Here is a 57,671-nt window from a genome sequence, read left to right as displayed (position 1 = left end):
CGCAGCTTCGGGATCGTCTCCACGGCCCTCGCCGCCGCCGGAATCGGGGCCGGCGCGGCCCTGGTACCCACCGCCGACATGCGGGCCGTCTGCTGGGCCGGTGTCGTCGCGATGACACTCTCCAACGTGCTGTCGTTCCTCGGCCGCCGGCGGCCCGGTTCGGCCTGGTACATCCGGTGCAGCGCCCTGCAGGTGCTGCTCGACACCGCCACCATTCTCGGCATCGTCGTGCTCTCCTCCCGCGACACCGACACCACCACCTGGCCGCTGCTCTCCCTCGCGATCGTGGTCGCCGCGCTGCGCCATCAGCTGCTCGGCGCCATGGTCGTCTACGGCGCCACCTCGCTCGGCTTCGCCCTGCTCGTGCCCGGCTTCGCCGAACTGTCCTTCCTGCTGGGCGTCGGCTTCCTGATCGCGGTGATCACCGGCACCCAGTCGTCGTCGCTGGACCGCCACCTCGAAGCGCTCAACGAGACCCGCCGGGCACTCCAGCACCAGGCCACCCACGACGGGCTCACCGGCCTGCCGAACCGGGCCCACCTGGCCGCCTACGCCGACGAGCGCGCCGGCCGGCCCCTCGGGGTGCTGCTGCTCGACCTCAACGGGTTCAAGCAGGTGAACGACACCCACGGGCACGCCGCCGGCGACCGGCTGCTGCACGAGGTCGGCGTCCGGCTGACCGCGGCACTCGGGGCGGACGGGCTGGCCGGGCGGCTCGGCGGCGACGAATTCCTGGTCCTGCTGCCGGAGGCCGACGGCGCCGTCGCCGCACGGATGGCCGACCGGGTCCGCGAGGCCATCCGGCTGCCGATCGACATCGGGGAGGGGCGTACGGTCACGGTCGGGGTCAGCGCCGGGGTGGCGCTGCGGCCGGCCGGAGACGACGCCGGCCTCGACGCGCTGACCGCCGAGGCCGACGCGGGCATGTACCGCGACAAACGAGGCCGGACCGTCGCTGCCTGAGTGCGCAGGTCGGGCCGCCCACTGCCGATGAGAGGCGCATGCGCAAGGTCACCGGCAGGCGGGCCGCGCCCCCGGTCGACGACTCGTTGCGGTCACGCCGACGAGCCGTCGAGGGCGCCCAGCTGATCTCCCGGAGTCTCGGGCTGGTCCTCACCGCGGTCTACATGGGCGGCGTGACGGACCTGGCTCCCCGGGTGCTCAGCGACGACATGATGTACGCCTGCCAGCTCGGGCTCGGGCTGATGTCCGCCTCGAACCTCCTGGCCCTCCTCGCCCGCAGACGAGCCGGGTCGTCCTGGTACCCGCTGCTCAGCGCCGTCCAGGTGGTCCTCGACACGATCACGATCATCGTGTTCGTGACCGTGTCGGAACGCGATTTCGAACAGACCACCTGGCCGCTGCTCGGCCTGTGCATCTCCATCGCCGCGATCCGCCACCAGCTGGCCGGCGCCCTGCTGGCCTTCGTCGCGACCTCGGCCGCCTTCGTCCTGCTCGTGCCGGACTCGCCGGACACCGCGTTCGTGCTCGGCATCAGCGCGATGACCGCGATCATCGCCGGAGCCCAGTCGACCGCCTTCGCCCGGCAGCTCACCGCCCTCCAGGAGACCCGGCGGGCACTCCAGCACCAGGCCACCCACGACGGGCTCACCGGCCTGCCGAACCGGGCCCACCTCGACGAGTACGCGGCCCGGCTCACCGGTGGGGCGCTCGGCGTGCTGCTGCTCGACCTCAACGGGTTCAAACAGGTGAACGACACCCACGGGCACGCCGCCGGCGACCGGCTGCTGCACGAGGTCGCCGTCCGTCTCACCGAGGCGGGCGGTCCCGGCACGGTGGCCGGCCGGCTCGGTGGCGACGAGTTCCTGATCCTGCTGCCCGGCGCCGGGGCGGGCGCCGTCGCCGCCACCTGTGACCGGGTCCGCGAGGCGATCCGCCGGCCCGCCGACCTCGGCGACGGCATCGTCGTCACGGTCGGGGTCAGCATCGGCGTGGCGCTGCGGGCGGCCGGTGGTGAGGCCGGGCTCGACACGCTCACCGCCGAGGCGGACGCGGGGATGTACCGGGAGAAGCAGGCCCGGCGCGCCGCATGAGATCGATCCATTGCGATGCGCGGCGGCGGCGGGTAGCGTGCCGTTAACACGTCGGTAAACGACGTGACAGGGGACTGCCCGGGGCGGGGCGTTCGTTCGGACGCCGTACCAATCCCCCTCAAGAGGCAGGTCATGAAGAGAAGACTGGCCACGATCGCCGCCGTCCTCGCCACCCTCACCGCATCAGTGCTGACGTTCGTGCAGCCCGCCTACGCCGCCACCGGCCTGCACGTCAGTGGCCGCAACATCGTCGAGGCCAACGGCAGCACTTTCATCATGCGTGGCATCAACCACATGCACACCTGGTACGCCGGGCAGACCGGCTCGTTCGCCGACATGAAGGCGGCCGGAGCCAACACGGTCCGGGTCGTGCTCAGCGGCGGCCGCTGGACGGCCAACAGCGCCGCCGACGTCACCAACGTGATCAACCTGTGCAAGGCCAACAAGCTCATCTGCGTCCTGGAGAACCACGACACCACGGGGTACGGGGAGGACGGCGCCGCCTACACCCTGGACCAGGCCGTGAACTACTGGGTCGGGCTCAAGAGCGTGCTCGTCGGCCAGGAGAACTACGTCGTCATCAACATCGGCAACGAGCCGATCGGCAACACCAACCCCGGCCAGTGGACCGCCGCCACCACCGCCGCCATCCAGAAGATGCGCACCAACGGCTTCGAGCACCTCCTCATGATCGACGCGCCGAACTGGGGCCAGGACTGGCAGTACGTCATGCGCGACAACGCACAGACGGTCCTGGACGCCGACACCCTGGACAACACGGTGCTCTCCATCCACATGTACGCCGTGTTCAACACCGCCGCGTCGATCCGCAACTACCTCGACGTGTTCCAGAACAACAACTGGCCGCTGGTGATCGGCGAGTTCGGCTGGCAGTTCGCCTCCGGAGAGGTCGACGACGCCACACTGATGGCCGAGGCGCAGGCCCGCGGCATCGGATACCTCGGGTGGTCGTGGGCCGGCAACACCGACCCGATCCTCGACATGACGAACAGTTTCAACGCCGCTTCCCTGACGACCTGGGGCCAGCGGATCGTCAACGGCGCCAACGGGCTCAAGGCCACCAGCAAGGAGGCCACCATCTTCGGCGGCGTCCAGCCCAGCTCGCCCACGCCGTCGTCGCCCTCTCCGTCGTCCCCTTCACCCTCGCCGTCGTCCCCGTCTCCGTCGCCGTCCACGCCCACCGGGGCCTGCACCGCGACCTATGCGATCACCGGCAGCTGGCCGGGCGGATTCCAGGGCGACGTCAAGGTCACCGCGGGCAGCGCGGCGATCAAGGGATGGACGGTGAGCTGGACGTACGCCAACGGCCAGACGGTCGCCAACGCCTGGGGAGCGACGGTCACCAGCAGCGGAACCACGGTGACCGCCCGCAACGCCTCCTGGAACGGCAGCCTGGCCGCGGGGGCGAGCACCAACTTCGGGTTCCTCGGCTCGTGGACCGGATCCAACAGTGTGCCCACCCTGACCTGCACCGCAAGCTGATCCTTCCGGCCCGGCCGGTCGTTCTCCCGGCCGGGCCGGTTGCTTTGGGAGCGCTCCCATGGCAGGATGTGGCACACGCGCCCGCCCCGGCGTGATCCCTGCCCCTGTCAATTCATCCCCTGCACCATGGTTCCAGCCCGGTCGGATGCTCGCTCGCCGCCCCCACGTGGGGTGGGTCGGAGGCGGGCGGGCGTCCACCGCCTCCGTCGTATCGCCGGCGGGGTAGTCGTCCCCGCCGGTTCTCTGGCGGGGTCATCGTCGCCGCGCCTGGAAGTATGGGTCCGGGCGCGGCGGCGGCCTAACTTCCTTCGGCTGCGGCCTTCTTGCGGGTCCGGCGCTCCCTCTTCCACGATCCCACCGTCTTGCGGACTTTCGGCTCAGGGTTCTCGCCTCGCCGCCTTGCCGCCTCGCCGCCTTGCCGCCTCGCCGCCTCGCCGCCTTGCCGCCTCGCCGCCTTGCCGCCTTGCCGCCTTGCCGCCTCGCCGCCTTGCCGCCTCGCCGCCTCGCCGCCTCGCTGCCTCGCTGCCTTGCGGCGTGCTGCCTTGTGGCGTTGCTGCCTTGCGGCGTGCTGCCTTGCGGCGTGCTGCCTTGCGGCGTGCTGCCTCGCCGACTCGCCGACTCGCCGACTCGCCGCGTTGCTGCCTTGCGGCATTGCTGCCTCGCTGTCTCGCTGTCTCCCCGCTACGGTGTGCTGCCCTGCCGCCTTGCCTGTGCCGCCTCCTTCGTTCCGCCTCGCCCTTGCTTCCGGCCGCCTCGGCGTGCTGCCGTGCCGCCTCGCTCGTTCCGCCGTGTTGCGGAATTACCGCGTCGCAGTCCTGCCATGTCGCTGTCTCGCCGCGCGGTCGCGCTGTTGTGTTGAGGGCTTGCCGACCCGTCACGGCGTCGTCCTGCTGGCTTCTCGCGATTCAGGCTTTGCGTGGTTTTGTCGTCCTTCGGACTTCCTGCGCTCTGGGTCCTTGCGTTGGCGCGTCGCCTTACCGGCCTTCTCCCGCGGCTGGGTGCTTGCGCGGCCTTGCTGTTCTCCGGACCTTCTTTGCGGTTCGGGTGTTCTGCGAGATCGTCTTAATCCGGGATTCCAGGATCTAGTGTTTTGCCCGGATTCTCGGCTTCTGGCTCTTTGTCTGGGTTGGTTCGTCCTGCTTCGCCGTCTGTCCTCATGCGGTTTGGGTGCTTGCTCGGATGCGCGGTGCTTCGGTCTTTGGGCTTTCCGCGGACCAGATGTTCGCGTGGTCTCGTTCTTCGAATTCAGCTCGCGATGTGGTCCCTTTCATCTTTTCCGGCAATCCTGCCGGACGAGGCGGCCGCCCTCGATTGTGGAAAAGCTGCCATGTGGATTGTGGAAAAGGTTGGCATGATCGAGAACTTACAGTTAGAGATTCGGATGAGGGAGAATTCTTGCATGGGTCAGACGTCGTTGTTCAGCAGGTCGGAGATTGCTTCGATGCGCGATCGGACTGCGTCTCGTAACTATTCCGCCGAGCGTGAAGTGTTCCGCCGTGAGCATGAACAGCGTCGCTATTGGGGCTTGCAGCGCAGACATGCCGACAAGCTTCGCCGCCTTCATCAAAGTCGGTCCGCGATGGCTGCTGAAAGCGCGCGAGAGAGCCCAGTCGTGCCCGAGCCGCCGTCTGTAGTTCAGCCTTCGCGACAGACTCCCGCCGTGCCTCCCCCTCCATCTCCCTCTTGCACGTCAGTGTCGCCCCTTGCATCGGCTGCCGTCACCGCCGCGGTCTCGAGCTCGGTCGGCGAGCCCGAGCTGGCGGCAGTCGTCGGAGCGTCCCGTTCCGCCCCGGCAGTCTCGGCGGCCGCGCCAGCCTTGGGCGCCGCGCCAGCCTTGGTCGTCGCACCAGCCTTGGTCGCCGCGCCAGCCTTGGTTGCTGCGCCAGCCTTGGCCGTCGCACCAGTGTTGGCTGCTGTGCCAGGTTCGGTTGCGGCGTCAGCTCTGTTTGCCGGACGAGCTCTGGTTGCGGCGTCAGGCCTGGTCACTGTGCCAGCCCCGGTCGTCGGGTCCGTTTCGGTTGTCGGGCCAGTTTCGGTTGCGGCGTCAGGCTCGGTTTTCGCCTCAAAGATGGCGGCGGTGGCCGCATCGGCTTCAGTCGCCGCGCCGGTCTCGGGTGCTGCTCCGGTGTCTGGCGTCGCCTCACGGGCCACGGCGATTTGCCTCGATACCGCCTCGGTCCGGAGCGGCGCGTCAGGGTGGATACCGGTTGGGGTACGAACCGTGGCCGCCGCGTCCCGAGCCGATACATCGGCGCCGGGTGTCTTGCCGACGCGGCAGGGGGTCCTGCGCCTGCCCTGGTTATGGCGCCGGTGCCCTGGTCACTTCACTGTCCTTGGTTGCCACGCCGGAGTTGATCGTGGTCACCGTGCCGAGGCCGGTCACCGTGCTGAAATCGGTCACGGTGCCGGGGTCGGTCACCGTGTTGGGGTCGGTCACCGTGTTGGGGTCGGTCAGGGTGCTGGGTCGGTCACGGTGCCGGGGCCGGTCACCGTGTTGGGGTCGGTCAGGGTGCTGGGTCGGTCACGGTGCCGGGGCCGGTCACCGTGTTGGGGTCGGTCACCGTGTTGGGGTCGGTCAGGGTGCCGGGGCCGGTCACGGTGCTGGGTCGGTCAGGGTGCCGGGGTCGGTCACCGTGTTGGGGGCGGTCGCGGTGCTGGGTCGGTCACCGTGCGGGGATCGGTCACCGTGTTGGTGTCGGGGCCGGTCAGGGTGCTGGGTCGGTCACCGTGCCCGGGTCGGTCACGGTGCTGGGTCGGTCACCGTGCCGGGATCGGTCGCGGTGCCGGGGTCGGTCACCGTGTTTGGGTTGGTCACGGTGCTGGGTCGGTCACCGTGCCGGGATTGGCTGCGGTACTGGGGCCGGTTACCGTGCCGGGATTGGTTATCGTGCCGACCTGTCATCGTGCCGGGGTCGATGGCCGGCTCCGAGGTGTCGTGTTTCGGGTGCCGTCGCGTCATAGCCGGCCGCCTCGGCGCTGGGTCACCGCTGCGCCAAGCGTGGACATCGGGTCCTTGTGGGTCGGCGCCCCGGGCTGTGGAGCGCCGTTGAATTGGGCGAGTGCCGCGGATGTTTCGGGCGGGAGTGGGCGGGATTCTTCAGGTGTGAGCTGGTCGGCGTGGGATTCATTGAATTGGGTGGTTGATGCCGTTTGTGGAATGGCGTTTCTCTCGGCCGTTTCGGTGTGGGTACGGGTTTACTGTGGTTGCTCTTCTGTGGTGCTGGATTAGTTCTCTCGGGCTTCTGTTTGTTCGACGTGTGTGGCCTTTTGCCGTCTTCGGTCTGGGGTGCGGTTCGGCCCGGCCCCCTGGGCGCGTCGCGTTGCGCCGTGGAGTGGGGCCGGGCCGTTGTGGTTGTCAGCTTGTGGGGCGTACCAGGGGAGGGTCGGTGATCAGGGCCAGGAGGCCAGGACCTCCGGGACCGATGTGGTGCGCGGAGGGGCGGGGGGTTTCGCCGGGGTTCGCTGTAGGCGTGGGGCGGGGGCCGGCTGGACGATTCCGTCGACCTCTATGAACGATTTTCGGGCCTCGTTGTGTGGGTGCAGCGGGGCCTCGGCGAGGGAGAGGACCGGGCTGACGCACGCGTCCAGCGGTTCGAAGATCGCGGCCCATTCGTCGCGGGTCTTCTCCAGGAAACGTTCGGTGAAGCGGCGGCGCAGTTCCGGCCAGGCGGCGAAGTCGAACTGGCCGGGCAGGTCGGGGTCGTCGGTCAGGTTCAGGCCCTTGAGCAGGGCCGCGTAGAACTGTGGCTCCAGCGAACCGACCGCCAGGTAACCGCCGTCGGCCGCCCGGTACGTGTCGTAGAACGGGGCGCCGCCGTCGAGCAGGTTGCGGCCGCGCGGGGCGGGCCAGCGGCCGGCCGCCGCCATGCCGTGGATGAACGTCATCAGTAACGAGGAGCCGTCCACCATCGCGGCGTCGACGACCTGTCCGCGGCCCGACGTGCCGCGTTCCACCAGGGCCGCCAGCACGCCGACGGCCAGGAGCATGCCGCCGCCGGCGAAATCGCCGAGCAGGTTGATCGGGGCGTGCGGCTTCTCGCCGGCGCGGCCCAGCGGGTCGAGGGCGCCGGCGATCGCGATGTAGTCGATGTCGTGGCCGGCCGCGGGGGCCAGTGGGCCGTCCTGACCCCAGCCGGTCATCCGGGCATAGATGAGCCGCGGGTTGAGCCGTTCGCAGACCTCCGGGCCGAACCCCAGGCGCTCGGCGACGCCGGGGCGGAACCCTTCGACCAGCACGTCGGCCTTCTCGATGAGGCTCAGCAGTTCGGCCACGCCGGCCTCGGACTTCAGGTCGACCGTCACGGTCCGGCGGCCGCGCTGCATCGGGCCGGGAGGCGGACCCGCCGGTCCGTTACCGCCGGGGCGTTCGACGAGCACCACGTCGGCGCCCAGGTCGGCGAGGACCATGCAGCCGAACGGGGCCGGGGCCAGACCGGACAACTCGACCACGCGGATGCCGGCGAGTGCGGTCATCGGGCGTACCCGGATTCAGAGAACACGGGAGATCAGCTCCTTCATGATCTCGTTGGTGCCGCCGTAGATCTTCTGGACCCGGGCGTCCGCATACATCTTCGCGATCGGGTACTCGGTCGTGTAGCCGTAACCGCCGAAGATCTGCAGGCAGCGGTCCACGACCTCGCACTGGCCCTCGGTCAGGTACAGCTTCGCCATCGCCGCGGTCGCGACATCCAGTTCACCGCGGGTGTGCCGCTGGATGCAGTCGTCCAGGAAAGCCCGGGACACGCGGGTGCGCGTGGCCACCTCCGCCAGAACCATCCGGGTGTTCTGGTGGCCGATCAACGGCTTGCCGAAGGCGGTTCTTTCTTTGGCGTACGCCGTAGCCAGCTCGACCGCACGCTGCATGGCCGCGACCGCCCCGACGCCGATGACCAGGCGCTCCTGGGGCAGCTGCTGCATCATCTGGATGAATCCGGACCCCTCGGTCCCCAGGAGGTTCGCGACCGGAACCCGGAAGTCGTCGAAGAACAGTTCGGCCGTGTCGTTGGCGTGCAGGCCGATCTTCTCGATCTTGCGACCGCGACGGAAGCCGGCCGGGTCACCGGTCAGCTCGCAGACCAGCAGCGAGATGCCGTGTGCGCGTGCGGACGTGTCGGTCTTCACCGCGAGGACCAACAGGTCCGCAAGGATTCCGTTGGTGATGAACGTCTTCGAACCGGTCACCACATAGTCGTCGCCGTCGCGGATCGCGCGCGTGCGGATCGACTGGACGTCGGACCCGCCGTCGGGCTCGGTCATCCCGATGGCGCCGATCAGCTCGCCGCTCACCAGGCCCGGCAGCCAGCGACGTTTCTGCTCGTCGGAGCCGTAGTCGTTGAGGTAGCCGGTGACGATGCCGCTGTGCACGGCGATGCCCAGGCTACCCTCGCCGGCCAGTGTCTGTTCGTGCAACAGCGTTGCCTCATGGGTGAAGTCGCCGCCCCCGCCGCCGTACTCCTCCGGGATCGACAGGCCGAGCAGCCCCAGCTCGCCGGCCCGGCGGTAGTGCTCGCGGTCGGGGTGTCCCTGCTGCTCCAGGCGTTCGGCGTGCGGCAGCACCTCCTTCGTGAAGAAGGTGCGCGCGAGCTCGGCCAGGTCGTCGTGTTCCGGCTTGCGCCACGGTTCGACATAACCGTCCAGTCCAGGCGTCGGCATCGACACACCATCGAACACTATTGGCGATGTGTCAATAAGCCACGTATGAATTGCCGCGATTCATCGTTCCCGCCGATGGAAACATAGATGAAACGGGCATCTCGGGCCGCGATCGATCGATGTGCCGTAAGGTCGGGCAGGTGAGTGTCGAGGCGATACGCCGGCGCCGGCTGGAACCGGACGCCCGGCGCGAACAGATCCTGTCGGTGGCGATCCGCCTGTTCGGGGCGAAACCCTACGCCGACGTCTCGACCACCGACGTCGCCCGGGACGCCGGCGTCGCCCGCGGTCTGGTCAACCACTATTTCGGTACGAAAAAGGACCTCTACCTCGAAGTGGTGCGGGTGATGCTGACCGTGCCCGAGGTGGCACTGGAGCAGCTTCCCGGGGGCGAACTCCCCGAACGGGCCGATTCCATCGTCAGCTGGTTCCTCGACGTGGTCTCCCGGCACAGCACGTCCTGGCTGGCCGCGACCGGGGCCGGCGGGATGGCCGGTGATGCCGAAGTGAACGCCGTGATCGCCGAGGCTGTCGATGTCGCCGCGGCGGGTGTGCTGCGTGCGGTCGGCATGGGGGACGACCCGTCGCCGGCGCTGCGGGGGATGACCCGGTCGTATGTCGGCCTGGCGATCTGGACGGCCCAGGAGTGGTTGCAGCGGGATGTGCTGACCCGCGAGCAGGTGCACGTGCTGCTGTCCACGGCACTGGTCGCGATGGTGGAACGAGCGTTCCCGCAAGCGGTGTAAAAGACCGAACGGTCCGAGAAAAGGACGAATCGGTCCGCATTTGAACTAGCCTCCTAGGATGATTTACGCGGCGTGACCGGGCGCCGGGCCGCTCCCATAGTGCGGATCTGTCCAGAGGGGACGGATCTGGCGCCCGTGGGGGACGATGCTGGCATGCATCCACGGCGACGGATTCTCTGGGTGATGGGCGGGACCGTCGTCTTCGTGCCGGTACTGGCCGGGGTGTTGTGGCTGCTTCCGGACGATGTCCTGGACGCCGGCGACAAGATGGGCAGCGTGTTCGCCGCGGCGGGGGCGGCGGTCGCGCTGCCGGTCGGGCTGCTCGCTCTGTGGACGCTGGCCGAGTCCTCGCCAGGGAGGCAGACGGACGACGTTCTCGACCGGCTCGCCGGCCTCGTCGGACGTCAGTGGGAGCGGGAGGCGGTGCGCCGCGGCCTGCGCGGGACGGCGCCGATGCGGATCCGGTGGCGGATCACCGAGCGGCCGGTCGGGGTGCCGCCGGACGAGGTCGCCGATCTCGGCCAGGTGCGGGTGACCCGGCTACGGCTCACCGGCGACGTGCGGGAGCTGGCCGAGACGTGGCGGCGGTTGCCGTACCGCAGGCTGGTCGTGATCGGAGCGCCGGGCGCGGGCAAGACGTCGGCGGCGGTGCTGCTGACGTGCGATCTGCTGGCCGGCCGGGGTCCGGGGGATCCGGTGGCGGTGCTGCTGGACCTGGCCGGCTGGCGTCCGTCCACTGAGGAGTTCGAGGTGTGGCTGGGCCGTACGCTGGCCGGCCGCTACGGGTTGCGGGCAGTCGCGCGGGAAGCGGCCCGGCTGGTCGCCGACCGCGGGGTGATCGCGGTGCTCGACGGCCTGGACGAGATGCGATCGGAGGAGCGGGCGGCCGCGGTGACGGCGCTCAACGAGCTGGTCGACCTTCCGCTGGTGGTGATGAGCCGGGCCGAGGAGTACACGGCGACGGTCGCCGCGACCGGTGAGCCGCTCCATCGGGCACTGATCGTCGAGTTGGATCCGTTGCCTGCGCAGCGGGCGGCCGAGTTCCTGCCGGGCGGTCAGGCGGGTGACGCGGACCGGTGGGCGCCGGTGACGGGGGAGCTGGCCCGGGATCCGTCCGGCCCGCTGGCGACGGCGTTGTCGAGTCCGCTGATGACCTACCTGGCCCGGGCGGTGTACCGGGCGCCGGGTTCGGATCCGGCCGAGCTGATCGGCTTCGCCGGGCGGGGCGAGCTGGAGCGGCGGCTGTTCGACCGCTGGCTGCCGGCGCTCTACCCGGAGCGGGGTTCCCGGCGGGACCGCTACACAGCGGTCCGGTCGGCGGCGTGGCTCGGGTCTCTGGCCCGCCTCCTGGACCGGCAGGGGCAGCGGGACTTCGCGTGGTGGTACCTCGGCTGGGCCAGCGGGCATCGGATCCGGGCCGCGCGGCTGGTCGTGATACCGGGGATCGTGGTGCCGTTTCTACTGCTCATCGCCGTGAATCGCGGTCTGACGGCCGTGGATGGTGTCTTCGCCCTGCTGAGTCTTCTCGCCGCCGTCGTCCTTCCGCTCGGCGGTGACGATCCGGAGGACCCGCGACATCTGCGATTCCAGGCCCGGCGTTTCCGGACGGCGATCATCGGTGGGATCGCCTTCGTCGTGCCGCAGATCGCCATCGCGGAGTTGCGGTACCCGATGGGCGTCGCACCGGTGGTCGCCTCGGCGGCCGTGGCGGCGGTCGTCGCGTCGTGGCTGAGCCGGTCGGCCTGGCGGGAGCTCATGACGTTCCGGCCGGTGCGCCGCACGGAGTACCGGAGGGCGGGGCCGTCGCCGCTGGCCGGTCCGGCGGGCCCGGCGCTGGCCTTCCTGGCCGGCCTCGCGGTGTGCCTGTCGTTCCGCTTGTGGGACCGGGACTGGCAGGATCCGCTCGGGTTGGCGATCTTCGTCAGTGTGTCGGCGTCGGTGGCCATGGGGACGATGTGCGGGTTGGTGTTCGGCCTGGGTTCGGCGATGGTCCGGCCGGCGCCGGAGGACGAGCTGTGGGACCCGGTCCGGACTCTGCGTGACGACCGCGCGGCGCTGCTGGTGCCACCGCTGCTCATCGGGGTGGTGACGATGGCCGGTGTCCTGGCCGGGGGACTGGCGGACTCGTGGGACCTCGGCGCGGCCCCGGTGTGGTATGTGGTGCGCGCCGGCCTGATGGGGGCGGCCCTCGGGTGGGTGTTGATGGTGCTGCTCGGACCGCCGGCTTGGCTCACGTACACCGTCGTTCGGCTGTGGTTCGCGGCGCGGGGGCGGCTGCCGTGGCGGCTCATGTCGTTTCTGGAGGATGCGGCCCGTCGTGGGGTGTTGCGGCGTAACGGGGCGGTCTACCAGTTCCGGCACGAGCGGCTGCGGATCCATCTGGCGGGGACGGCAGGCGGTGTGCGGCGCCTGGAGTGACCGGGGACCGGCGCCGCACACCTGGCTTCTAGTGGTTGCCGCCGTTGGTGCCGAAGGCGGTGAAGAAGCGGTCGCGGAAGGTGTTCATCGGCCAGACGGGGGCGTCGGCCGCCGGTTTGAGGCTGGGGGTCCAGTTCCATCCGGCGACGCGGTCGAGGACGGCCGGGTCCTTGGCGACGATGGTGATCGGGACGTCGTGGCTGGCGTTGTCGCCGGTGACGACGCTGGACGGCTGGTGGTCGCCGAGGAAGACGAGGACCAGGTTGTCGTTGCCGTACTTCTCGACCCAGGAGATCAGGGTGGTGAGGGTGTAGCGGATCGACTTGCCGTACTCGCGGCGGACCTTGGCGGCGCTGGACCAGATGTCGGCTTTCTGGGCGCCGTCGGCGGCGATCGCGTTGTAGACCGAGCCGTCGCCGACCTGGTCCCAGTCGAGGAAGGTGGGGATCGGCGCCCACGGGGTGTGGCTGGAGATCAGTGGCATCTCGACCATCAGCGGGCCCCGGCCGGGTTTGTTGTACTCGACCTCGGTGAACTGCTTCAGCGTGTACTGGTCGGGCATCTGGGCCCAGCTGAACCGGGGGCCCTGGTAGGAGAGGTTGCGGGAGTCCCAGATCCGGTTGTAGCCGTAGAACTTGCCCTCGGGGAAGGCCCGGGTGGCGCCGGGCATCACGCTGACGGTGTCCCAGCCGGCCTTCTGCATGGCGCTGGGCACGGTGAGGCGGTCGCTGGCGGTGAGGTTGCGGTACCGGGACTGGTTGTTGATCCACAGCCCGGACAGCAGCGTGGAGTGGGCGAGCCAGCTGTTGCCGCCGAACGTCGGTGAGGTGAGCCAGCCGCTGCGTGCGGCGAAGCCCTTGGCCTTGAGCTGGGCGTCGCCGTCCTCGAGGACGGCGGTGGTGCCGGCGGCGAGGCTGGGCGCCTCGACGGCGTTGCGGCCGTAGCTCTCGACGAAGGCGAACATGACGTCCTTGCCGCGCAGCGCGGTCAGGATCTGGTCGCCGGGCACGGCCGCGTAGGGGTCCTCCTTGACCTCCTCGGCGAAGGCTGCCTCGTTGGCGATGCCGGTCTTGGCCTGCCAGGCGCGGTCCCAGGCGTAGGTGGCCGAGCTGCGGGCGGCGACCGGGATGGCCGGGATGAGCTGGAAGCCGAGGGCGAGCGACAGCATCCAGGCCGAGGCGATGCCGGCGGCGGCCAGTGCCGCGCGGCGGCGGTGTTCGGTGATCAGGGCGGCGAGGCGCAGGACGGCCCAGATCGTCAGGGCGATGACGCCGACGGCGAGCAGGATGGCGCCGATCGCCACGCCCCAGGCGCCGGCCGCGCCGTAGGAGTCGCGGATGAAGGCGAACGTGTCGTCGAGGAGTTCCCAGTCGAGGATGACGTCGAACGGGCGGGCGAGGGTGTTGAACCAGCCCATGTCGAGGCTCTTCTGGATGATCAGCCAGCCGAGGCCGGCGCCGAGGATCGAGCCGGCGATCAGGCGGGGGCGGCGGGGGAGCACGATCAGCAGGAGGATGCCGAACGCGGCTTCGATCGGGATGCGGGCGAAGTTGCCGAGGGTGAGCCGGCGCAGGACGTTCGGGTAGAGCAGTGCGGCGAAGATCAGTCCGGCGGCCAGGATGTTCAGTCCGTGGGACACCCAGCGTGAGCGCAGGAATCGCCGTACCCGGCCCGGGGTCTTCTCGTCGGGTGCGGCGGCGACGGATTCGGCGACCTCTTCGGCGGGCTTCTCTTCCGAGGTTTCCTCGGAAATGTCCGGATCCGACGGTTCCTCGGTGGCTTCGGTGACCTGTGAGGGTTCGGTCGGCTCCGGGGTGGGCTCCTCCGCGTCGGGGTTCTGAGGCGGGTCGGCGAGGTCTGTCGGCTGCACGTCATGGGACACGCATGTCGTCGCGGGATGGTTCAGAGGTCGGTGGAGAACATTGCGTGTCCAGGGTCTCAGCCTCTTGCCAATTTCCTATAGGGACGATAGGAAAAGTGGTAGAGGAGGAACCGCCCATGCGTCCTGCCCGTCCCGCCGTCGCCGCCGTAGCCCTCGCCCTCGTCCTCACCGCCTGTTCGTCCGGGACGTCCGGATCGCCGGCCGGGGCCGGACAGCCGGTCAGCGGCGGATCGCTGACGTGGGCCGTCGAGACCGAGCCGATCACCTTCAACCCGCACCAATACGCCCAGGCCAAGGCCCGCCTGCTGGTCTGGAACACGTTCGAGGCCCTGCTCACCCACGACAGCCAGGGCGGTTACCTGCCGTGGCTGTCCACCGGCCACCAGGTGTCGGCCGACGGCAGGACCTACACCTTCAGCCTGCGTACGGACGTGACCTTCACCGACGGGACGCGGTTCGACGCCGCGGCGGTGAAGGCGAACGTCGACCAGTTCCTCGTCGAGGGCTACAACCCGACCGTCCGGGCCGTGCAGCTGCGCAACCTGGACACGGTGGAGGTGATCGACGCGGCCACCGTCGCCTTCCACCTGAAGCAGCCTGATGTGCTGCTGCTCGACTTCCTCTCCTCGCCGCAGGGCGCGCAGGTGTCGCCGAAGTCGCTGCGGGATGCGAAGAACCTCAAGGCCGGTGGCCCCGAACTCGCCGGAACCGGTCCGTTCATCCTGGACCGCTACACCGCCGGTCAGGAGGTGCATTTCACCCGTAACCCGGCCTACGACTGGGCGCCCGCCAACGCCGGGCACACCGGCGCCGCCTACCTCGACGAGATCACCTACCGGTTCCTCAAGGAGTCGTCGGTCCGGGTCGGTGCGCTCACCTCCGGCCAGGTGCAGGTCGTCGAGGGGGTGCCGGCCACCGACGAGGCCCTGATCACGGCGAACCCGCAACTGTCACTGTCGCGCGGGCTCAACTCCGGGTCGGCGTACTCGTACTACTTCAACACCACGCACGCGCCGTTCGACGACATCAGGGTCAGGCAGGCGTTCCGCGAGGCCGTCGACGTCGACGCGGTGCTCGGCGGCGTCTACCGCGGCACCGCCACCCGGGCCTGGAGCGTGATCGGGCCGACCAGCCCGTTCTACGACAAGACCCTGGAGAAGACCTACGGCGGCGATACCGCGAAAGCCAACCGGCTCCTCGACGAGGCGGGCTGGACGACGCGGGACGCCGACGGTTTCCGGGTCAAGGACGGCAAACGGCTCACGGTACGGCTGGTGCAGTCGGCGCCGTTCGTCCGGGACCGCCGTGACGTGCTGGCCCAGGCCGTGCAGGCGCAGGTCAAGCAGAGTGCCGGCATCGACCTGAACGTGGCCGTTGTCGACCAGGGCACCGCCACCCAGGCGCTGGCCGACGGGCAGTACGAGGTGTTCGACAACTCCCGTGCCGACACCGATGCCGGGGCCGCCCTCAACCTGCTGCTGCACTCGGCCGGCGCGATCAACCGGACCGGCTTCTCCGACCCGGCCCTGGACCGGCTGCTCGAACAGGGGCAGGCCGGCCCCGGCCAGGCGGAGCGGCAGGCCGCCTACCAGCAGGTGCAGAAGCTGACCGTGACCGACCAGGCGCTGATCCTGCCGCTGTACGCCCCGGCCGACCAGGTCGCCGCCGCCACCTCGGTCGGCGGGCTGGGCTTCGAACCGACCGCCGGTGTGCCGGGCAGCGCCTACAACCTGTGGATCAGCAGGTGATCAGGGCGATCGCCCGGCGGCTCGGGTCCGGTGCCGTGGTGCTCTGGGCGGCGGCCACGGCGGCGTACCTCGCGCTGCTGGCCGCCCCCGGCGACATCGTCGACAGCCTGATCGGCGACGGCGCCGACACCCCGCAGATCCGCGCCCAGATCATCGCCGAATGGCACCTGGACCGGCCGGCCGTCGTGCAGTACCTCGACTACCTGTGGCGGGCCGTGCGGGGCGACCTCGGCCGCTCCTACCTGCTCCAGCGCCCGGTCGGCGAGGTGATCGGCGACCAGGTGCTGCCCACCCTCAAGCTGGCGCTGGCGGCGGCCGTCTTCGGGGTGCTGCTGGCCCTGGTCCTGGCCGTCACCACCCGGCACCGGTGGGTGCGCCGGGCCAGCTCCACCGCCGAGCTGATCATCGTGTCCACGCCGCCGTTCCTGATCGGGATCGTGCTGCTCAGTGTCTTCTCGTTCCGGTTCGGGCTGTTCCCGGTCTCCGGCGACCGGGGCTGGGCGGCGCTGGTGCTGCCGGCGGTCACGCTCGGCCTGCCGATCGCCGGGGTGCTGGCCCAGGTGCTGCGCGACGGCTTGGACCGGGCGCTGGACGAGCCGTTCGCGGTCACCGCCCGGGCCCGTGGCCTGACGGAACGGGCGGTCCTGGTCCGGCACGCGTTGCGGCACTCGCTGATCCCGGCGGTCACCCTGCTCGGCTGGCTCACCGGTGTCCTGCTCGGCGGCGCGGTGATCATCGAGCAGGTCTTCGGCCGGCCCGGGCTCGGGCAGGTCACCCTGCAGGCCGTCGGCAACGGGGACATGCCCGTGGTGCTGGCCGTCGTCGTGCTGGCCGCCGCGGCCTTCGTCGTGATCAACACGGCGGCCGATCTGGCGTACCTGATCATCGATCCCCGGTTGCGAAGGAGCTGACCCGTGACGCTCGCCCTGCCCCGGCCGGTGGTCCGCCGGCTCACCCCACGTCTCCCTCGGCCCGGCCTCGCCGCGGCCGGGTCGGTCCTGGCGCTGGCGCTGGCCGCGGTGGTGTGGCCGGCGCTGTTCGCCGGTGATCCGCTCGCCGCCGATCCGCTGCGGGTGCTGGAGGCGCCGTCGGCGGCGCACTGGTTCGGCACCGACCAGCTCGGCCGGGACGTCTTCGACCGGGTGGTGCACGGTGCCCGGCACTCGCTGAGCATCGGCGTCGCGGCGACCGTCATCGCGGTCGGCGCGGGTGTCCTGCTCGGACTGGCCGCCGGTCTCGCCCATCGGTTCGCCGACGAGGCGCTCAGCCGCGGTTTCGACGCGCTCGCCGCGTTTCCGCTGGTCCTGCTGGCGTTGCTGTTCATCGCGATCGCCGGAACCGGGACCACCAGCCTGATCGTGGCGATCGGCATCGCCACCACACCGCACTACGCCCGGGTGGTGCGGGCGCAGACGCTGGTGGTGCGGCAGGCGCCGTATGTCACCCACGCCGTCGCGTTCGGAGCGTCGCGGGTCCGGCTGGTGCTGCGGCACGTGCTGCCCAACGTGCTCGGCCCGATCCCGGTCCTGGCGATGATCGGGCTCGGCGAGGCGGTGCTGATCGCGGCCGGCCTCAGCTTCCTCGGCCTCGGACCTCAGCCGCCGTCGCCGGAGTGGGGCGCCATGCTCTCCGAGGGCCGCGGATATCTGCACATCGCCTGGTGGGCGTCGGTGCTGCCGGGAGCGGCCGTCACCGCCACCGTCATCTCCCTCACCGTGATCGGCAGGCATCTGCAGAGCCGGTTCGAGGGGCGACCAGCGTGATCGGGTGCACCGCCGCGGAGCAAGGGCCGCGAGAGCACGCTCAAGGAGGAACAGCGTGATCGAAGTACGGAACCTGCGGGTCACCTTCGCCGGGAAACGGCAGGTCGAGGCGGTACGCGGGGTCGACCTCACGATCGGTGAGGGCGAATGTGTGGCGCTCGTCGGAGAGAGCGGCTCGGGCAAGAGCGTCACCGCCCGCAGCCTGGTCGGACTGGCCGGTCCGTCCGCGCGGGTCGAGGCCGACACGTTTCTGGTCGACGGCCGGGACGTGCGCGGGTTCGCGGCCCGTGACTGGCGGCGGCTGCGGGGCCGGTTCGCCGGGCTGATCCTGCAGGACGCTCTGGTCTCGCTCGACCCGCTGCGCACCGTCGGCGCGGAGATCGGCGAGGTGCTGCGGACGCACGGCATCGGTGACCGCCGCGACCGGCAGCAGCGGGTCCGGCAGCTGCTCACCGACGTGCACGTGCCCGAACCGGAGCGGCGTGCCGGCCAGCATCCGCATCAGCTCTCCGGCGGGCTTCGGCAGCGGGCGCTGATCGCCTCGGCGATCGCCGGCGGGCCCCGGCTGCTGATCGCCGACGAACCGACCACGGCACTGGACGCGACGGTGCAGGCGCAGATCCTGCGGCTGCTGGCCGAGCGCCGGGGTCCGGCGGAGAGCCTGCTCCTGATCAGCCACGATCTGGCGGTCGTGGCACAGCTCGCCGACCGGGTGCTGGTCATGAAGGACGGCCGGATCGTGGACGGCGGTGACACCCGCACCGTGCTGGTGGGGGCCGGTCACCCGTACACCAGGGAATTGATCTCAGCGGCGACCGGCCGGCGGCGCGGGACCACCACCGAGCCCGGCGACGTCGTCGCCGAGGCCACCGCACTGCGCAAGGTGTACGGCGACCGCACCGTCGTGCGGGACTTCGGCCTGACGATCCGCCGCGGGGAGATCGTCGGGCTGGTCGGCGAGTCGGGGTCGGGCAAGACCACCGTGGCGCAGCTGATGTTCGGGCTCGTCGACCCGACGTCGGGCCGGGTGCGGTTCGAGGGCGCCGACTTCTCCGGGGTGCCGGAACGCGCCCGCCGCCCGCTGCGCCGCCGTCTGCAGCTGATCGCGCAGGATCCGCTGTCCGCGTTCGATCCGCGGTGGACGGTCCGCCGGATCGTCGGCGAGGCACTGCCCCGGGGCGCGGACCCGGAGCCCTACCTGCAGCGTGTCGGCCTGGCCGCGGACGTTCTCGACAGGTACCCGCGGCAGTTGTCGGGCGGGCAGCGGCAGCGGGTCGCGGTGGCTCGGGCCATCGCGCCGCGACCGAGTCTGATCATCTGCGACGAACCGGTCTCGGCCCTCGACGTGTCGGTGCAGGCGCAGGTGCTGGACCTGCTCGCGGGCATCCGCGACACCGACGGGACCGCGCTGCTGTTCATCTCCCACGACCTCGGCGTGATCCGCGACATCGCCGACCGGGTCCTGGTCATGCACGACGGACGGGTCGTCGAACAGGGGCCGGTCAAGGCCGTCTTCGACCACGCCGGCCACGAGTACACCCGGGCGCTGCTGGATGCGGTGCCCACGCTGGAGGTTTCCCGATGACGGAGGTTGCCCCATGACGTTGCATCTGGCGGTCGCGCTGGCCGGCGACTCGTTCGACGCCGGCTACTGGGCCGGGCAGGTCCGGCGCGCCGACGACGCCGGGCTCGACTTCGTGACGTTCGAGGACTCGTTCGGGCGGCACGGGCCGGACGCCGTGCAGGTCGCGGCCCGGGTGGCGCCGCTGACCCGGCACGTCGGCCTGGTACCGGTCGCCACCACCACGCACACCGAGCCGTTCCACCTGTCCACCGCGCTGGCCACGCTCGACTGGGTGAGCCGCGGGCGGGCCGGCTGGCAGGTGCGGGTGTCGGCGGACCCGGCCGAGGCGGCGTTGCTGGGTCGCCGCGAGCCGCTGCCCGTCGACGAGCTGATCGCCGAGGCCGGGGACGCGATCGAGGTGGTGCGCCGGCTCTGGGACAGCTGGGAGGACGACGCGATCATCAAGGATGCCGCCACCGGCCGGTTCATCGACCGGGAGAAGCTGCACTACATCGACTTCGCGGGCCCGCATTTCACGGTCAAGGGGCCGTCGATCGTGCCGCGGCCGCCGCAGGGCCAGCCGGTGGTCGCCGCTCTCGCGCACGGGCCTCAGGTGTGGGACGCCCTGGACGCCGACGTCTTCTTCGTGACGCCGGCCGACGCCGACCACGCCGCCCGGATCATCCGGCAGATCGCGCCGGAGAAGAAGATCTTCGCGGACATCCGGGTCGGCGGGCACGTCCCGGCTGACGCGGCGACTTTCAACGGCACGCCGATCCAGCTCGCCGACCTGATCCAGAACTGGTGGGTCGCCTCCGGGATCGACGGTTTCCGGCTGCGGGTCACCGACGTCGCCGACGTCACCGGGGACCTCGTGCCGGAACTGCGCCGCCGAGGCCTGTTCGAACCCTCCACCAAGCCGGTGCTGCGCGAACGCCTCGGCCTCGGAACCGCCGTCAACCGCTACGCCGTCCGGCCGGAGGAGACTTCCGTTGCCTGAGCAGACCGCACCGAAGCAGACAGCACCCAAGCAGATCATCCTCGCCGCGCACTTCCCGGGCGTGAACAACACGACCGTCTGGAGCGACCCGCGCGCCGGCAGCCAGATCGACTTCGACTCCTTCGAATATCTCGCGAGGACCGCCGAGCGCGGCCTGTTCGACTTCTTCTTCCTGGCCGAGGGACTGCGGCTGCGCGAGCAGCGCGGGCTGATCCACGACCTGGACGTGGTCGGCCGGCCGGACACGATCACGGTGCTGACCGCGCTGGCCGCCGTCACCGAGCATCTGGGGCTGGCCGGGACCCTGAACGCCACCTACCACGAGCCGTACGAGCTGGCCCGTCAGCTGGCCACCCTCGATCACCTGTCCGGCGGGCGTGCCGCGTGGAACGTGGTGACCTCGCCCGGCGCGTTCTTCGGTGAGAACTTCCGGCGCGGCGGGTTCCTCGACCATGCGGACCGCTACGTCCGCGCCGGGGAGTTCATCGAGACGGCCCGTGCGTTGTGGGACAGCGACGGCGGCGACTTCGCGGTCCGCAACAGCCAGTTCGACATCAGCGGCCGATTCGGGGTGCCGCGCAGCCCGCAGGGCCACCCGGTGATCCTGCAGGCCGGCGACTCCGACGGCGGCCGGGAGCTGGCGGCGAAGCACTCCGACGCGATCTTCTCCCGGCACCACCAGATCGACGACGCCCGCCTGTTCTACCGCGACGTCAAGGACCGGCTGGCGAGGTACGGCCGTTCCGAGGACAGCCTGAAGATCATTCCGGGGGTGTCCTATGTGCTCGGCGACAGTGACGCCGACGCGCAGGAGAAGGCGCACCACATCCGGCGGCAGCAGGTCAGCCCGCAGACCGCGATCCTGCTGCTGGAGCAGCTGTGGAACACCGACCTGTCGGCCTACGACGCCGAGGGGCCGCTGCCGGACATCGACCCGGTGCTCGACGAGGACGACACGATCATCAAGGGCCGGGCCGGCATGTACCCGGACCGGCTGCGGACCGCCGCCGAGTGGCGGGCCCGGGCCGAGGCCAAGAACCTGTCGATCCGCGACCTGATCATCGAGGTGACCGGGCGGCAGAACTTCATCGGCACCCCGGACCGGGTCGCCGGGCAGCTGAACGAGTACGTGCAGACCGGTGCCTGCGACGGGTTCATCCTGGTCTCGCACCTCACCCCGGCCGGGCTCGACGACTTCGTGGACCAGGTGGTCCCGCTGCTGCAGGAACGCGGCGTGTTCCGGACCGAATATTCCGGCACGACGCTGCGCCAGAACCTGGGGCTGTCGTGAAGTTCCTGCTGCTCAGCCTGATCACGTACATCGACCGGTCCAAGACGATCCAGCAGCGGCTGCGGGAGGTCGTCGACGCGGCCGTCCTCGGCGAGGAGCTCGGCTTCGACGGGTTCGCCGTGGGGGAGCGGCACGAGCGGCCCTTCCTGTCCTCGTCACCGCCGGTCGTGCTCAGCCACATCGCCGCCCGGACGTCGCGGATCGAGCTGTGGACCGGGGTGACCACGCTCAGCCTGCTCGACCCGGTCCGGGCCTTCGAGGACTACTCGACGCTCGACAACCTGTCCGGCGGCCGGCTGCAACTGATCATCGGCAAGGGCAACGGGGCGGCGCAGGCGCAACTGTTCCACGTCACCGTCGACGACCAGTGGGACCGGCTGCGGGAGAGCTACGACCTGTTCCGCCGGCTGTGGCGGGAGGAGAAGGTCACCTGGGAGGGGAAGTACCGGCCGTCGCTGACCGACGCCGAGACCTGGCCCCGTCCGCTGCAGAACCCGATCACCGTCTGGCACGGCAGCGCCACCAGCAAGGCGTCGGTCGACCTGGCCGCCTCCTACGGCGACCCGCTGTTCTCCGCCAACGTCACCAACCCGATCGAGCCGTACGCCGACCTGATCGACCACTACCGGGAACGGTGGGCCCACTACGGCCACGACCCGGCCGCGATCCGGATCGGGGCGGGCAGCGCCGGCTTCTACGCGGCCCGCACCTCGCAGGAGGCGATCGACGTCTACCGGCCGATCTTCGAGGCCCGGCAGGAGGCGTTCCGCAAGGTCGGCGTGCAGCCCGTCTTCACCAGCATCGAGGACGCCGTGGAACGCAGCTCGATGCTGGTCGGCAGCCCGCAGCAGATCATCGACAAGGTGCACCGGTACCACGAGCGGCTCGGGCACTCGGTCACCCATCTGAGCGCCGACACCGAGGGTCTCACCGAGAAACAGAACCGGGCCAGCCTCGAACTGTTCGCCTCCGACATCGCCCCCGTGTTACACCGACTGAAAGGGCGGTAGCCATGCCCGTACCCCTCTCGATCCTCGATCTCGCCCCGCTCGTCTCCGGCGGTGACGTGCCGGACGCCCTGCGCCGCACCCTCGACCTGGCCCGGCGGGCCGAGCAGTTCGGCTATCACCGCTACTGGGTGGCCGAGCACCATTTCACGCCGGGCGTGGCCAGTGCGCAGCCGGCGCTGCTGCTCGGGCAGATCGCCGCCGTCACCGACCACATCCGGCTCGGCTCCGGTGCCGTGCAGACCGGTTTCCAGACCGGGCTGTCCATCGTGGAGCAGTTCGGGCTGCTCGACGCCCTCTACCCGGGCCGTTTCGACCTGGGCCTGGGCCGCTCCGGGCAGGCCCGTGTCGAGAAGGCCGCGAAGGAACCGGAAGCGCCGCAGGAGGAACGCGTCGTCGACGGGCTGCTCATCCCGAAGCCGTTCTCCTGGGCGCCGATCTTCGCCTCCAAGCGGACCGCCCTGGCCAGCAGCTTCCTGACCCAGCCGGAGGCACGGCCGCTGGGCCTGAACGACGTGCTCGACCAGATCTTCGCGCTGCTCGCCGGGCCGGTCGTGGACGACGAGGGCAACGAGGTGACCGCCACCCCCGGCGCGGGCGCGGATCTCCAGGTGTGGCTGCTCGGCAGCTCCGGCGGCGAGAGCGCCCGCACCGCCGGGGCGCGGGGCCTGCCGTTCGCCGCCAACTACCACGTCGCCCCGGCGAAGGTGCTGGAGGCCGTGGAGGCCTACCGGGAGTCGTTCGTGCCGTCGGCGGCGCTCGCCGAGCCGTACGTGATGGTGTCGGCCGACGTGCTGGTGGCCGAGGACGACGCGACCGCGCGGCACCTGGCGACACCGTTCGCCGTCTGGGTCCGCAGCATCCGTACCGGGCTCGGTGCCGTCCCGTTCCCGAGCATCGAGGAGGCCGCGGCGTTCGAGTGGACCGACCAGGACCGTGCGCTCGTCGCCGACCGGGTGGCCACCCAGTTCGCCGGATCGCCGCAGACCGTCGCAGAACGGCTGGAAACTCTGCAACGCGTCACCGGCGCCGACGAACTGCTGGTCACCACCATCGCGCACGACCACGCCGACCGGGTGCGGTCCTACGAACTGCTTGCCAAGGAGTGGGATGCCTGAGCCGTACCCTATGATCGGCGGGTGCCGGGCATCGATGATCGTCTAGCCGACGCGCCGGTCGTTCCCGGCGCGCCGGCCCGGGCCGCTGTGCGAGACTCCAGTCATGGGTAGGCGGACGCCGCCGATCAGCCGTCCGATGCGGAACCTGCTGGCCGGGTATTACACGTCGCTGCTGGGCACCCAGATGACCCCGGTCGCGCTGGCGTTCGCGGTGCTGTCCAGCGGCTACGGCGTCGCCGGGCTCGGCCTGGTCCTGGGCGCCGGCCGCCTGCCGACCGTCGGGTTCGTCCTCGTCGGCGGGGTGCTGGCCGACCGCCTGCCGCGCCGGACCCTGATGCTGATCACCGACCTGAGCCGCTGCGTCAGCCAGGCGCTGCTGGCGATCTGGGTGTTCACCGGTCACGTCCCGCTGGCCGCGCTGATGATCTTCGCCGCGATCGACGGGCTGGGCAGCGCCTTCTTCCGGCCCGCCATGAGCGGCCTGATCCCGTCGCTGAACGAGCCGGCCAACCTGCAGCGGGCCAACGCGTTCGTCGGGTTCGGCCGCTCCCTGGGCAGCCTGGTCGGCCCGGCCACCGGCGGCCTGCTGGTGGCCGCCTTCTCGCCGGGTGTCGTGTTCGCCGTCGACGCCGCGTCCTACCTGATCAGTGGGCTGTTCCTGCTCGCCGTCCCGCGGGACACCGTCGCACCGCGGGCCGCGCCGGCCGGGATGATCGCCGAGCTGCGGGAGGGCTGGGTCGAGTTCCGGTCCCGGCGCTGGCTGTGGACGATCGTCGCCCAGTTCGGGCTGCTGCACCTCACCGTCCTGCCGGCCTACATGGTGCTCGGCCCGAAGATCGCCGCCGACGGTCTCGGCGGTGCCCGCGGCTGGGGTTTCATCCTCGGCGGGTTCGGGGCCGGCGCCGTCGTGGCCGGGCTGCTGATGGCCCGCGTCACCCCGCGCCGCCCGCTGCTGGTCGGCATCCTGTGCCTGTTCGGGTTCGTGCCGGCGCTGCTGACCCTCGCGCTGGGCGCGCCGTTGCCGGCCGTCATCGCCGGCGCGTTCACCGCCGGCGCCGGGATGGGCGTGTTCACCACCCTGTGGGAGACCACCCTGCAGGCCAACGTGCCACGCGAGGTGCTGTCCCGGGTCGTCGCCTACGACTGGTTCGGATCACTGGTGACACTGCCGCTCGGATATGTCATCGTCGGGTTCGCCGCCCCCATGGTCGGCGCCGCGGCCCCCCTCGTCCTCGCCGCCGGCGTCATCGTCTCGACCAGCGCCGTCATCCTCGCCCTGCCCGACGTCCGCCACCTCACCAGCGACCACGCCACGGCGTCACCGGCCGGGGAGCGCACGACGTCCTGACCCCCCCGGAGGTTCCCATGGCCCGCCGCATGATCCGGCCGCGACGCTGGTCGCCGCCCGCCCTCACCGCGCCGGCGGCCACCGGGCCGCTGCGGGTCCGGCAGCTGATCCCGACCGGCGGGCACGGACCCGAGGACGTCGTCTTCGACACCGCCGGCCGGGTGATCACCGGGCTCGCCGACGGGCGGATCGTGCGTATCGACCCGGACCGCGGCGACCGGACGGTGCTCGCCGAGACCGGCGGACGTCCCCTCGGGCTGCACGCCCGCGCCGGCGGCGGGGTGCTGGTCTGCGACCACGACCGCGGGCTGCTCGCCGTGGGCCCCGACGGGACCGTCGAGGTGCTGGTGGACACCGTGGACGGCGAGCCGCTCACCTTCGCCAGCAACGTCGTCGAGGGCCCGGACGGGACGATCTGGTTCACCACCTCGACGAGCCGGTGGAACCTTGACGACCACCTCGGCGACGTGTTCGAGCACTCCTGCACCGGCCGGCTGCTGCGCCGTGACCCGGACGGTACGGTCACCGTGCTGCTCGACGACCTGAAATTCGCCAACGGGCTGGTCCTGACACCGGACGGGTCGGCGCTGCTGATGGCCGAGACGGCCGGCTACCGGATCCGGCGTTACGGCCTCGACGGCACCGACACGGTGCTGGTGGACAATCTGCCCGGCTTCCCCGACAACCTGTCGATCGGCAGTGACGGGCTGCTCTGGGCCGGGATCGCCGCACCCCGCGACGCGCTGCTCGACCGGCTGCTGCCGCTGCCGGGGTTCCTGCGGCTGCTGGTGTGGAACCTGCCGGAGGCGGTCCGGCCCAAGGCGGTGCCGGTCGCGTGGGTGATGGCGTTCGACATGACCGGCCGGGTGGTGCACGACCTGCGGGCCGACGACGGTGGGTACGGGTTCGTGACGTCGGCGGCCGAACACGACGGTGTGCTGGTGGCCGGGAGCCTGACCCGGGACGAGATCGCCGTGGTCAGCGTCGCCTGAGCGCAGGCTTATCTCGTACAAAAGAGTGATTTATCGGGTTTGGAGAATCTCCTCGCGGATCCGGCGATCACCATCGTCGGATGGAGATTCGGCAGCTCAGCTACGTCGAGGCGGTCGCTCGCTACGGCGGCTTCACCCGCGCCGCCGGTCGCCTGCACGTCGCCCAGTCGGCGGTGTCCGCGCAGGTCCGGGCGCTGGAGATCGAGCTCGGCGTGACCCTGTTCGCGCGGACCACCCGCAAGGTGGCGCTGACGCCGGCGGGGGAGATGTTCGTGGCCCGGGCTCGCCGCGTGCTGGCCGAACTGGACGGCGCCCGCGGTGAGATGGCCGAGATCACCGCCGTCGTCAGCGGCCGGGTCACGCTCGGCGCCACCGCCGGCCTCGGCCCCTACGACCTGGCCGCCGCGCTGGCCTCGTTCCGGGACCGGCATCCGGGCATCGCGGTCCGGCTGCGCTCGGGCCGGGTCACCGGGCTGCTCGGCGCGTGCGACACCGGCGAGCTGGACCTGGTCGTCGGGCCGGTGCACGCCGACCTGCCGCCCCGCTTCGACGCGGTCCCGCTCGCCGACGAGCAGCTGCTGCTGGCCCTGCCGCCCGGCCACGCGGCGGCCCGCGGCGGCCGGCTCACCCTCGGGGACGTCAGCGACGAGCCGTTCGTGAGCATGCCACCCGGCAGCGGGTTGCGCTGGATCCTGGAGGACGCGGCCCGGTCGGCGGGCTTCCTGCCGCGGGTGCACTTCGAGACGCACAGCCTGGACGGGGTCCGCGAGCTGGTCGCCGCCGGCCTCGGGGTGGGACTGCTGTCACGGACGGTGGCCGACGCCCCGCACGGCCCGCCGATCGCGGTCCGTCACCTGCATCCGCCGCCGGCGAGCCCGCCGATCGGGGTGATGCGGCAGCGGGACCGGATCCTGAGTCCCGCCGCCCAGTCGATGCGTCACCACCTGGTCGAGGCTGCCGGCCGTGACCTGCGGGAACACCCGCAGCCACAGGACGACACCCTTCAGGAAACCCTGCGGTAGGCGGTGAAGTCGGTCCGCTTGCGCAGCACGAAACCGATCGACTCGTACAGCCGGATCGCGTTCACGTTGCCGGCCGACGTGTGCAGGAACGGTGTCTCGCCCCGCTCCCGGATCCCCGCCGCGACCGCCCGGATCAGGTGGGTGGCCAGGCCCTTGCGCCGGTGGGCCGGATCGGTGCAGACCGCACTGATCTCGGTCCACCCGCTCGGGTGCAGCCGCTCGCCGGCCATCGCGATCAGCCGGCCGTCCACCCCGCGCAGCCCCAGGTAGACGCCGAGCTCCACGGTGCGGCGGCGGAACGGGCCGGGCTGGGTCCGGTCGATCAGGTCGAGGATCTCGGGGACGTCGGCGGCGCCCAGCCGGACCGCGTCCGGGGCCGGCGCCGACCGCAGCGACACGTCGACGAGCTGCACACCGGCCACACTGCCGTCGACCTGCCAGCCCGGATGGGCGGTAGCGCCCGCCCCGGCGATCGTCACCGCGGCACCCGGCTCGACCAGATGCCTCAGGTCGTCCCAGGCCCGCGGGTCGGCCGGGTCGGCCAGGGCGTGGAACGGGGCGACGTCACCGTCGTACCGTGCGGCCTGGCCGTGCACCACCGCGAACCTCGCATGCGCGCCGGCCAGCGAGCTCCAGGCCGGGTTGTCCAGGACCGCGGCCGGGGCGAGCGCGCGGGTCACTTGCCCTCGATCGGCAGGCCCGGCGGGTTGACCTCGGCCTTGGTGACACCCTCGTTGGTGAGGTTCCAGCGCTCCAGGATCTTGGCGTAGTCACCGGAGGCGATCAGCTTGTCCAGCGCCGCGGCGTACGCCTTGACCAGGCCGTTGTCCTTCTTGGTGGTGAGTGCGATCAGGCCCTGCAGGTCCTTGCCGGCGCCGGAGTAGGTGCCGACGATCTCGGTCTGACCGGTGGTCGCGACGTGGTAGGCGGCCGACGGGCTCGGGCCGAGGTGGATGTCGATCTGCCCGGAGCCGAGCGCCAGGTAGACGGCCTGGTTGGTCTGGTAGTACTTGATCTCGACCGCGGGCAGGCCCTGCTTCTTCACCTCTTCGGCCCACTCGACCAGGATCTTCTCCTGGTTGGTGCCGGAGCTGACCGACACCTTCTTGCCGGCGATGTCCTTCGGCTCGGTGATCTTCAGGCCGGAACCCTTCTTGGCCAGCCAGGCCAGGTTGTCCAGGCGGTAGGTGACGAAGTCGTACTTGAGCTTGCGCTCCTCGGTGACGGTGATGTTCGACGCGCCGAGCTGGAACTTCCCGCTGTCCAGGCCGATGAACAGGTTCTCCCAGGAGGTGTTCTCCAGGACCGGTTCCAGGCCCAGCGTGCTCGCGATGGCCACGGCGATGTCCGGTTCGTTGCCGATCAGCGTCTTGTTGTCGGTGGCGGCGAAGGCGAGCGGCGGGAAGCCGGAACCGGCCGCGCCGACCCCGATGACCAGCTTCCCGGACGCCTTCACGTCGGCGGGCAGCAGTGCGGCCGCCGCCTCGTCCTTCGCCGGCCGGATCCGGTTCTGCTCCGGGCCGAGGTTCAGGCCGGGCGCGGTGGAGGCTCCCGGCGCGGCCGCCGCGGCGACCGGCGCCTTCTCCTCGGGCGCGGCGCAGGCGGTCAGGCTCAGCGTCACGGCCGTCAACGCCAAGATCCATTTGGTACGCATCAAATCTCCTGTTTCCACGGAAGAGGCGGTGTGTCAGACCAGGACCTTGGACAGGAAGGCCCTGGTGCGTTCGTGGCGGGGGTTGTCGAGCACCTCGGCGGGGGTGCCCTGCTCGACGATCCGGCCCTCGTCCATGAAGACGACCGTGTCGGCGACCTCCCGGGCGAAGCCGATCTCGTGCGTCACCACGATCATCGTGGTCCCGCTGGCGGCCAGGTCGCGGAGCACGTCGAGCACTTCGCCGACCAGCTCCGGGTCGAGTGCGGAGGTCGGCTCGTCGAAGAGGATCAGCTTCGGCTCCAGCGCCAGGGCGCGGGCGATGGCCACGCGCTGCTGCTGGCCACCGGACAGCTGGCGGGGGTAGGCGCCGGCACGGTCCCAGAGATCCACCAGTGCCAGCAGTTCGTGGGCTTTCTCGTACGCCTGGCTGCTGGTTCTCCGTAGTGCCGAGATCTGTGCCTCGGCGACGTTCTGCAGAGCCGTCAGGTGTGGGAAGAGGTTGAAGTTCTGGAAGACGAAGCCGATCGTGGCGCGCTGCCGGAGGATCTGCCGCTCGCTGAGCTCGTACAGCCGGTTGCCGTTCTGCCGGTAGCCGATCAGCTCGCCGTCGACCCGGACCGTGCCGCGGTCGACCTTCTCCAGGTGGTTGATGCTGCGCAGCAGAGTGGACTTGCCGGAGCCGGACGGACCGAGGATCACGGTGACCGTGCCGGCCTCCGCGGTCAGCGAGACGCCCCGCAGTACGTGTGCCCTGCCGAACGACTTGTGCACGTCGGTGATCTCGATCATCGGCCGATCGCCGCCTTCAGCTTCTGGAACGGGGTGGGCGGCAGATTGCGGACCGCGCCGCGGGCGAAGTGGCGTTCGGTGTAGTACTGCAGGATCGACAGCAGCGCGGTGAGGATCACGTACCAGACCGTCGCGACCATCAGCAGCGGCACGACCCGCCCGTTGCGGCCGTAGATCACCTGCACCTGGTAGAAGAGCTCGCCGATCGCCAGGATGTACACGATGGACGTGCTCTTGAGGAGGTTGACCAGCAGGTTCGCGGCGTTGGGCAGGATCGCGCGCATCGCCTGCGGCAGCACGATGCGGTAGAACTGCCGCCACTTCGGGATGCCCAGGGCGGCCGCGGCCTCGTGCTGGCCGTGGTCGACCGAGAGCAGCCCGGCGCGGATGATCTCCCCGGCGAAGGCGGCCTCGTGCAGGGCCAGGCCGAGCAGCGCGGCGCCGAACGTGCTGATCAGGCTGACCGTCGGGAAGGAGACGCCCGGCCCGAACGGGATGCCGATCTGCAGACTGTCGTAGAGGTAGCCGAGGTTCGCCCAGAACAGCAGCTGCACCAGCAGCGGCACCGACCGGAACACCCAGATATAGGCCCAGCTGACCGTGGACAGCACCGGGTTGGGCGACAGGCGCATCGCGGCCAGCGGGATGCCGCCGAGGAAGCCGAGGACCGCGCCGCCGAGGGTGAGCAGCAGGGTCATGCCGAGCGCCTCGACGACCGACTCCTCCAGGAAGTAGCCGGCGAACGTCGCCCAGTCCCAGCCGGGGTTGGTGACGAGCCCGTGCACGAACTGCGCCAGCAGCACCAGCACCAGGGCGGTCCCGGCCCAGCGCCAGGGGTGCCGGGCCGGGACGACGACCAGGTCGTCGATGGTTTCCTCCCGCCGTTGCGGGGTCAGGACGGTCATGCCGGAAACGCTAGGCAGCCGACCCGATAGCCCACAATGCCTATCAGGAATATATGTTTAAAGACATCGTTGCGTTTGTTACGGCTATTGCCTCTAACCCCATAGATGCGATAGGAATAGCGGGCATTCGTCGGGCAGCCCTGCCAGGAGATTCCGTGACCACCACCCTCGCTCCCGCGCCGCCGTCCGCACCACCGGCGGCGAAGACGGCGCTCGCGCCCGGCGGCGGCCTGCGCCGCCGCCTCGCGCTGCGGCTGCTCGCGCTCGCCGTGCTCTACCTGCTGTGGGAGGTGACGGCACGGGTGATGAACAACCCGACCTTCATCCCCGCACCCGGCGCGGTCTGGGACCAGCTGATCAAGACCTCGACCACCCACGACGGGGTACGGGGATACAGCGGCCACCTCCTGATCGAGCACCTCGGCGTCTCGCTGCGGCGGATCGTCATCGGCTCGGCCATCGGTGTCGCCGGTGGCCTGCTCATCGGCGTGCTCCTCGGCACGGTGAGCTGGCTGCGCGTGGTCGCCGAGCCGGTCGTCACGTTCGTCCGGGCGCTGCCGCCGCTCGCCTACTTCAGCCTGTTCATCATCTGGTTCGGCATCGACGAGACCCCGAAGCTGTGGCTGCTCTCGATCGCCGCGCTGCCCCCGGTCGCGGTCGCCACCGCCGCCGCCGTCCACAACGCACCGACCGGTCTCGTCGAGGCGGCCCGGGCCCTGGGCGCCGGCCGCTGGCAGAGCATCCGCGACGTGGTGCTGCCGCACGCGCTGCCGGAGATCTTCACCGGCGTCCGGCTCGCCGTCGGCGTCGCCTACTCCTCGGTCGTCGCCGCCGAGACCATCAACGGCGTGCCCGGCATCGGCGGCATGATCCGCGACGCCCAGCGCTACTCCCAGACCGACGTGGTCGTCCTCGGCCTGTTCGCCATCGGCCTCTCCGGCCTGCTCATCGACGCCCTGTTGCGGGTCAGCGAAGACAAGCTGATCCCGTGGCGCGGCCGTATCTAAGGAATCGAAGTTGAAGAAGCTCGTCGCCCTTTTGTCCGTCGCGTTCCTCGCCGCCTGCGGCAACGGCGCCGCCAGCGGTGGCGCGAACCCGGAGGAGAAGTCGATCCGGATCGCCTACCAGGCGTTCCCGTCCGGTGACCTGATCGTCAAGAACCAGGGCCTGCTGGAGAAGGCGCTGCCCGACTACAAGATCACCTGGACCAAGTTCGACTCCGGCGCCAGCATCAACACCGCCTTCGTCGCCGGCAGCCTCGACATCGCGGCGATCGGCTCCAGCCCGGTGGCCCGCGGCCTGTCCGCCCCGCTCAACATCCCCTACCAGGTCGCCTTCGTCCTCGACGTGGCCGGCGACAACGAGGCCCTGGTCGCCCGCAACGAGTCCGGTGTCACCGACGTCGCCTCGCTGCGCGGGAAGAAGGTCGCCACCCCGTTCGCCTCGACCGCCCACTACAGCCTGCTGGCCGCCCTGGAGAAGGCCGGACTCAAGGAGTCCGACCTGACCATCGTGGACCTGGAGCCGCAGGACATCCTCGCCGCCTGGACCCGGGGCGACATCGACGCCGCCTACAGCTGGCTGCCGTCGCTGGACGAGCTGAAGAAGACCGGCAAGGTCCTGATCACCAGCCGGGAACTGGCCGCCGGTGGCAAGCCCACCCTCGACCTCGGCGTCGTCTCCACCGCCTTCGCCACCGCCCATCCGGAGGCCGTCGACGCGTGGCGCAAGGCCGAGGCCCAGGCCCTGACCGTCATCGCCACCGACCCGGACGCCGCGGGCAAGGCCGTCGGCGCCGAGCTCAACCTCTCCGCCGACGACGCCAAGGCCCAGCTGTCGCAGGGCGTCTTCCTCAAGCCGGCCGACCTGTCGTCGCCGGAGTGGCTCGGCACCGAGGGCGCGCCCGGCAAGCTCGCCGACAACCTGGTCAGCGCGGCCGAGTTCCTCAAGTCCCAGCAGAAGATCGACGCCGTGCCGGCGCTGGCCGACGTGCAGAAGGCGATCTACGTCAAGGGGCTGCCCGGTGTCCTCAGCTGAGGCCGACGCCATCACGGTCGAGGCGGTCACGCACTCCTACGGTGACGTGACCGCCCTCGGGCCGATCGACCTGACCGTGCCGCAGGGCGAGTTCCTCGTCCTGGTCGGCGCGTCCGGCTGCGGCAAGAGCACCCTGCTGCGACTGATCGCCGGCTTCGAACAGCCCACCGCCGGGACCGTGCGCACCGCCGGACAGCCACCGGTCCCGGGCCGCGGCGCCGGACTGGTCTTCCAGCAGCCGCGGCTGTTCCCCTGGAAGACCGTCGGCGGCAACGTCGCCCTCGCCCTCAAATACGCCGGCCAGACCGTCACCCCGGCCAAGGTCGACGAATTGCTGGCCCGGGTCGGCCTGCACGACGTGGCCCAGCGCCGCGTCTGGCAGATCTCCGGCGGACAGCAGCAGCGGGTCGCCATCGCCCGGGCCCTCGCCGTGGACAACCCCCTGCTGCTGCTCGACGAACCGTTCGCCGCCCTGGACGCGCTCACCCGCGAGAAACTCCAGGACGACCTGCGGCAGGTCAGCGCCTCGACCGGGCGGACCAGCGTCTTCGTCACGCACAGCGTCGACGAGGCGGTGTTCCTCGGCAGCCGCGTCGTGGTGCTCACGCCCCGGCCCGGCACGGTCGCGCTCGACCTGAGGATCGACCTGCCGCGCACCGGCATCGCCGCCGACGAACTCCGGGGCCTGCCCGAGTTCGCCGCGCTGCGCGCCGAGGTCGGCCACGCCATCCGCGACCGCGTGACCGTCTGACCCGCCCACCGGACTGATTCACCCATCGAACCGGGCCGCACCGTCCGCGGCCCGGTTCACACCTTCTTGACGAGCACCTTCTTACCGGAGGCCTTCACCGTGTAGGCGACCGTCTTCTTGGTCCACGGGTTGGTGGCCCAGACCCGTACGCCGGAGGTCACGTTCTTGACCTTGACCACCTCGATGCCGCCGTTGAGGTAGTTGGTCTCCGCCGCGTCGTTCCGGACCAGCTTGCGCAGCGTCGCCACCTTCACCTTGGCGCCCTTGAACGCCCGTCGTGTGTCGGCCGCGCCGCTCACCGCCGCGTTGCGCACCAGCCCGGCCATGTCGAGGTAGGCGATCCCCTTGGTCATCGTCGCGGAGTCGATCGTCTCGCCGGCCGCCGGCAGGGTGACCGTCTGCGGGCCGTAGCCGTAGTCGACCGAGGTCGACAACGACATGTCCTCCTCCTTGAGTGCGGTCGTCGCGGACCGCAGCACCGACGAGGCGTCGGCGTGCAACGTCACCGTGCCCATCGTCGAGTCGGTGAACACCAGGTCGGTCGAGCCGTCGTCGTGCACCGTCTTCGTGCCGGCGCTGATCGACGAGGCCACCAGCTGCAGCGGTGTCGGGCCGTCGTGCTCCAGGGTCAGCTCGGCGTCCGCGGTGAACACGAATCCCACCGACGAGCGGCCCATCATCTTCAGCGCCGCCCTGGTCCGGCTGTCGTCACCGGCCGACGCGTAGGTGCCGCTGCCCTCGGCCAGGAAGACCTTCGACTCGCCCTGCCCGTCGACGGCGAACGCGGCCGACAGCAGACCGTGCTCGGTGTCCGTGGTGGTCGTCTGCCAGCCCGACGCGGTCGTGCCGCCCAGGTCGACGCTCAGATCGAGGTCCGAGGTCCAGCCCTGTGCGGCGGCGGTCTCGGTGGCGACCTCCACCGCGGCCACCGCCGCCTTCATCCCGGCCGTGGTCAGATCGGTGGTGGTGTCGGCGGCGAACGCGGCCGACGGCGCGACGAGCAGGGACGCGGCGACCGTGGCGGACGCGAGCAGGATCGCCGGGCGAGACAGAACGGACATTCGGATGACCTCGGAAGATAGGGGGGTGGGGCGCCGCTAGGATCGGCCGCCGGGTGGCCGGGATGAGGCGTTCCGGGCGGGCATCTCGCGACCGGGCCGGTGATCGACCGTCCGGTGTGGACCATCGAGATCGGCGGCGTATGCTCTGCGCCAACCGCGAAGCCAACCGCGAAGGCCGCCGACGGGAGCCGTGACCATGACCGACAGTGACGCCGCCGCCAAACTCGACACCTCCGTGCCGCACTCGGCACGGGTGTGGAACTACTGGCTGGGCGGCAAGGACAACTTTCCGGTCGACCGGGCGGTGGGCGACGACTTCGCCGGCCTCTACCCGGACATCACCGTCGTGGCCCGCCACTCCCGGGCGTTCCTGAAGCGGGCTGTCACCTTTCTGGTGAAAGAGGCCGGCATCCGGCAGTTCCTCGACATCGGCACGGGCATGCCGACCGCGGAGAACACCCACCAGGTGGCGCAGGCCGCGGCCGCCGAAACGAAGATCGTCTACGTCGACAACGACCCGCTCGTCCTGGTGCACGCGCGGGCGCTGCTGACCAGCACGCCCGAGGGCCGCACCGACTACGTCGACGCCAACCTGCACGAGCCGGCGAAGATCCTCGAGGCCGCGAGCGCGACCCTCGACCTGGAGCAGCCGGTCGGCCTCATCCTGATGAACATCCTCGGCCACGTGCCCGACATCGACCAGGCGATCGCGATCGTCCGGGAGCTGATGGCGGCCCTGCCGTCGGGCAGCTACTTCCTCACCGCCGACGGCACCAACGTGATCGACGGCCCGGCGTTCGAGGAGGCGATCGGCGTGTGGAACGCGAACGCGCCCCTCAGCTACCACCTGCGCCACCCCGACGAGATCGCCCGCTTCCTCGACGGCCTCGAGGTCCTCGAGCCGGGCCTGGTCCCGTGCTCACGGTGGCGCCCGGCCCCGGACGCCGCCGGCGAGGACCTGCGCGAGGTCGACGAGTACGGCGCGGTCGCCCGCAAGCCGTAACGCCTAGGCGGGTTGCCGCCGGAAGAAACGGGACTCCAGGTCGGCGGCCGGCACCGGCCGGGCGAAGTGGTATCCCTGCGCGGTGTCACAGCCGAGCCCGACGAGGGCGGCGGCTGTCGGGACGTCCTCGACGCCCTCGGCGACGACGGTCAGGTTCAGGTTGTGGGCCAGGTCGACGGCGGAGGCGACGAGGGCGTGACTGGACGAGTCGGCGACCATGTCGGCGACGAACGAGCGGTCGATCTTGAGTTCGTCGACGGGCAGCAGCTTGAGGTACGTCAGCGATGAGTAACCGGTGCCGAAGTCGTCGATGGACGTCTTGACGCCCAGGGCACGGATGCACCGCAGCGCGTCGATCGTGGTCGTCGGGTCGGAGAGCACAGTGTGCTCGGTGATCTCGATGCACAGCAGCTCACCGGGCACCCCGGTCGACTCCAGCAGCGCCGCGAGCCGGCCGGGGAACGTCTCGTCGAGCAGGCTGCGGGTCGAGACGTTCACCGCCACCGGCACCCGGTGACCCGCGTCGAGCCAGGCGCGGGCCTGCTCCAGGGCGATGGTGAGGACCCGTTCGGTGAACGGGTGGATCAGGCTTGTCGTCTCCAGGACCGGCACGAACTGGCCGGGCGGCACCGGCCCGCGGGTCGGGTGGTGCCAGCGGGCGAGCGCCTCCACACCGGCCAGCGACCCGTCCGACAGGGCGATCTTCGGCTGGTAGTGCAGGGTGAACTGGGACGCGTCGGTGAGACCGCGCCGCAGGTCACCGAGGAGCGTCAACCGGTCGGCGCTGTCCTGCGCGGTGTTGCCGCTGAACCGGCGGAAACTGTCGTGCTGCTCCTTGGCGTCGTGCATGGCGCTGTCGGCGTGACCGAGCAGGGTGCTGACGTCGTCGTCGGCCGCGGCGGTCGCCGCCCCGATGCTGATCTCCAGGTCGACGGTGATGTCGTCGAGGTGGAAGGGCTCGTCGAACTTCTCCCGCAGCCGGGCCGCGACACAGTCGGCCCGGTTCGGGTCCAGGTCCTGCAACAGGATCGCGAACTCGTCGCCGCCGGTCCGGGCCACCATGTCGGTGTCACGGACCACCGCCGACAGCCGCCATCCGGCCTCGGCGAGCAGCCGGTCACCGATGTGCGGGCCGAGCTGGTCGTTGACGTGCCGGAACCCGTTGATGTTGACGGTCAGCACGGTGACACCCGGAGCGGTACGGGCCGGCCGTGCCGCGTTCAGCGTCCGGTGCAGCTGCGCGGTGAACGCCGCCCGGTTGGGCAGCCCGGTGAGCAGGTCGGTGGCGGCCATCGACTCGACCTGCCGCCGGTGGGCCCGAGTGTGCCAGCCGAACAGGGCCAGCACCAGCAGGCTCAGCGCGAACGTGACGATGCTGCCCCACAGCAGCCGGTGCGAGTCCTGCCGGGCGGTCGCCTGATTGAGGTCGTACCGCTGCTGGTAGCGGTCCCGCAACTGGAGCAGCCGGTCGGTGTTGCGCTGGTGACTGGGCTCGATGACCTCGTCCAGGGCGACGACGGCCTTCACCGTCTCACCGCGGTCGAGCATCGTCAGGAACCAGATGATGTCCTGCCGCAGGTTGATCTGCCGCTGGGCGATCGTGCCGGCCTCGGCCGCGTCGCCGCTGTCCGGCGCCGCCGAGACGATCTCCAGGGTGGCCCGGTACGCCTGGTCGTCGACGTCCAGCACACGCCTGCGCTCCGGTCCCGACGGGTTGTCGGCGGTCGCCTGGATCAGCGACATCTCGTGCGCCGACAGGTAGGCGGCCTGCTGGTAGGCGGCGACCCGGTCACCGTCGCGGAGGATGTCCTCGACGATGCCGGCGTGCCGCTGACTGTCCACCAGCGAGTACCCGGACAGCAGCGCCAGCGACCCGACCATCGCGCCGATCACCCAGCGCCGGGTCCGCCGCAGGCCGCCCATCATCCGGCGACCACCCGGTCACGACCCGCGCGCTTGGCGTCGTAGAGCGCCTCGTCGGCGAGTTTCTGCAGCTGCTCGGGGTCGCCGTTGGTCAGCGGGGTGCCGGAGGTGACGCCGACGCTGACGGTGACGATGCCGTTGTGAGCCAGCGCGTGCGGCTCGGCGAGACGCGACACCGCACGGCAGGCACGTTCGGCCACGATGTACGCATTCTCCGCCGACGCTCCCGGCATGACGATGCAGAACTCCTCACCGCCGTACCGGGCCACCAGATCGGTGTTGCGGACACTGGTGCGCAGCGCCTCGGCGACCAGGCGCAGGCACTCGTCGCCGCCCTGATGGCCGTAGTGGTCGTTGTACTTCTTGAAATTGTCGATGTCGATCATGGCGACGCCGACCGGCTCCCCGGACCGCAGCGAGCGCATCCACGTCTCCTGGAGGAACCCGGTCAGCTTGCGCCGGTTCGGCAGCCCGGTCAGCGGGTCGGTGACGGTGAGCAGTTCCAGGCGGTGGTTGGCCTCGGCCAGTTCCTCGGTACGCTCCGCGACCGCCTGCTCCAGCGAGGCGTAGACCTGCGCGTTCTCCAGCGAGACGGTGAGCTGGCCGGCGATCAGCAGGACCGCGTCCAGCCGCCCGGCCGAGAACGCCCGCCGGCTGAGCCGGTTCTCCAGGATCAGGACGGCACGCGGCTGCCCGTGCCCGATCACCGGCACCACCAGCAGCGAGCAGTGCTCCAGTCCGGCCAGATACGGATCGCGCCCGACCCGGTCGTCCAGCGACACGTCGTCGACCAGCATCGGCTCGCGGGTGCGTTCGGCGTACCGGATCGCGGTCAGTGGCACCAGGCCCCGCTCCGCGGCCTCCTCGGCGCCGAGGGCCGGCCGGTCGCCGTCACCGGGCAGCACCCAGCGGTTGTCCCGGTCGTCGCGCAGCACCACGTGCACCGCGGTCGCGCCGGTCATCGCGCCGAGCACCTGCTGCACCCGCACCCGAAGCCGGTCCACACTGGTCTCCGAGCTCAGCGCCCGGGCCGCCTCCAGCACCGCCATCAGGTCGATGACCTCGGTCGACAGGTTGATGCTGTGCGCGCCGCCGATGGTGGCCGGCCGGGCCGCGGCGGGGGAGCCGAGGGCCGAGCCGAGCGCCGGGTAGGCCCGCTTCATGGCGTGCACCTTCGCGGCCGCTCCCCACCGGGCGTACCCGGTCAGCGCCTCGGCCAGCAGCCGTGCACCGACGTGCTCCAGGCCGTTGTCCAGGTAGAACCGGGCCGCCAGCTCGGTGATCAGCGGCGTGTGCCAGGACCGGCCGGCGGTCTCGGCATCCGAGATCGCCTCGTCGTAGGCGACGGCCGCGGCCGCGAAGTCGCCGTGCGCGGCGGCCCGGGTGGCCTCGGCGAGCCGGTGCAGATGCCGGAAGTTGCCCGGCTGGCCGGCGGCGCGCTCGGCCAGGAAGTCCCGGCTGCGGTCGAGCCCGGCCAGGGCCTCGTCCCGGTCGGCGCCCTCCGACGTGCGGGCGGTCACCGCCGCGGCCAGGACGGCGAGCAGGTGCACCGGAGCGTTCAGATAGACGCCGGGCACCGACGGGATCAGCCGCAGCGCCGCCGCACTCGACCGGACCAGCGCCTCGTCGTCACCGGAGATCGCCGCCAGCAGCGCCCGCATCGCGCTGAAGAACGCCGCCGCCGCGTCGTTGCCGTCCAGCGTGTCCAGGAAGGATTCGTTGAACTCGCCGGTGCCCTGGAGCGCCCCCACCAGCATCTCCGCGGTGGTGAACATGGCCGTGTCGTGGCCGGCGCCGATCCGTTCACCGAACGCCTCGGCCGCCCGCGCCTCCCGGCTGAACGGCTCCAGATCCGGCGAACAGTCCAGCATCTGCGGCACCGACGTGTAGTAGGTGTAGAACGCGTTGCGCAGGTCGCCGCCGCGCAGCAGGCCGTCGCGGGCCTCGTGGGCCATCCGGACGGCGTTCTCCAGCGGCTCGAACCACGGCATCGTCGCCAGCGCGTGCAGGAACTTGACCTGCGACGTCTCCGGCTCGTAGCCGTGTTTCAACCCGGTCGCCAGCACGTGCGACGCTGCCTGGTACGCGGCCGCGTGATCACCCGAGCCGGCGATCGTCACGACACCGATGTTGCCGAGCGTTCCGGTCAGCGCCGCGCACACGCCGTGCCCCGCCCACAGTTCGCCGGCCTGCGCCACCAGCCACGCCATCGTCATCCGGTCGGCGAAGAACGCGGCCGGGGACAGCCGGTTGATGACGTGGGCGGCCGCCAGCACCCGGGGGTCGGTGATCTCGGGACGGTCGGTGCCGCCGCCGGTGGACATCAGCCAGCCGTAGAACGTGGCCATCCCGGCGCCGATGCGCGGACCCATCTCGGCCGGGCCGTCCGGCACGTCGATGCCGAGCGCGGTCAGCGTGCCCAGGCCCAGTTCCAGGGCCTCGGCGAGCATCCGGCGGTTGGTCAGGGTGCCGAGCTGCTCGGCCACCGGGCCGGCCAGCCACACCGGGTCGTGCCCGGCCGCGGCCAGATCGGCGAAGACCCGGTCGGCGTCGTCGAAACGGCCCAGCCCGCACAGCGCCGCGTGCCAGGCGGCTCGGGTCTCGGCGTACCCCTCGTCGGTCTCGTCGAGAAGACGCAGCGCGACCGCCAGATGGGCCTCGCTCGTCGCATGGTTGGCGACCAGCCGGGCCGTCGCGGCGGCCCGGCGCAGCAGTGCCGCGGCGGCCCGGCGCTCACCCGGCTCGGCCGCGCCCGGAACCAGCAGCACGTCCGCCGCGGCCAGATAGAGCGGCGCCGCCTCCGGGGCCGGCGCCAGCCGCCGGGCCAGCGACAGGCTGATCCGGGCCAGCTCGCCGCCGGTCAACCGGCCGTACGCGGCCTGCTGCACCAGGTCGTGCCGGAACCGGGCCGCCGTCGCGTCGACGACGACCAGCCCGTCGGCGACGGCCGCGGTCAGCGGCGCGCCGAGCAGATCGAGCGGCACCTCGCCGCCCAGGCACGCCATCATGTCGATCGCCCCGCGGGTGTCCGCCGGCAGGGCATCGATCCGGGCGGTGAGCAGCGCCACCACGTCGCCGTGACCGGCGAAGTCGCGGACCGCCGCCGCGTCCCAGCGCCAGCCGCCGCCGTCCGGCACCAGCACACCCTCCCGGCGCAGCGCGTTCAGCAGCTCGACGGTGTCGAACGGATTGCCCCGGGTACGGTCGGCGAGCACCTCCGCCAGCCGTTCCGCCTCCGGCAGCCGCAGCATCTCGGCGATCAGCACACCCAGGTCGCGGACACTCAGGTTGTCCAGGCGCACCTCACCGGCGTCGCCGCGTTCCCGGTGCAGACGGGCCAGCACCGCGGTCAGCGGATGCGCCTCGTCCACCTCCTCCTCGCGGTAGGCGCCCAGCACCAGCAGCCCCGGCACGTCCGGGCTGTCCAGCACGTCGTCGAGGAAGCTGAACGCGGCACCGGTCGCCCACTGCAGGTCGTCGAGGAAGAACACCAGCGGGGCGCCGTCGGCCACCGTGCGCAGCAGGATCAGCCCGGCCCTGCGCAGCCGGGCCAGGAAGGAACGCGGATCGTCGCTGGGTTCCGGCGCCACGTCCAGCAGCGCCTGGAACGACGGCATCGACGCCGCGATCAGCCCGGCGTCGGCTCCCAGCGCCGCCCGCAGCCGGGACCGCAGGCCGGCGACGACGTCCTCCGGCTCGGCGAGCAGCTGGTCACCGAGCCGGTCGAACGCCTCCCGGACCGCGCCGCCACCGGCGTCGTGGTGGAACTGGTCGAACTTGCCGGCCACGAACCGGCCACCGGCCGCCGCGATCTCCGGGCGCAGCCGGTCCACCAGGGCGGTCTTGCCGACCCCGGGTGGGCCGGTGATCAGCGCGAGCGCGCTGCGGTCGCTCACCTCGGAGAGCAGGGCCCGCAGTGCGGCGAGCGGTGCCTCCCGCCCGATCAGCCGGGCCGGCGGGGAGAGCCGCATCGGGAAGTCACGCTCGCCGAGCACCGTCAACCGGCCCGCGCGCAGCTGCGTCAGATCGTGGGCGAGGCCCTCGCCGCTCTGGTAGCGCTGGTCCGGTTCCTTGCTCAGCAGCCGCTGGATGATGTCCGACAGCAATGCCGGGACCTGAGGATTCACCTCCGAGGCGGGGACCGGCACCTTCGCCAGGTGATCGTGGACGAGGCCGAGCGGATCGCGGTCCCGGCCGAACGGCGGCTGCCCGGTCGCCAGCTCGTAGAGGGTGGCGCCCAGCGAGTACAGATCGCTGCGGTGATCCACCGGGCGGCCGGTGCGGCCGGTCTGCTCCGGCGCCAGATAGGGCAGGGTCCCGACCAGGCCGTCACCGCCGGTCGACCCGGGCAGCGAGGCCAGCTCGAAGTCGATCAGGGTAGGCCGGTTCGCCCGGTCGACGAGCACGTTCGCCGGGCTGACATCCCGGTGCACGACACCGCGCCGGTGGATCCCGGCGAGAACCTCGGCCAGGCCCAGCCCGAGGTCCAGGAGGGCGTCGCTCACCCAGGGCGATGCAAGATCGGCAAGGGTACGGGACTCCGCATCCACGAGATCGAGAGTAGTGCTCCCGCCCGTGACCAGGGCCGGCGTCCCGGGAACGGACTCCAGGCGCCGCAGCACTGCCATCTCGTTGCGCAACCGTTCGGCCGCTCCGGGCCCGAGTGGCTGTTTACGGACGACCCACGTGCCGTCCGCCAGCCGGATGCGGCTGACCCGGGTGCGGTCACTGTCGTACAACAGCTCTTCGGCGCGCTCTGCAGTCACGGGCTGCCATTCGGCCCACCCCCGGCCACTATGAGACTTGCAACTCCCCTGCCACCGAGCGCCGCGACGAGTCCCCGGCGGGCCGTCCCCGGGCCCGGTGATCGGGCGTGACACGTCCCCGTGCGCGTCACGCCCTGGTCCGGCCATCCCCCACCGTCCGGGGGATGGCCGGATGTCTCAGCGGGTGATCGACCACCAGACGGTCGTGTCCGGCGGCAGGATCACGTTGTCGGCGGTGCCGTCGAGCGGGCCGCTGGCCAGCAGGATCTCGCCGGGACGGCCGATCGCGACCGGCTCGGTGCCCATGTTGACCGTGCACCGGAACACCGGGGCGCCGGTGACCTCGCGCTCGAAGGCGAGAACGCCGGCCGGGGCCTGGACCCAGCCGAGGTTGTCGGTCGGGGCCATCGCCGGGTTGTCGCGGCGGATCGCCAGGGCCGAGCGGTACAGCTCCAGCGTCGAGCCGGCCACACCGTCCTGGGCGGCGACGCTGAGCCGCGCCCACGACGCGGGCTGGGGGAGCCAGCTGTCGCCACCGTCCGGGCCGAAACCGTAGGGTGCCTCGGCGCCGCTCCACGGGATCGGGACCCGGCAGCCGTCGCGGTAGCCGTCCTGACCGGCCGCCCGGTGGAAGGCCGGATCCTGGCGGGCCTCCGGCGGCAGGTCGATGACCTCGGGCAGGCCGAGCTCCTCGCCCTGGTAGACGTAGGCCGAACCGGGCAGCGCCAGCATCAGCGCGGACGCGGCGCGGCCCCGGCGCAGACCGGCCTCGTCGTCGACCTCGGCGGGCTTGCGGCCGGCGGCCTCGCCGTCGATCTTCTGCATCAGGCGGGTGGTGTGCCGGACCACGTCGTGGTTCGACAGCGTCCACGTGGTCGGGGCGCCGACCTCGCGCATCGCGGCCAGCGACTCGTCGATCATCTCGTGCTGCTCGTGCACGTTCCACGCGGTGCCGAGGTAGCTGAAGTTGAACGCCTGGTGCAGCTCGTCACCGCGGACGTAGTTGGCGACCCGGGCCAGCGTCGGCGCCCACGCCTCGGCGACGGCGATCCGCTCACCGGGGTACTCGTCGAGGATCCTGCGCCAGTCCCGGTAGATCTCGTGCACGCCGTCCCGGTCGAAGAACGGGCTCTCGCCGGCGCCCAGCAGATGCCACTCGCCGGTGTCGCCGATGTCCGGCAGACCCTGCTCCTTGACCATGCCGTGCGCCACGTCGACGCGGAAGCCGTCGACGCCCAGGTCGAGCCAGAACCGCAGGATGGTCTTGAACTCGTCGCGGACGGCCGCGTGCTCCCAGTTGAAGTCGGGCTGCTCCGGGGCGAACAGGTGCAGATACCACTCGCCGTCCTCGGCGCGGGTCCAGGCCGGCCCGCCGAAGATCGACGGCCAGTCGTTGGGCGGCAGCTCACCGTTCTCGCCCTGGCCGGGGCGGAAGTGGTAGCGCTCGCGGAACGGGGAGCCGGGACCCTCGGCGATCGCCCGCTTGAACCATTCGTGCTGGTCGGAGGAGTGGTTGGGGACGAGGTCGACGATCACCCGCAAGCCGAGGGCGTGCGCGCCGGAGATCAGTTTCTCGGCGTCGGCGACGGTGCCGAAGATCGGGTCGACAGTGCGGTAGTCGGAGACGTCGTATCCCGCGTCCGCCTGGGGCGAGGCGTAGAAGGGGGAGAGCCACACCGCGTCCACACCCAGGTCCCGCAGATACGGCAGCCGGCTCTGAATGCCGGGCAGGTCGCCGATGCCGTCGCCGTTGGAGTCGGCGAAGCTGCGCGGGTAGATCTGGTAGATGACCGCGTTGCGCCACCACGATGCGGGGGGCGCCTCCACGGTGGGCGGTGCGATCAGTTGATCCGTCATGGCGACGAACGCTAGCAGCTTACTAACACGTGTTACATAGCTCGGGCGCTGCTTTCTTGCAGCAAGTTCTTGCAGAGGGTGGTTATGCGGCTTTCGCGGTGGATTCCCGGACGATCAGCGAGGTCCCCAAGGTCTGGTGCGGGTGCTGCGCCTCACCCCTGATTGCCGAGATCAGGAAGTCGGCGGCCATCCGCCCCTTGGTCACGATCGGCTGCCGCACGGTGGTCAGCCGCGGACGGAACCAGGAGGACTCCGCAAGGTCATCAAAACCGGTCACGGACACGGTTTTGGGCACCTCGATTGCAAGTTCTTGCAGGGCATCCACGGCCCCGTAGGCGAGGATGTCGGACAGCGCCAGGATCGCGGTCGGCGGGTTCTCGCCCGTCATCAGGGCGCGGGTGGCGCGGTAGCCCTCGCCGCGGGACACCGGAACTTCGGCCAGCCGGACATCAGACATGGAAAGGCCGAACTCGGCGAGTGCATCGGCGATCCCCGCCATCCGCCGTGCCAGCGGCCCCCGGTACCCGCGCGCCGGCGCGTCCGGCCCCGGGTCCATCGACAGCACCGCCAGCCGCCGGTGCCCGAGGTCGAGCAGATAGCGGGTGACCTCGCGGGCTCCGCCCCGGTCGTCGACCTCGACACTCGGCGCGCCCTCCAGCCGGTCGCTGTCGATCAGCACGAACGGGATGCCCCGCCGGGTCAGCTCGGCCACCTCACCGCGGTCCGCCTCCAGGCCGCACACGATGAAGCCGTCGACCGCGGCGTACGGAATCGCCTTGAGCACCGAATCCCGCAGCGGCGGTGTCAGCAGGAGCGTGTAACCCTCCTGGTCGCACACCTGCCCCGCACCCATCAGGAACCGGGAGTAGTACGGGTTCTCCAGGATCCGGGCCAGCCGCTGCGGCAGCAGCACGCCGATCGAGTTGGTGGTGCCGGCCTGCAGCATCCGGCCCAGGGTGCTCGGCGCGTAGCCGAGCGTCTCGGCGGCGGCCAGGATCCGCTCCCTGGTCGCCGCCGAGATCCGCTGCGGGTTGTTGAACGCGAAGGACACCGCCGACCGGGACACGCCCGCCGCCGCCGCGACGTCGCTGGACGTGGCCTTTCTCGACGGCATGGGCGGCACACTATCCCACCGCGGTCACCGGAACCCGCACCGCCGCATCGAAGAGGTAACCCAGCGTGTTGAACCGGGCCACGTCCGGCTGGGTGTTGCCGCACACATCGGTGGCCCGCGCCAGCAGCACGTGCTCGCCGGCCGCCGGCGTCCAGTCGTACTCCCAGCGCTGCCACACCCCGCCCGGCGTCGCGCCGTACGGCCGGGCCCGCCGCCACGTCGTGCCTCCGTCGGTGCTCACCTTCACCTCGCGGATCGGGCCGTCGGCCGACCACGACCGGCCGGTCAGCCGCGTCCGCACGCCGGCCGGGAAGGTCGTACCGGAGTCGAGCTCGAAGGCGCTCTTGATCGACTGCCGGTCGAACGGCTCGCCCTCGGCCGGGAAGTCCGGGCCGAACAGCCGGTAGAACTGCGTGTTCCACGGCGAGAAGAGCGGCTCGGCGGACACCTCGATCCGTCCGACCCACTTGATCGAGGAGATGCCGATCCAGTGCGGGACGACGACCCGGACCGGGAAGCCGTGGTCCGGCGGGAGCGGCTCGCCGTTGAGCTCGTAGGCCAGGATCACGTCGTCGAACGCCTTGCCGACCGGGAACGGCCGGCGGACCGGCCCGAGGTCGACGCCGCCACTGACGAAGTTCGGATCGAGGCCGACCGGCTGGACGTCGACGGCGTCGCGGGAGATGCCGGCCCGGCGCAGCACGGTGGAGAGCCGCACGCCCGTCCATCTGCCGACGCCGATCGCGCCCAGGGTCCACGCGGTGCCCGACACCGTCTGGCCCTGCTGCGAGGTGTAGTAGCTGCGGCCGTTCCCCGCGCACTCGATGGCGACCGGCGCGGTCACCGACGGCAGCCGCTTGAGGTCGTCGAGGCCGAAATGCGCCGTCCGGGTGCCGCTGCCGGAGATCTCCAGGCTCCACGTGGCGGCGTCGATCGCCGGCGTCACCGTGTGGTTGCGCACGAAGAACCGATCCACCGGTACGTAGTACCCCTGGTCCTTCAGGGCGGACCACTTCGTCTCGGCGTTGGTGCCCAGCGCCCGGAACAGATCGGCCGGCAACGGCTTGACGATGGGGGAGGCCGCGGCCGCCGGCGACCCGGGGAGCAGGGCCCCCGCCCCCGCCGCGGCGGTCAGGGCAAGCAGTTCGCGCCGGGAGAAACCGCGTGCCCGCCCGGCGCGGAAGTCACGGAGCCTGCGCTCGTCATATACACGCTCGTTCATGCCTAGGCATCCTATAGAGCCGATAGGACAACAGGACAGAGGTACGAGTGACGCCGGGCGATCCCGTGGGATCACCCGGCGTCTTTTCTCTGGCGGAGAGGAAGGTCCCTACCGGTGGTGGTCCCCGGCGTTCTCGGCGATCTTCGCCCGGTTCATCTCGTCCCAGTCGGTCCGGGCCCGCCCGGACGGCTCCGCGGCGGCGTCGTCGCCGGTCACGGCCTGCGGACGGCCCGGCCACCAGAACCGGTCACCGGTGAGCGTGGCCAGGGCCGGGACCAGCACGGTACGCACCAGCAGCGTGTCCAGCAGCACCCCGATGCCGACGATGATCCCGATCTGGGTGAGCGTCACCACCGGCAGCACACCGAGAACCGCGAACACGGCCGCGAGGAGGATGCCGGCGCTGGTGATCACGGCGCCGGTGACGGCCAGGGCGTGCACCATGCCGTCCCTGGTGCCCCGCGTCGCCGCCTCCTCCTTGGCACGGGTGACCAGGAAGATGTTGTAGTCGACACCGAGCGCGACCAGGAACAGGAACGAGAACAGCGGCACCGAGTTGTCCAGGGCCGGGTAGTCGAGCACATTCCGGAACAGCCACGACCCGGCGCCCAGCGACGCCGCGAAACTGACCACCACCGTCACCATCAGCAGAATCGGCGCGACCAGGGCCCGCAGCAGCGCGACCAGGACCAGGAACACCACCGCCAGGATCACCGGGACGATCACCATCAGGTCGTGCCGGGCCGCGTCGCGGGTGTCCAGGGCGGTCGCGACCGTACCCCCGACCAGGGCCTCGCCGTCGAGGCGGTCGCGCAGCGACCGGATGGCGTCGAACGCCTCCGCGGTGTCCGGGGCGGCCTCCAGGACGGCGCTGATGCTGACCTGGGTAGCGGTCTGCTCGGCGACCCGGGCCTGGGCGACACCCTCGGTCGCCGACACCGTGGCGAGCACCTGCTCGGCCTTGGCCGGCTCGGTCAGGATCACCGCCGGCCCGGCCGCACCCGCAGGGAAGTACCTGCTGAGCGTCTCGAGGCCCTGCACCGACTCGGCCTCGACCCGGAACTGCTCGGTCTGCGACAGGCCGACCTTGGTGCCCAGGCCGCCGAGGGCGAGCAGCCCGAGGACCACCATCGACGCGGCGGTGACGGTGACCGGGCGGCGCACCACGCCCCGGCCGACCTTGGCCCAGAAGCCCTTGCCGTCCTCCGGGCCGGACTCGCCGACCTTCGGGATGAACGGCCAGAACAGCTTGCGGCCGCAGATCACCAGCGCGGCCGGCAGCACGGCCAGCGCGAACACGGCGGCGATCGCGACACCGGCGGCCGCCGAGACGCCGAGCGCCGTGTTGCTCCTGAGGCTGGCCAGCAGCAGGGTCAGCAGCGCCAGGATGACGGTGCCGGCGCTGGCCGCGATCGCCGGGCCGGCTCCGCGCAGCGCCTTGCCCATCGCCTCGAACCGGTTCTCGTAGCGGTGCAGCTCCTCCCGGTAGCGGGAGATCAGCAGCAGCGCGTAGTCGGTGCCGGCACCGAACACCAGCACCGTGACGATGCCGGCGGTGGAACCGTTGATCGCCAGGTCGGTGTGCTGCGACAGGATCGCGATGACCTTGGCCGCGAGCTGGTCGGCGAACCCGACCACGAACAGCGGGACGATCCACAGGATCGGGCTGCGGTAGGTCACCAGCAGCAGGACCGTCACCACGATCACCGTGACGACCAGCAGCTTGGTGTTGGCGCCGCTGAAGCTGTTGGACAGGTCGGCGCCGAAGCCGGCACCGCCGGTGACCTGCGCGGTCACCCCGGCCGGCAGGCCGTCCCGGACCTTCGCCCGCAGCTCGGCGACGGCGTCGCTGGTCGCGGTCGCGTCACCGGTGGCCGGTAGCGACACGCTGACGATGGCGGCCTTGCGGTCCTCGGACAGGATCGGCTGGCCCAGCCCGGTGACCGTGACCAGGTCGGCGTCGGTGAGTGCCTCCCCGCCCTTGGCCACCACGATCAGCGCCGGATTGGTCCGGCCGGACGGCAACTGCTTCTGCAACTCGGCGACCCGCGTCGACTCGGCCGAGGACGGCAGCGAGGAAGTCGGATCATTGTCGGTCACGGTGGACCCGGCGAACCCGAAGACGAGTCCGCCGAGCAGCAGGGCCAGGAGGAGCGTCGCCCATGCCCTTCTCATTGCTGGTGCCCCCTAAGGCGTGTCAAGACTGAGAGCATCTTCTTCAAGACTGAGAATCTTTACAATCGAGATTGTTCACCATGCGGGGCCGATCTGCAACACTTACCGCCGTGGAGGGAACCGAGACCGCCGAACGAATGCGGTTACGCAGCGAATTGGTCGACCTGCTGAACACATACAGCAGTGAGGCACAGCACATCGGGCACGCCTTCGCGCACCAGCACCGCCTGCACGCCACCGACATGCACGCGCTGCTCGCCGTCATGCACGCCGAGCGCCGCGGCGACCCGCTCACCCCGGGCCGCCTCGGTGAGGCGATCGGCCTGACGTCCGGCGCGACGACCGCCTTGATCGACAGACTCGAGCGGGGCGGCCACCTGCGCCGCAGCCGGGAGAGCGCCGACCGCCGGGTCGTGCACCTGCGATACGCCGAGGCCGGCATGGCGCTGGCGCTGGCGTTCTTCACACCGCTCGCGCCGCGCACCGACGAGGTGATGGCCCGGTTCGGCACCGACGAACTCCACACCATCGAGAAGTTCCTGCAGGGCATGATCGGCGCGGTGACCTCCTACCGCGACGAGCTCCGCCAACAGTAACGGTCCGTCACGGCTTTCCGGGCGCCTCACGGCTTTCCCCGCCTCGGGGCGCCCACCTCGCGGTCGCGGCGTCCTCTCCGCCTCGCGGCGGTCGCTCGCGGCCTTCTCGCCGCCTCGCGGCGGTCGCTCCGGTGGTGGGTTGCGGTCGCGGCCTTTCTCTCCGCCTCGCGGGGGCGCTCCCGGCGATCGGTGGCGGCCCTCTCCGCCTCGCGCGGGCGCTCCGGCGGTCGGTTGTGGTCGCGGCCTTTCCTTTCCGTGCCGCCGCAGGGGCGCTTGCGCGAGGCGGTGCGTTCCCGGGCAGAACGCCGCTCTTGTACGGGCCACCCCGCCCCACGAACGCATCGATCCCGTCCCGGGCCTACACCGCGACCGGGTCCGTGGTCCGGACCGCGGCGCGACCGCCGGGCTGCATGCGGCCCAAGACGACGAGCCCGCTCGCTGAGGCGATCGCCACCGTCGTCTGTCGGGCCGATCGGTGACCCGACAAGGGTCCGGGATCGGTGACCCGACAGGGGTCCGGGCGCTCCGGCGCGTCGCGATTCCGGGCCGGCGGCCGGATCCGGGGCTCTGCCGTTCGTGTGGGCGGGGTGGATGCGTCATGTCCGGTGGGGACGCGACGTCCGTACCGCTGAGGGAATGTGTCGAGGGTGATCGCGGGAGCGCGGCAGGGGCCGTGCGGGAGCGCCCGGGTTGCGGTGGTTTGCAACGTAGGTGCACCAGGCGGCCGTCACAGCCGGGGCGGGCGTCTGCCGATCTCAGGCGGCGTGCGAACCGAGCCCCTTCTCGCCGAGGCCGATGCCCTGCTCGCCCGCGGCCGCGCCCACAATGCCGAACGGCTGCTCGCGCCCTTCGTCGGCCGGGAGCCGGAGAACGTCGGCGCCTGGCACCGGATGGCCCGGGCCCGCCTCGACCTCGACGATCCGGCCGGTGCCCTCCTCGCGGCCCAGGCGGCATGGCACCTCGACCCGTACGGCGCCGAGTCGCTGTTCTGGCTGAGCCGTTCCCGCTCGCGGCTGGGCGACCACGCCGAGGCGATCGCGGCCGCCGCGGCCGCCTGCCGGGAGGACCCCGGCAACCCGCGCCTGCACAACCGGCTAGCCGAGGCGCAACTCGCCGCCGGCCTGCCCACCGACGCCGCCGAAGGCCTGCGCTGCGTCGTCGACTTGGCCCGCTACGACGCCGACCTGCACGTGACGTTCGGGCTCGCGCTGTTCGCCGTCGGCCGCCCCCTGAGCGCCCGCGAGGCCCTAGGCCGCGCCCTGGCGATCGATTTCGGACACACTGGAGCGCGGGCGGCGCTGAAGAAGTTCGACCGCGCGATGAGCACCGCCATCGACGCCGCATCGCTGGCCCTGGCCGCCGACGAGTTCGCCGAATCGCTGCGCATCCACCCCGGCCAGCACGGCCCCCGGCGCCCCGGCCCGGCCCGCGAGGCCCTCGGCCACGTGGCCAGGGTCGCCCTGGTCTGGTTCCTGGCCGCGATCGCCGGCGTAGGAGTCCTGGAGGCGACCGGCTTGCTGACCGCACCGTCCAGCCTCTACCTGTCCCTGTTCTGCGCCGCCGGAACCGCCGGTTGCGTCTCCACCCTGGCCCGCCCACCCCGCTGACCTCGGCCCACCCCGCTGACGTCGGCCTGCCAGCGCCTGCTCCGCCCGGGGCCAGGGAGCACACGATCGCGGAGCCTGTGACCTCGTAGTCGTTTTCACGCAAGGCCACGCGGTTACCTAAGACCCTCGTCGGGTTGCGTACGGTGCTGCCGATGGTCGAAGAGGCCGTCAGCCGGTCTGCCAGTTCCACTCGTCGCAGATTTCGTGAACGGACCGGATCATACCGAGGACACCGTCCGCTCCGGTCAGGGCGGCGAGGGCGGCACCCTCTCCGGCAACGGTTCGCAGCAGCGTGGTCCGGCCCCGTCCCGCGGCGGCACGCAGCCGGGAGGAGACCGCGGCATGAAGCACACGCGCATGCTCCGGGGCCAGTTCCGTACGGTCGAGGCCGAGCCTGGCCACCATGAGGAAGCCCTGATAAACCGACTCCGAGGTCGGCAGGGCGCAGATTTCGTCCAGCAGCGCCCGGCCCAGCTCCGGGTTGCGCAGCGCGAATCGTGCCGCGAGCGCCAGCAACCTCAGCCGCGGCCTCTCCGACAACTGCCCGGCCAGGTCGATGGCATGCCGTACCCATCCGTCCTGATCGTCGGCGGCGTAGCCGGCAAGCATGAGCAGGAACACGGCGATCTGGTCGGGCTCCTGGAAGTCCTCGGCCGTGCGACGGGCAAGGGCGGTCAGCGGCTCGGTGCCGCTGTTCTTCCAGGCGTCTTGGGCGGTGAACAACGCCCAGAACCTGGCGAACGGCGACGTCAGCGCGGCCAGGGCGGCCCGTAGCGGTTCGCGGTCCGGTTCTTCGGAGACCTGGAGCAGAACGGTCAGCCCATCCGCACGTTCGAGTTCCGGTAACGACGAGACCAGTTCGACGGCCCGGGCCCGTCCGTCCGGGGACAAACGTGGAGCAAGGTGGTCCAGTAGCAGCACCCGCGGCCCGCGGATCCGGAACAGCACCTCGCTCCGTGTGCGTGTCATGTCCTCTATCACGGCACGGGCGGCCACGCTGGGCCGGTTCTCCGGGAAACGCGGGTCCTCGGCGAGTGGTTTTCCGAAGTCGGTGAGCACCGCCGCGATGAAGTCGGCACGGGTGGTGCTGTCGTCCTCGGCCTTCGGCCCGGGCAGGCGTGCGACGTCCGTGAGCAGGTCGTCATGCTGAGCCTGGTCGAGGTAGGGCAGTAGGGCCGTAATGCACTGGATCCGTTCGGCGGCCTCGATGGTGGCCTCCCGCGCCTGGCGCAGGGTCGCCGCGACCACCTCGGCGTGCGCGTCGGGTTCGAGGATCTGCCGCATGTTCTCCAGAGCGGCGGCACGGGCCGGCAACGGTGCCGAGATCAGGATCCTGGTCAGAAGCCCCTGGATGTGTTCGGCGTACAGCGGCGACAGCAGCATGCGCTGCATGAGCAAACGCCGGGCGTCCTCGTCACCGTCCGACGGCATCGCCTGAAGTTCGGCCAGCACATCGGCGCCGAGCAGCCGGAGGTACTCGGTGGCTTCCGGTACGGCGAGGCCGTCCAACTCCTCCCGGTCGAGCAGGCCGCGCCGTCCGGGTAGTAGCGATTCCTGGTAGGCGTCCAGTTCGGCGCGGCGCCGGGCGATCTCCGTCTGCATGTAGGGCAGCAGGTCGCTCAGCAGATCGAGACGGCTGGGGTCGGTGGCGGTGAATTCCATCGCCGCGATGGCTCCCGACGACAGCAGGGGTTCGCGGTGATGCTCGTCGAGCAACGGCAGCAACCGGGCGGGCAGCCATGCGCGGGGACCCTCGTTGTCGAAGTCGAGTGCCTGCTGGACTGCTCGGGCCAGCCGGTCCGCGTCGAGGCGGGGCGCCAGAGCCGACAGCATCTCAGCCAGGTGCACCTGGCGCTCGATCAGGAAGACCTCCAACGGTGTGGTGGCCACGGTCATTTCCAGAACCCACGGAATCCGTGTCGGCTCGGGAAGGCGCCGGTACTCCTCGTGGATCTCGAACGAGTAGTCGAAGAGCACGGCCGCCAGCCGTTCGCCGACCCGCGGCGCCATCCGTTGCAGGACTTCCTCCCGGGCCATCCACGGCAGCTCGCGGATCGCCGGGAGGGCCGCCTCGGCGAGGTCGTCGGGCAGCCGTTCGGCCAGGGCGAGCAGCGCGGAGCCGCGGGGATACTCGTACGTCCAGTTCCAGCCCCAGGCCTGCGCGTCACCGATCGGAATCCGGTGTGGCAACTCCATCACGGCGTCGAACACCGCAGCCATGCACTGGTCCGGAAAACGGCTGCCGAGCGCGGAGATGAGGTGGCTCCGAGGGCTCTCCCTCCCGCTCGCGTTGACCCCTGGCAGCCGCAGCACCTCCTCGACCAGGGCGGCGGGAAGGTCGCCTCTGGTGACCAGAGCGATCGTGTACAGGGCGTCGGCCTGGTTGTTGACGTCCATCTCGCGGATGGCGGGGAGTAACTCGTCGACGGGCAGCGAACTCGCGGCCGGATGATGGTGCCGTGCACCGGGCACCGTCGGTGTGTCGAAGCCCGTGGCCGAAAAGGCCAGGTCGGTGCCGGAGCGGATGGCGGTGACGACAGTGAGGATCCACCGCCGTACGTCCGGCAGCCCGGGTTGCTCCGGGTCGAGACGGCGGACCAGTTCCTCCATCGCCCACGCTTGTTCGCGGCGGCCCGTCTCGGAGCCCACCGCCCGGGTCGCGGTCTCCGCCTGGCCTGCGTCCAGCCGTGGTGCGAGCAGTTCCAGGCCTAGCCGGCGTACGGCCTTGTCCGGAAGGTCCATGACGTTCCGGAAGGCCATCGCGATTCGCTCCTCCGTTAGATGTGGCATGAGCAGGCGCAAGGCGGCAAGGCGTGGTATTTCGGCAGTCTCGGGCCGGTCGCCGCCGTCGTAGATCCGGTGCAGGGCGTTACGCTGCTTCTCGGCCGGTAGCTCCAGCACGAACGAGAGCACCGGCTCCCAGTCGACGTCGATGAGGAATTCGGCCTCCGCACCCCGCCACGCGGCCGTGATGGGCCCGCCGCGGAACTGATGGTCGATGGCCGCGATCAGCAGCCCCGCCTTGGCCAGGCCGATCGCCCGGCGGCGGACCTCGTCCTCAGCCGAGTCGGTCACCGTCGAAGCGATGAAAAGCTGGCCACCGAGGTCCCGCGGGTCGGCGGCCGAGCGCACCATCTGGATCACCATGTCGTCGGGCAGCCCGCTCTGGACACCCATGATCGCGTAGAAAACCGGGCTACCGACCCGCTGCAGCTCGTCGAAGACCAGCTGACGGGACTCGTCGCTGCCTGGCCGGATCTCCGGTACCCGCTCCTCCTGGGATGTCAGCGAGGGCAATACCGTGGCCAACCATCGCGACTGCATCTCATCGAGACTCGGGTCGAGGAAGCTCCCCGGCCGGGCCTCCTCCCGGCCGGACATGAACCGCTGCATCTGGCGCATGAGCTGCCGCCGGTAACGGATCCCGGCGTCATCATCGCCGTCGACACCATCCGCGGGCTCCGGCAGAGGGCCGAACCCGGGGAACGCGGCACGGAAGGCTGCCGCCAGTTGCTCCCGGAGCGCCGCGTCGGTCACCGCCGTTAGTACGGCCGCGACCTCGCCGAGGAGCCGATCCGGGTCCGGATGGGCATGCAGGTGTACGGCCAGCCGGCCCAGCAGGACGGTGTCCTCGGCCCTCCGCCGCGTCGGGTCGAGCAGGACGTCGAACGCGTCGTCCTGCTGCACCTCCATCAGCGGCCGCCAGGCATCCGCCGTCACACCGGAGGGCGTCGTCTCCGCGTCAGGCTCGCGGCTCGGTGCGAGACTCCGCAACAGAGCGTCGGCCACCTTGCCCAGCAGGACCGGACGGCGAGCCTCGGGGATCCTCTCGATCGCCTCGACGACGGCGAGCGGCGACACGGCGGTGCCGGTGCGCGGGTCGTCGTTCAGTGAGAAGGTGACGACTTCGGCGTCGGAGGCGATCCGATCGGTCACGGTGATCCGGTGCGCAGGGTCCAACACGTCCAGGTTGCGCAGCAGTGCCTCGGCCGGCAGGTCCTCGCCGGGCAGTCGGGAGAGTTCGATCATCTGGGCGGTGACGGCCCGCGTGGTGTCCTCGTCGAGATCCAGGGTCCGCAGTAGGTGACCGAGCATCAGTACGCGGTGGTCCGGAGACGGATGGCGCCCGATCGTCGACAGCGTCCTGTCCACACTCCAGGCGCCGGTGCCGACGGCTGCCGCCACCAGGGCCGGTGGAACGTCCTCCGCGGATGACAGCGTGGCGCGTACCAAGGCCAGCCGGATCAGGCTCGGCACCGGGTCGGCGAGGCCTTCGCTGGTGGCCAGCCGTCGGTCGAGAACGTCCCAGGCAGCCTCAAGGTCCTCGTGATAGTCGTCCCAGCCGCCGGTCCGCGGATCGTATCGTCGGGCGAGACGCCGGTCGTCGGCGAAGAGCAGCAGCAGGCGGTCGGCCTGATCCGCCTGGCTGAGGTAGCCGGCCAGCCCGTCTGCGAGCGCGGAGAGCTCGTCGAGGATCGCGGGATCGTCGGTCAGGTCCATGGTCACTTCCGTCCGTACTCGTGCTTCCACAGGACATCGGCGATGACCGCGTTGACGTCCCGCAACACCAGACCCGCGCTGCGGATCGTGTCCTTACGGTGCAGGAAGTCCCGGAAACTGGCGTGGTACAGGCTGAACCGGGCACCCCGGGGCTCCTCGTCACGGTGCAGGAACTGCCGCCACTCATCGAGGACCTGTTGCACCGACATGGCGTCGGCCCCCGGTTCCACCTCGCGCAGGATCCGCGCCAGCACCCCGGTGGAGACCGGCCGGGCGAACTCACAGAGCAGGTAGATGACCCACACCTTGAGCCGGGTCGGCAGGTTCCCGTCTCGGCCCATCGCACGCCAGTGATCGTCGTAGTACTGCTCCAGGCCCTGCGGCAAATGCCGGATGTCGAGGTCCTGGTAGACGCCGGCGGCGAGTTCCGGCAGGACGTGACGCAGATACATGAAATTGCCGTCGCTCTTGCCCGCAAGCACGTCGACGAAGTCCGGCAGCGGGATCCCATGGTCCGCCAGCCACCCACGCAGCCGGTCCCGGCTGCCCTGCCGGCGCAGATACTCGCGGACGTCGGCCATCGTCTGCCCGTGGTGGCGCCCCAGGTCGAACACGCGGTTCGGTGCGTCGGTGTGCAGCGGCACACCGGCCCGCCGGCTGCTGAGGATGAAATAGACACCACCCGGCAGATGCCGTGGCAACAGGAGTACGTTCGCTCCCTCCGGATCGCCGCCGGTGTTCACCTCGTCGAGCGCGTCGACCACGACCACCAGAGGCCGGTCGGCGGCCTCGTTCGCCCGCGCTTCGGAGAGCAGCCGGCCGAGGATCTCACCGTGCCGGTCGGCGTCGGTGCCGGCGGCTACGCCGGCGATGCCGTAACGGGCGGCCAGATTGCTCCCGAGCCGATGGACGAAATACCGGCTCGTGTTGAGGCTCTGCCCACGGATGTTGAAGTGCGCGACATATCCGGTACGTCGCACGTACTCGGCGAGCAGGGTCGTCTTGCCTGCGCCGGGATCCCCTTCGATCGTCAGGTAGCCACGGTCCCCGGAGGCGAGGAAGTCGTCGATAGCCTCGAACACGTTGTCGCGGCCGACGAACGACACGGTCTTCTCGGCGATCAGCTCCGCGGTGTCCGCCGCTGTCAGGGCGTCCAGGCCGACTGCGCGGGCCAGTTCGGCGAGCTGGGCGGCGGGCGTGTCGTGGAACGGAATTCGCTGGAACCGGTTGAGGAACTCGCGGCCGGGATAGTCACCGAAACGCCCTGTCAGCAGCGGCAACACCCGGAACTCCGGATCGTCGGCATGCCGGCGGGCCGCCAGATCTATCTCCCGGCGCACCCAGGCCGACGTCACCGAACTCGCGGACAGGAGAACCACGAAGTGGGTGGACCGCTCCAGGACCTGCTGGATGAGAACGGGCCGCCACTCGTCACCGGCCGGGATGCTGTCCGGTGCGATCCAGACCTCCGCGCCCAGGGACCGCAGCCCGCCGGCGAGGCGGTGAGCGGTCCCGCGGTCTCGCTCGTCACCGTTGCCGTAGGAGAAGAACACACTCGGTCGGGCCATCCATCGAGCCTCACCAGTGGCCTTTCATTAGTCAATCAACCGTTGGAGCGGCGATCTCGGTCCGGAGGGCGCCGACTCGCGGGTCGTACAGCGCAAGGTAGTCGCGTGTCGGAGAGGTTTCAGTTCACCAGGCTGGTGACGGCTTCCGCGCGGGCCCGTAGCAGCGGCAGCAGACCGGCACCGGGCATCGACGGATCGCCGTGCACGATGATCTGGGTGAGCCGGTCGCGGCTGTTCGGCTCCACAACCCGCCCGACGATGGCGTTGTGCGCCTTGGGATCGATGTCCTTGCTGAGCCGCTTGAAGCGCCACCGGATGACCTCCGGACGCAACGCGCGCCGGATGGTGGGAGGAATCGAACGCGTGAGGAACTGATCGCCGAGGTACTCACGGAACTCCGGGACAGCCGAGATGAACAGGCCGATGATCCCGAACCCACCGACCAATCCGGCCGGCCCGACCGGACCACCGCCGATGGCGATCGCCGGCCCGGCGGCCACGGGAAGGTACGCGAACGCCGCTACCAGCACCGCCAGGGAGGCCGCTCCGGTGAGGGTGGCGAGTGCGGGGCCGATCACGGGGCCACGGAATCGCGCGTCCTGCCCGGCGGCATGACCGGTGAGATGGTCGCGGAGATGGACGGTCGGCAGGTTCAGGACATCACCGTCGATGTGGTAACGCCGGCAGACGGGTGTGGTGAGCGCGGACACCGCCGCCATCAGGTCGTGCTGCCAGGGTAGAAGGGCGTCTCTCAAACTGGCCGTGCCCTCCGGGCCCGACAGCCAGGTACCGATGCGTTCGTCGACCCGGCCGGATATCTGGTCCAGGGTGCCGGACTTGGCCTCCCGCCAGGCCAGGAATTCCGGGACGACGAATCTCTCGGTCAGATTGTCGGCGACGCAGCCCGCCAGCGCGTCGGCATAGGTGGGCAGGCGGTCGTAGACGGCGTCGCGTAGTTGCCCGGCCAGGTCGTCCACCTCGCGCAGAAAGCCCGCCGCGCGGACCCGGGCGTCGCCACTGAGCGCCAGTCCGCGG

General features: G+C 70.9%; 40 protein-coding genes (2 of these 40 cut by a window edge). 22 read left to right on the top strand and 18 right to left on the bottom strand.

Annotation, left to right across the window (positions count from 1 at the left end; translation table 11 throughout):
- The 3 genes from ACFO0C_RS39230 to ACFO0C_RS39220 all read left to right on the top strand — a co-directional run.
- Positions 1-963: the 3' portion of a diguanylate cyclase gene (locus ACFO0C_RS39230; protein ID WP_378071873.1), read on the top strand. It extends 60 nt beyond the left edge of the window; 963 of the gene's 1,023 nt are visible here — the last part of the coding sequence; its start codon lies off the left edge, out of view; the stop codon is at positions 961-963.
- Positions 964-1,001: 38 nt separating this feature from the next.
- Positions 1,002-2,054, top strand: a complete 1,053-nt coding sequence (locus ACFO0C_RS39225) for a GGDEF domain-containing protein (protein ID WP_378071872.1) — start codon at positions 1,002-1,004, stop codon at positions 2,052-2,054.
- A gap of 132 nt (positions 2,055-2,186) precedes the next feature.
- Positions 2,187-3,557, top strand: a complete 1,371-nt coding sequence (locus tag ACFO0C_RS39220; RefSeq protein ID WP_378071871.1) for a cellulase family glycosylhydrolase — start codon at positions 2,187-2,189, stop codon at positions 3,555-3,557.
- Between the two features lie 2,299 nt (positions 3,558-5,856).
- Here the strand turns inward: ACFO0C_RS39220 and ACFO0C_RS39215 are convergent.
- From ACFO0C_RS39215 to ACFO0C_RS39205, 3 genes are all read right to left on the bottom strand, one after another.
- Complete coding sequence (locus ACFO0C_RS39215; protein ID WP_378071870.1) at positions 5,857-5,994, bottom strand: hypothetical protein; 138 nt, start codon at positions 5,992-5,994, stop codon at positions 5,857-5,859.
- Between the two features lie 953 nt (positions 5,995-6,947).
- Positions 6,948-8,030 (bottom strand): CaiB/BaiF CoA transferase family protein, encoded by a 1,083-nt coding sequence (locus tag ACFO0C_RS39210; protein WP_378071869.1) that lies wholly within the window; start codon positions 8,028-8,030, stop codon positions 6,948-6,950.
- Between the two features lie 15 nt (positions 8,031-8,045).
- Entirely contained in the window at positions 8,046-9,209 is a 1,164-nt protein-coding gene (locus tag ACFO0C_RS39205; RefSeq protein ID WP_378071868.1) for an acyl-CoA dehydrogenase family protein, read from the bottom strand.
- A 140-nt stretch (positions 9,210-9,349) separates the two neighbouring features.
- On the opposite strand from ACFO0C_RS39205, the gene ACFO0C_RS39200 reads away from it, so the two are divergent.
- Both ACFO0C_RS39200 and ACFO0C_RS39195 read left to right on the top strand, forming a co-directional pair.
- Positions 9,350-9,955: a TetR/AcrR family transcriptional regulator gene (locus ACFO0C_RS39200; RefSeq protein ID WP_378071867.1), complete on the top strand. Its 606-nt coding sequence runs from the start codon at positions 9,350-9,352 to the stop codon at positions 9,953-9,955.
- A gap of 153 nt (positions 9,956-10,108) precedes the next feature.
- Positions 10,109-12,373 carry a hypothetical protein gene (locus ACFO0C_RS39195; protein ID WP_378071866.1) on the top strand — a complete coding sequence of 755 codons (2,265 nt, stop codon included), beginning with the start codon at positions 10,109-10,111 and terminating at the stop codon, positions 12,371-12,373.
- 28 nt (positions 12,374-12,401) lie between these two features.
- On the opposite strand, the gene ACFO0C_RS39190 is transcribed toward ACFO0C_RS39195, so the two are convergent.
- On the bottom strand, positions 12,402-14,243 hold the full coding sequence (locus ACFO0C_RS39190; protein WP_378071865.1) for a sulfatase-like hydrolase/transferase: 1,842 nt from the start codon (positions 14,241-14,243) through the stop codon (positions 12,402-12,404).
- A 128-nt stretch (positions 14,244-14,371) separates the two neighbouring features.
- On the opposite strand from ACFO0C_RS39190, the gene ACFO0C_RS39185 reads away from it, so the two are divergent.
- The 11 genes from ACFO0C_RS39185 (at position 14,372) to ACFO0C_RS39135 (ending at position 27,108) form a co-directional block, all read left to right on the top strand.
- On the top strand, positions 14,372-16,003 hold the full coding sequence (locus tag ACFO0C_RS39185) for an ABC transporter substrate-binding protein (RefSeq protein WP_378071864.1): 1,632 nt from the start codon (positions 14,372-14,374) through the stop codon (positions 16,001-16,003).
- The gene (locus ACFO0C_RS39180) at positions 16,000-16,914 is read left to right on the top strand and encodes an ABC transporter permease (protein ID WP_378071863.1); all 915 of its coding nucleotides are present in this window, start codon (positions 16,000-16,002) and stop codon (positions 16,912-16,914) included. The genes ACFO0C_RS39185 and ACFO0C_RS39180 overlap by 4 nt, the downstream gene beginning before the upstream one ends.
- Before the next feature lie 3 nt (positions 16,915-16,917).
- Entirely contained in the window at positions 16,918-17,766 is an 849-nt protein-coding gene (locus tag ACFO0C_RS39175; protein ID WP_378071862.1) for an ABC transporter permease, read from the top strand.
- Positions 17,767-17,821: 55 nt separating this feature from the next.
- Complete coding sequence (gene nikE / locus ACFO0C_RS39170) at positions 17,822-19,351, top strand: nickel ABC transporter ATP-binding protein NikE (RefSeq protein WP_378071861.1); 1,530 nt, start codon at positions 17,822-17,824, stop codon at positions 19,349-19,351.
- A 13-nt stretch (positions 19,352-19,364) separates the two neighbouring features.
- Positions 19,365-20,330, top strand: coding sequence for an LLM class flavin-dependent oxidoreductase (locus tag ACFO0C_RS39165; RefSeq protein WP_378071860.1), 966 nt, complete (start codon positions 19,365-19,367; stop codon positions 20,328-20,330).
- A complete protein-coding gene (locus ACFO0C_RS39160; protein ID WP_378071859.1) occupies positions 20,323-21,621 on the top strand; it encodes an LLM class flavin-dependent oxidoreductase in 1,299 nt (432 codons plus the stop codon). The genes ACFO0C_RS39165 and ACFO0C_RS39160 overlap by 8 nt, the downstream gene beginning before the upstream one ends.
- Positions 21,618-22,631 carry an LLM class flavin-dependent oxidoreductase gene (locus tag ACFO0C_RS39155; protein WP_378071858.1) on the top strand — a complete coding sequence of 338 codons (1,014 nt, stop codon included), beginning with the start codon at positions 21,618-21,620 and terminating at the stop codon, positions 22,629-22,631. Before ACFO0C_RS39160 ends, ACFO0C_RS39155 begins: the two co-directional genes overlap by 4 nt.
- A 2-nt stretch (positions 22,632-22,633) precedes the next feature.
- Entirely contained in the window at positions 22,634-23,746 is a 1,113-nt protein-coding gene (locus tag ACFO0C_RS39150) for an LLM class flavin-dependent oxidoreductase (RefSeq protein WP_378071857.1), read from the top strand.
- A gap of 103 nt (positions 23,747-23,849) precedes the next feature.
- Positions 23,850-25,094 carry an MFS transporter gene (locus ACFO0C_RS39145; protein ID WP_378071856.1) on the top strand — a complete coding sequence of 415 codons (1,245 nt, stop codon included), beginning with the start codon at positions 23,850-23,852 and terminating at the stop codon, positions 25,092-25,094.
- A 17-nt stretch (positions 25,095-25,111) separates the two neighbouring features.
- Positions 25,112-26,086 carry an SMP-30/gluconolactonase/LRE family protein gene (locus ACFO0C_RS39140; RefSeq protein ID WP_378071855.1) on the top strand — a complete coding sequence of 325 codons (975 nt, stop codon included), beginning with the start codon at positions 25,112-25,114 and terminating at the stop codon, positions 26,084-26,086.
- Positions 26,087-26,166: 80 nt separating this feature from the next.
- Positions 26,167-27,108: a LysR family transcriptional regulator gene (locus ACFO0C_RS39135; protein ID WP_378071854.1), complete on the top strand. Its 942-nt coding sequence runs from the start codon at positions 26,167-26,169 to the stop codon at positions 27,106-27,108.
- Here ACFO0C_RS39135 and ACFO0C_RS39130 read toward each other — a convergent pair.
- The 4 genes from ACFO0C_RS39130 to ACFO0C_RS39115 are packed head-to-tail and all read right to left on the bottom strand — an operon-like array spanning position 27,090 to position 30,456.
- Positions 27,090-27,788 carry a GNAT family N-acetyltransferase gene (locus ACFO0C_RS39130; RefSeq protein ID WP_378071853.1) on the bottom strand — a complete coding sequence of 233 codons (699 nt, stop codon included), beginning with the start codon at positions 27,786-27,788 and terminating at the stop codon, positions 27,090-27,092. The genes ACFO0C_RS39135 and ACFO0C_RS39130 overlap by 19 nt on opposite strands.
- Positions 27,785-28,762, bottom strand: coding sequence for an ABC transporter substrate-binding protein (locus ACFO0C_RS39125; RefSeq protein WP_378071852.1), 978 nt, complete (start codon positions 28,760-28,762; stop codon positions 27,785-27,787). The genes ACFO0C_RS39130 and ACFO0C_RS39125 overlap by 4 nt, the downstream gene beginning before the upstream one ends.
- A 33-nt stretch (positions 28,763-28,795) precedes the next feature.
- The gene (locus ACFO0C_RS39120; protein WP_378071851.1) at positions 28,796-29,551 is read right to left on the bottom strand and encodes an amino acid ABC transporter ATP-binding protein; all 756 of its coding nucleotides are present in this window, start codon (positions 29,549-29,551) and stop codon (positions 28,796-28,798) included.
- On the bottom strand, positions 29,548-30,456 hold the full coding sequence (locus ACFO0C_RS39115; RefSeq protein WP_378071850.1) for an amino acid ABC transporter permease: 909 nt from the start codon (positions 30,454-30,456) through the stop codon (positions 29,548-29,550). The genes ACFO0C_RS39120 and ACFO0C_RS39115 overlap by 4 nt, the downstream gene beginning before the upstream one ends.
- Before the next feature lie 155 nt (positions 30,457-30,611).
- Between ACFO0C_RS39115 and ACFO0C_RS39110 the strand changes: the two genes are divergently transcribed.
- The 3 genes from ACFO0C_RS39110 to ACFO0C_RS39100 are packed head-to-tail and all read left to right on the top strand — an operon-like array spanning position 30,612 to position 33,244.
- Positions 30,612-31,463: an ABC transporter permease gene (locus ACFO0C_RS39110; protein ID WP_378071849.1), complete on the top strand. Its 852-nt coding sequence runs from the start codon at positions 30,612-30,614 to the stop codon at positions 31,461-31,463.
- 10 nt (positions 31,464-31,473) lie between these two features.
- A complete protein-coding gene (locus ACFO0C_RS39105) occupies positions 31,474-32,493 on the top strand; it encodes a taurine ABC transporter substrate-binding protein (RefSeq protein ID WP_378071848.1) in 1,020 nt (339 codons plus the stop codon).
- Positions 32,480-33,244, top strand: coding sequence for an ABC transporter ATP-binding protein (locus ACFO0C_RS39100; RefSeq protein ID WP_378071847.1), 765 nt, complete (start codon positions 32,480-32,482; stop codon positions 33,242-33,244). The genes ACFO0C_RS39105 and ACFO0C_RS39100 overlap by 14 nt, the downstream gene beginning before the upstream one ends.
- Before the next feature lie 56 nt (positions 33,245-33,300).
- Here ACFO0C_RS39100 and ACFO0C_RS39095 read toward each other — a convergent pair whose 3' ends face one another.
- Positions 33,301-34,305: a hypothetical protein gene (locus ACFO0C_RS39095; RefSeq protein ID WP_378071846.1), complete on the bottom strand. Its 1,005-nt coding sequence runs from the start codon at positions 34,303-34,305 to the stop codon at positions 33,301-33,303.
- A 196-nt stretch (positions 34,306-34,501) separates the two neighbouring features.
- On the opposite strand from ACFO0C_RS39095, the gene ACFO0C_RS39090 reads away from it, so the two are divergent.
- The gene (locus tag ACFO0C_RS39090; RefSeq protein ID WP_378071845.1) at positions 34,502-35,308 is read left to right on the top strand and encodes an SAM-dependent methyltransferase; all 807 of its coding nucleotides are present in this window, start codon (positions 34,502-34,504) and stop codon (positions 35,306-35,308) included.
- Positions 35,309-35,311: 3 nt separating this feature from the next.
- Here ACFO0C_RS39090 and ACFO0C_RS39085 read toward each other — a convergent pair whose 3' ends face one another.
- The 6 genes from ACFO0C_RS39085 to ACFO0C_RS39060 form a co-directional block, all read right to left on the bottom strand.
- Positions 35,312-37,234 (bottom strand): putative bifunctional diguanylate cyclase/phosphodiesterase, encoded by a 1,923-nt coding sequence (locus tag ACFO0C_RS39085; RefSeq protein ID WP_378071844.1) that lies wholly within the window; start codon positions 37,232-37,234, stop codon positions 35,312-35,314.
- Positions 37,231-41,997, bottom strand: coding sequence for a diguanylate cyclase domain-containing protein (locus ACFO0C_RS39080; protein WP_378071843.1), 4,767 nt, complete (start codon positions 41,995-41,997; stop codon positions 37,231-37,233). Before ACFO0C_RS39080 ends, ACFO0C_RS39085 begins: the two co-directional genes overlap by 4 nt.
- Before the next feature lie 177 nt (positions 41,998-42,174).
- A complete protein-coding gene (locus ACFO0C_RS39075) occupies positions 42,175-43,854 on the bottom strand; it encodes a glycoside hydrolase family 13 protein (RefSeq protein WP_378071842.1) in 1,680 nt (559 codons plus the stop codon).
- Between the two features lie 82 nt (positions 43,855-43,936).
- Positions 43,937-44,968 (bottom strand): LacI family DNA-binding transcriptional regulator, encoded by a 1,032-nt coding sequence (locus ACFO0C_RS39070; RefSeq protein ID WP_378071841.1) that lies wholly within the window; start codon positions 44,966-44,968, stop codon positions 43,937-43,939.
- Between the two features lie 10 nt (positions 44,969-44,978).
- Positions 44,979-46,190 (bottom strand): sulfite oxidase, encoded by a 1,212-nt coding sequence (locus ACFO0C_RS39065; protein ID WP_378071840.1) that lies wholly within the window; start codon positions 46,188-46,190, stop codon positions 44,979-44,981.
- Between the two features lie 108 nt (positions 46,191-46,298).
- Positions 46,299-48,365: an MMPL family transporter gene (locus tag ACFO0C_RS39060; RefSeq protein ID WP_378071839.1), complete on the bottom strand. Its 2,067-nt coding sequence runs from the start codon at positions 48,363-48,365 to the stop codon at positions 46,299-46,301.
- Positions 48,366-48,445: 80 nt separating this feature from the next.
- On the opposite strand from ACFO0C_RS39060, the gene ACFO0C_RS39055 reads away from it, so the two are divergent.
- Positions 48,446-48,961 carry a MarR family winged helix-turn-helix transcriptional regulator gene (locus ACFO0C_RS39055; protein ID WP_378071838.1) on the top strand — a complete coding sequence of 172 codons (516 nt, stop codon included), beginning with the start codon at positions 48,446-48,448 and terminating at the stop codon, positions 48,959-48,961.
- Between the two features lie 764 nt (positions 48,962-49,725).
- Complete coding sequence (locus ACFO0C_RS39050) at positions 49,726-50,568, top strand: tetratricopeptide repeat protein (protein ID WP_378071837.1); 843 nt, start codon at positions 49,726-49,728, stop codon at positions 50,566-50,568.
- Between the two features lie 168 nt (positions 50,569-50,736).
- On the opposite strand, the gene ACFO0C_RS39045 is transcribed toward ACFO0C_RS39050, so the two are convergent.
- The 3 genes from ACFO0C_RS39045 to ACFO0C_RS39035 form a co-directional block, all read right to left on the bottom strand.
- The gene (locus tag ACFO0C_RS39045; protein WP_378071836.1) at positions 50,737-55,068 is read right to left on the bottom strand and encodes a hypothetical protein; all 4,332 of its coding nucleotides are present in this window, start codon (positions 55,066-55,068) and stop codon (positions 50,737-50,739) included.
- Positions 55,069-55,070: 2 nt separating this feature from the next.
- A complete protein-coding gene (locus tag ACFO0C_RS39040) occupies positions 55,071-56,636 on the bottom strand; it encodes a TIR domain-containing protein (protein WP_378071835.1) in 1,566 nt (521 codons plus the stop codon).
- Positions 56,637-56,755: 119 nt separating this feature from the next.
- On the bottom strand, positions 56,756-57,671 hold the end of the coding sequence (locus ACFO0C_RS39035) for a caspase, EACC1-associated type (RefSeq protein ID WP_378071834.1). Its footprint extends 1,835 nt past the window's final position; the window shows 916 of its 2,751 coding nt (coding positions 1,836-2,751); its start codon lies off the right edge, out of view — the gene reads right to left on this strand; it ends in the stop codon at positions 56,756-56,758.

The organism is Actinoplanes subglobosus, from assembly GCF_042650585.1.
Taxonomy (GTDB): Bacteria; Actinomycetota; Actinomycetes; order Mycobacteriales; family Micromonosporaceae; genus Actinoplanes; species Actinoplanes subglobosus.
This window is presented reverse-complemented; position numbering and strand designations above follow the sequence as displayed.

Excerpts from the sequence above, each read along its gene's own strand:
- ACFO0C_RS39225 (WP_378071872.1), top strand. The coding sequence starts at position 1,002 with ATGCGCAAGGTCACCGGCAGGCGGGCCGCGCCCCCGGTCGACGACTCG.
- ACFO0C_RS39220 (WP_378071871.1), top strand. The coding sequence starts at position 2,187 with ATGAAGAGAAGACTGGCCACGATCGCCGCCGTCCTCGCCACCCTCACC.
- ACFO0C_RS39210 (WP_378071869.1), bottom strand. The coding sequence starts at position 8,030 with ATGACCGCACTCGCCGGCATCCGCGTGGTCGAGTTGTCCGGTCTGGCC.
- ACFO0C_RS39205 (WP_378071868.1), bottom strand. The coding sequence starts at position 9,209 with ATGCCGACGCCTGGACTGGACGGTTATGTCGAACCGTGGCGCAAGCCG.
- ACFO0C_RS39195 (WP_378071866.1), top strand. The coding sequence starts at position 10,109 with ATGCATCCACGGCGACGGATTCTCTGGGTGATGGGCGGGACCGTCGTC.
- ACFO0C_RS39185 (WP_378071864.1), top strand. The coding sequence starts at position 14,372 with ATGCGTCCTGCCCGTCCCGCCGTCGCCGCCGTAGCCCTCGCCCTCGTC.
- ACFO0C_RS39165 (WP_378071860.1), top strand. The coding sequence starts at position 19,365 with ATGACGTTGCATCTGGCGGTCGCGCTGGCCGGCGACTCGTTCGACGCC.
- ACFO0C_RS39150 (WP_378071857.1), top strand. The coding sequence starts at position 22,634 with ATGCCCGTACCCCTCTCGATCCTCGATCTCGCCCCGCTCGTCTCCGGC.
- ACFO0C_RS39145 (WP_378071856.1), top strand. The coding sequence starts at position 23,850 with ATGGGTAGGCGGACGCCGCCGATCAGCCGTCCGATGCGGAACCTGCTG.
- ACFO0C_RS39140 (WP_378071855.1), top strand. The coding sequence starts at position 25,112 with ATGGCCCGCCGCATGATCCGGCCGCGACGCTGGTCGCCGCCCGCCCTC.
- ACFO0C_RS39135 (WP_378071854.1), top strand. The coding sequence starts at position 26,167 with ATGGAGATTCGGCAGCTCAGCTACGTCGAGGCGGTCGCTCGCTACGGC.
- ACFO0C_RS39125 (WP_378071852.1), bottom strand. The coding sequence starts at position 28,762 with ATGCGTACCAAATGGATCTTGGCGTTGACGGCCGTGACGCTGAGCCTG.
- ACFO0C_RS39120 (WP_378071851.1), bottom strand. The coding sequence starts at position 29,551 with ATGATCGAGATCACCGACGTGCACAAGTCGTTCGGCAGGGCACACGTA.
- ACFO0C_RS39115 (WP_378071850.1), bottom strand. The coding sequence starts at position 30,456 with ATGACCGTCCTGACCCCGCAACGGCGGGAGGAAACCATCGACGACCTG.
- ACFO0C_RS39095 (WP_378071846.1), bottom strand. The coding sequence starts at position 34,305 with ATGTCCGTTCTGTCTCGCCCGGCGATCCTGCTCGCGTCCGCCACGGTC.
- ACFO0C_RS39090 (WP_378071845.1), top strand. The coding sequence starts at position 34,502 with ATGACCGACAGTGACGCCGCCGCCAAACTCGACACCTCCGTGCCGCAC.
- ACFO0C_RS39085 (WP_378071844.1), bottom strand. The coding sequence starts at position 37,234 with ATGATGGGCGGCCTGCGGCGGACCCGGCGCTGGGTGATCGGCGCGATG.
- ACFO0C_RS39075 (WP_378071842.1), bottom strand. The coding sequence starts at position 43,854 with ATGACGGATCAACTGATCGCACCGCCCACCGTGGAGGCGCCCCCCGCA.
- ACFO0C_RS39070 (WP_378071841.1), bottom strand. The coding sequence starts at position 44,968 with ATGCCGTCGAGAAAGGCCACGTCCAGCGACGTCGCGGCGGCGGCGGGC.
- ACFO0C_RS39065 (WP_378071840.1), bottom strand. The coding sequence starts at position 46,190 with ATGAACGAGCGTGTATATGACGAGCGCAGGCTCCGTGACTTCCGCGCC.
- ACFO0C_RS39060 (WP_378071839.1), bottom strand. The coding sequence starts at position 48,365 with ATGAGAAGGGCATGGGCGACGCTCCTCCTGGCCCTGCTGCTCGGCGGA.
- ACFO0C_RS39055 (WP_378071838.1), top strand. The coding sequence starts at position 48,446 with ATGCGGGGCCGATCTGCAACACTTACCGCCGTGGAGGGAACCGAGACC.
- ACFO0C_RS39045 (WP_378071836.1), bottom strand. The coding sequence starts at position 55,068 with ATGGACCTGACCGACGATCCCGCGATCCTCGACGAGCTCTCCGCGCTC.
- ACFO0C_RS39040 (WP_378071835.1), bottom strand. The coding sequence starts at position 56,636 with ATGGCCCGACCGAGTGTGTTCTTCTCCTACGGCAACGGTGACGAGCGA.